General features: G+C 65.4%; 53 protein-coding genes (2 of these 53 cut by a window edge). 33 read left to right on the forward strand and 20 right to left on the reverse strand.

Features of this window, described 5'->3' with window-relative positions:
• From ACM1PE_RS32290 to mpl, 3 genes are all read right to left on the reverse strand, one after another.
• Window positions 1-426: the 5' end (the start) of a ribonuclease catalytic domain-containing protein gene (locus tag ACM1PE_RS32290; RefSeq protein WP_059379075.1), read on the reverse strand. The gene continues 1,479 nt to the left of window position 1, outside the view; the window shows 426 of its 1,905 coding nt (coding positions 1-426); the start codon lies at window positions 424-426; the stop codon falls past the left edge of the window.
• A 73-nt stretch (window positions 427-499) separates the two neighbouring features.
• Window positions 500-1,102 carry a YqiA/YcfP family alpha/beta fold hydrolase gene (locus ACM1PE_RS32295; protein ID WP_059379074.1) on the reverse strand — a complete coding sequence of 201 codons (603 nt, stop codon included), beginning with the start codon at window positions 1,100-1,102 and terminating at the stop codon, window positions 500-502.
• 29 nt (window positions 1,103-1,131) lie between these two features.
• Window positions 1,132-2,502, reverse strand: a complete 1,371-nt coding sequence (gene mpl / locus ACM1PE_RS32300; RefSeq protein ID WP_059379072.1) for a UDP-N-acetylmuramate:L-alanyl-gamma-D-glutamyl-meso-diaminopimelate ligase — start codon at window positions 2,500-2,502, stop codon at window positions 1,132-1,134.
• A 111-nt stretch (window positions 2,503-2,613) separates the two neighbouring features.
• Between mpl and ACM1PE_RS32305 the strand changes: the two genes are divergently transcribed.
• From ACM1PE_RS32305 to ACM1PE_RS32365, 13 genes are all read left to right on the forward strand, one after another.
• Window positions 2,614-3,147, forward strand: coding sequence for a TlpA family protein disulfide reductase (locus ACM1PE_RS32305; protein WP_118933904.1), 534 nt, complete (start codon window positions 2,614-2,616; stop codon window positions 3,145-3,147).
• An 89-nt stretch (window positions 3,148-3,236) separates the two neighbouring features.
• Window positions 3,237-3,671 (forward strand): type II 3-dehydroquinate dehydratase, encoded by a 435-nt coding sequence (gene aroQ, locus ACM1PE_RS32310; RefSeq protein ID WP_013391376.1) that lies wholly within the window; start codon window positions 3,237-3,239, stop codon window positions 3,669-3,671.
• An 87-nt stretch (window positions 3,672-3,758) separates the two neighbouring features.
• Complete coding sequence (gene accB / locus ACM1PE_RS32315; protein ID WP_118933903.1) at window positions 3,759-4,217, forward strand: acetyl-CoA carboxylase biotin carboxyl carrier protein; 459 nt, start codon at window positions 3,759-3,761, stop codon at window positions 4,215-4,217.
• A gap of 9 nt (window positions 4,218-4,226) precedes the next feature.
• The gene (accC, locus tag ACM1PE_RS32320) at window positions 4,227-5,573 is read left to right on the forward strand and encodes an acetyl-CoA carboxylase biotin carboxylase subunit (protein WP_059379067.1); all 1,347 of its coding nucleotides are present in this window, start codon (window positions 4,227-4,229) and stop codon (window positions 5,571-5,573) included.
• 103 nt (window positions 5,574-5,676) lie between these two features.
• A complete protein-coding gene (gene prmA / locus ACM1PE_RS32325) occupies window positions 5,677-6,606 on the forward strand; it encodes a 50S ribosomal protein L11 methyltransferase (protein ID WP_059379066.1) in 930 nt (309 codons plus the stop codon).
• A gap of 24 nt (window positions 6,607-6,630) precedes the next feature.
• Complete coding sequence (locus ACM1PE_RS32330) at window positions 6,631-7,971, forward strand: DUF3426 domain-containing protein (protein ID WP_419342160.1); 1,341 nt, start codon at window positions 6,631-6,633, stop codon at window positions 7,969-7,971.
• Between the two features lie 12 nt (window positions 7,972-7,983).
• The gene (locus ACM1PE_RS32335; protein ID WP_419342161.1) at window positions 7,984-8,925 is read left to right on the forward strand and encodes a carbohydrate kinase family protein; all 942 of its coding nucleotides are present in this window, start codon (window positions 7,984-7,986) and stop codon (window positions 8,923-8,925) included.
• A gap of 207 nt (window positions 8,926-9,132) precedes the next feature.
• Window positions 9,133-9,636 (forward strand): glycine zipper 2TM domain-containing protein, encoded by a 504-nt coding sequence (locus ACM1PE_RS32340; RefSeq protein ID WP_059379058.1) that lies wholly within the window; start codon window positions 9,133-9,135, stop codon window positions 9,634-9,636.
• Window positions 9,637-10,054: 418 nt separating this feature from the next.
• Entirely contained in the window at window positions 10,055-10,294 is a 240-nt protein-coding gene (locus ACM1PE_RS32345) for an acyl carrier protein (protein ID WP_006226661.1), read from the forward strand.
• On the forward strand, window positions 10,272-11,459 hold the full coding sequence (locus ACM1PE_RS32350) for a D-alanyl-lipoteichoic acid biosynthesis protein DltD (protein ID WP_059379057.1): 1,188 nt from the start codon (window positions 10,272-10,274) through the stop codon (window positions 11,457-11,459). The genes ACM1PE_RS32345 and ACM1PE_RS32350 overlap by 23 nt, the downstream gene beginning before the upstream one ends.
• Window positions 11,456-11,665 carry a hypothetical protein gene (locus ACM1PE_RS32355; RefSeq protein ID WP_059379055.1) on the forward strand — a complete coding sequence of 70 codons (210 nt, stop codon included), beginning with the start codon at window positions 11,456-11,458 and terminating at the stop codon, window positions 11,663-11,665. The genes ACM1PE_RS32350 and ACM1PE_RS32355 overlap by 4 nt, the downstream gene beginning before the upstream one ends.
• A 7-nt stretch (window positions 11,666-11,672) precedes the next feature.
• Window positions 11,673-12,800: an MBOAT family O-acyltransferase gene (locus ACM1PE_RS32360; RefSeq protein WP_059379054.1), complete on the forward strand. Its 1,128-nt coding sequence runs from the start codon at window positions 11,673-11,675 to the stop codon at window positions 12,798-12,800.
• Window positions 12,801-12,816: 16 nt separating this feature from the next.
• A complete protein-coding gene (locus ACM1PE_RS32365) occupies window positions 12,817-14,262 on the forward strand; it encodes a D-alanine--poly(phosphoribitol) ligase (RefSeq protein WP_059379053.1) in 1,446 nt (481 codons plus the stop codon).
• A 27-nt stretch (window positions 14,263-14,289) separates the two neighbouring features.
• Here the strand turns inward: ACM1PE_RS32365 and ACM1PE_RS32370 are convergent, their stop codons facing one another.
• The 5 genes from ACM1PE_RS32370 to ACM1PE_RS32390 all read right to left on the reverse strand — a co-directional run bounded on the left by ACM1PE_RS32370 (window position 14,290) and on the right by ACM1PE_RS32390 (window position 24,099).
• Window positions 14,290-14,850: a YggT family protein gene (locus ACM1PE_RS32370; protein ID WP_054458342.1), complete on the reverse strand. Its 561-nt coding sequence runs from the start codon at window positions 14,848-14,850 to the stop codon at window positions 14,290-14,292.
• A gap of 181 nt (window positions 14,851-15,031) precedes the next feature.
• On the reverse strand, window positions 15,032-15,715 hold the full coding sequence (locus tag ACM1PE_RS32375; RefSeq protein ID WP_118934848.1) for a histone H1-like repetitive region-containing protein: 684 nt from the start codon (window positions 15,713-15,715) through the stop codon (window positions 15,032-15,034).
• Between the two features lie 424 nt (window positions 15,716-16,139).
• Window positions 16,140-17,339 carry a ribonucleotide-diphosphate reductase subunit beta gene (locus ACM1PE_RS32380; RefSeq protein ID WP_054458346.1) on the reverse strand — a complete coding sequence of 400 codons (1,200 nt, stop codon included), beginning with the start codon at window positions 17,337-17,339 and terminating at the stop codon, window positions 16,140-16,142.
• 20 nt (window positions 17,340-17,359) lie between these two features.
• Window positions 17,360-20,290 (reverse strand): ribonucleoside-diphosphate reductase subunit alpha, encoded by a 2,931-nt coding sequence (locus ACM1PE_RS32385; protein WP_059379050.1) that lies wholly within the window; start codon window positions 20,288-20,290, stop codon window positions 17,360-17,362.
• 302 nt (window positions 20,291-20,592) lie between these two features.
• Window positions 20,593-24,099 (reverse strand): indolepyruvate ferredoxin oxidoreductase family protein, encoded by a 3,507-nt coding sequence (locus ACM1PE_RS32390; protein ID WP_419342162.1) that lies wholly within the window; start codon window positions 24,097-24,099, stop codon window positions 20,593-20,595.
• 129 nt (window positions 24,100-24,228) lie between these two features.
• On the opposite strand from ACM1PE_RS32390, the gene ACM1PE_RS32395 reads away from it, so the two are divergent.
• The gene (locus tag ACM1PE_RS32395; protein ID WP_008159001.1) at window positions 24,229-24,678 is read left to right on the forward strand and encodes an Lrp/AsnC family transcriptional regulator; all 450 of its coding nucleotides are present in this window, start codon (window positions 24,229-24,231) and stop codon (window positions 24,676-24,678) included.
• A 43-nt stretch (window positions 24,679-24,721) separates the two neighbouring features.
• Here the strand turns inward: ACM1PE_RS32395 and ACM1PE_RS32400 are convergent, their stop codons facing one another.
• A complete protein-coding gene (locus ACM1PE_RS32400; RefSeq protein ID WP_059379048.1) occupies window positions 24,722-25,687 on the reverse strand; it encodes a Bug family tripartite tricarboxylate transporter substrate binding protein in 966 nt (321 codons plus the stop codon).
• A 64-nt stretch (window positions 25,688-25,751) separates the two neighbouring features.
• On the reverse strand, window positions 25,752-26,597 hold the full coding sequence (locus ACM1PE_RS32405) for an alpha/beta hydrolase (protein ID WP_059379047.1): 846 nt from the start codon (window positions 26,595-26,597) through the stop codon (window positions 25,752-25,754).
• Window positions 26,598-26,682: 85 nt separating this feature from the next.
• Between ACM1PE_RS32405 and ACM1PE_RS32410 the strand changes: the two genes are divergently transcribed.
• From ACM1PE_RS32410 to ACM1PE_RS32420, 3 genes are all read left to right on the forward strand, one after another.
• Window positions 26,683-27,582, forward strand: coding sequence for a LysR family transcriptional regulator (locus tag ACM1PE_RS32410; protein ID WP_059379045.1), 900 nt, complete (start codon window positions 26,683-26,685; stop codon window positions 27,580-27,582).
• A gap of 189 nt (window positions 27,583-27,771) precedes the next feature.
• Entirely contained in the window at window positions 27,772-28,278 is a 507-nt protein-coding gene (locus ACM1PE_RS32415) for a hypothetical protein (protein ID WP_054458355.1), read from the forward strand.
• A gap of 97 nt (window positions 28,279-28,375) precedes the next feature.
• Window positions 28,376-29,575 carry an MFS transporter gene (locus tag ACM1PE_RS32420; protein ID WP_118932549.1) on the forward strand — a complete coding sequence of 400 codons (1,200 nt, stop codon included), beginning with the start codon at window positions 28,376-28,378 and terminating at the stop codon, window positions 29,573-29,575.
• 75 nt (window positions 29,576-29,650) lie between these two features.
• Here ACM1PE_RS32420 and gltX read toward each other — a convergent pair whose 3' ends face one another.
• Window positions 29,651-31,057: a glutamate--tRNA ligase gene (gltX, locus tag ACM1PE_RS32425; RefSeq protein WP_059372855.1), complete on the reverse strand. Its 1,407-nt coding sequence runs from the start codon at window positions 31,055-31,057 to the stop codon at window positions 29,651-29,653.
• Between the two features lie 120 nt (window positions 31,058-31,177).
• On the opposite strand from gltX, the gene ACM1PE_RS32430 reads away from it, so the two are divergent.
• Window positions 31,178-33,619 (forward strand): GNAT family N-acetyltransferase, encoded by a 2,442-nt coding sequence (locus ACM1PE_RS32430; protein WP_059372856.1) that lies wholly within the window; start codon window positions 31,178-31,180, stop codon window positions 33,617-33,619.
• 12 nt (window positions 33,620-33,631) lie between these two features.
• Here ACM1PE_RS32430 and ACM1PE_RS32435 read toward each other — a convergent pair whose 3' ends face one another.
• From ACM1PE_RS32435 to yjgA, 6 genes are all read right to left on the reverse strand, one after another.
• Window positions 33,632-34,324 (reverse strand): isochorismatase family cysteine hydrolase, encoded by a 693-nt coding sequence (locus tag ACM1PE_RS32435; RefSeq protein ID WP_306634297.1) that lies wholly within the window; start codon window positions 34,322-34,324, stop codon window positions 33,632-33,634.
• Between the two features lie 9 nt (window positions 34,325-34,333).
• Complete coding sequence (locus ACM1PE_RS32440) at window positions 34,334-35,170, reverse strand: ABC transporter permease (RefSeq protein ID WP_059372861.1); 837 nt, start codon at window positions 35,168-35,170, stop codon at window positions 34,334-34,336.
• 3 nt (window positions 35,171-35,173) lie between these two features.
• Window positions 35,174-35,989 carry an ABC transporter ATP-binding protein gene (locus tag ACM1PE_RS32445; RefSeq protein ID WP_059373042.1) on the reverse strand — a complete coding sequence of 272 codons (816 nt, stop codon included), beginning with the start codon at window positions 35,987-35,989 and terminating at the stop codon, window positions 35,174-35,176.
• A complete protein-coding gene (locus ACM1PE_RS32450; RefSeq protein WP_059372863.1) occupies window positions 35,989-36,993 on the reverse strand; it encodes an ABC transporter substrate-binding protein in 1,005 nt (334 codons plus the stop codon). Before ACM1PE_RS32450 ends, ACM1PE_RS32445 begins: the two co-directional genes overlap by 1 nt.
• A gap of 336 nt (window positions 36,994-37,329) precedes the next feature.
• A complete protein-coding gene (locus tag ACM1PE_RS32455; RefSeq protein ID WP_059372865.1) occupies window positions 37,330-38,007 on the reverse strand; it encodes an alpha/beta hydrolase in 678 nt (225 codons plus the stop codon).
• A gap of 19 nt (window positions 38,008-38,026) precedes the next feature.
• Window positions 38,027-38,578, reverse strand: coding sequence for a ribosome biogenesis factor YjgA (gene yjgA, locus ACM1PE_RS32460; protein WP_059372867.1), 552 nt, complete (start codon window positions 38,576-38,578; stop codon window positions 38,027-38,029).
• A 58-nt stretch (window positions 38,579-38,636) separates the two neighbouring features.
• Between yjgA and pmbA the strand changes: the two genes are divergently transcribed.
• The 12 genes from pmbA to erpA all read left to right on the forward strand — a co-directional run bounded on the left by pmbA (window position 38,637) and on the right by erpA (window position 49,816).
• The gene (gene pmbA / locus ACM1PE_RS32465) at window positions 38,637-40,001 is read left to right on the forward strand and encodes a metalloprotease PmbA (RefSeq protein ID WP_059372869.1); all 1,365 of its coding nucleotides are present in this window, start codon (window positions 38,637-38,639) and stop codon (window positions 39,999-40,001) included.
• A 171-nt stretch (window positions 40,002-40,172) separates the two neighbouring features.
• Window positions 40,173-41,270 carry a TRAP transporter substrate-binding protein gene (locus ACM1PE_RS32470; RefSeq protein WP_280015917.1) on the forward strand — a complete coding sequence of 366 codons (1,098 nt, stop codon included), beginning with the start codon at window positions 40,173-40,175 and terminating at the stop codon, window positions 41,268-41,270.
• 256 nt (window positions 41,271-41,526) lie between these two features.
• The gene (locus ACM1PE_RS32475; protein ID WP_118932553.1) at window positions 41,527-42,681 is read left to right on the forward strand and encodes an ABC transporter substrate-binding protein; all 1,155 of its coding nucleotides are present in this window, start codon (window positions 41,527-41,529) and stop codon (window positions 42,679-42,681) included.
• A gap of 169 nt (window positions 42,682-42,850) precedes the next feature.
• Window positions 42,851-43,732, forward strand: a complete 882-nt coding sequence (locus ACM1PE_RS32480; protein WP_059372875.1) for a branched-chain amino acid ABC transporter permease — start codon at window positions 42,851-42,853, stop codon at window positions 43,730-43,732.
• 3 nt (window positions 43,733-43,735) lie between these two features.
• Window positions 43,736-44,611: a branched-chain amino acid ABC transporter permease gene (locus ACM1PE_RS32485; RefSeq protein ID WP_013391409.1), complete on the forward strand. Its 876-nt coding sequence runs from the start codon at window positions 43,736-43,738 to the stop codon at window positions 44,609-44,611.
• The gene (locus ACM1PE_RS32490; protein WP_059372876.1) at window positions 44,604-45,392 is read left to right on the forward strand and encodes an ABC transporter ATP-binding protein; all 789 of its coding nucleotides are present in this window, start codon (window positions 44,604-44,606) and stop codon (window positions 45,390-45,392) included. Before ACM1PE_RS32485 ends, ACM1PE_RS32490 begins: the two co-directional genes overlap by 8 nt.
• 55 nt (window positions 45,393-45,447) lie before the next feature.
• On the forward strand, window positions 45,448-46,158 hold the full coding sequence (locus tag ACM1PE_RS32495; RefSeq protein WP_054458384.1) for an ABC transporter ATP-binding protein: 711 nt from the start codon (window positions 45,448-45,450) through the stop codon (window positions 46,156-46,158).
• 298 nt (window positions 46,159-46,456) lie between these two features.
• Window positions 46,457-46,885: a 50S ribosomal protein L13 gene (gene rplM / locus ACM1PE_RS32500; RefSeq protein ID WP_013391412.1), complete on the forward strand. Its 429-nt coding sequence runs from the start codon at window positions 46,457-46,459 to the stop codon at window positions 46,883-46,885.
• A 9-nt stretch (window positions 46,886-46,894) separates the two neighbouring features.
• Window positions 46,895-47,287: a 30S ribosomal protein S9 gene (gene rpsI, locus ACM1PE_RS32505; protein WP_006217310.1), complete on the forward strand. Its 393-nt coding sequence runs from the start codon at window positions 46,895-46,897 to the stop codon at window positions 47,285-47,287.
• 215 nt (window positions 47,288-47,502) lie between these two features.
• Window positions 47,503-48,567 (forward strand): N-acetyl-gamma-glutamyl-phosphate reductase, encoded by a 1,065-nt coding sequence (gene argC, locus ACM1PE_RS32510; RefSeq protein WP_419342163.1) that lies wholly within the window; start codon window positions 47,503-47,505, stop codon window positions 48,565-48,567.
• A gap of 44 nt (window positions 48,568-48,611) precedes the next feature.
• Complete coding sequence (locus ACM1PE_RS32515) at window positions 48,612-49,358, forward strand: DUF6776 family protein (RefSeq protein WP_419342164.1); 747 nt, start codon at window positions 48,612-48,614, stop codon at window positions 49,356-49,358.
• A gap of 86 nt (window positions 49,359-49,444) precedes the next feature.
• Complete coding sequence (gene erpA, locus ACM1PE_RS32520) at window positions 49,445-49,816, forward strand: iron-sulfur cluster insertion protein ErpA (protein WP_013391415.1); 372 nt, start codon at window positions 49,445-49,447, stop codon at window positions 49,814-49,816.
• Between the two features lie 69 nt (window positions 49,817-49,885).
• Here the strand turns inward: erpA and ACM1PE_RS32525 are convergent, their stop codons facing one another.
• Complete coding sequence (locus ACM1PE_RS32525; protein WP_419342165.1) at window positions 49,886-51,007, reverse strand: anhydro-N-acetylmuramic acid kinase; 1,122 nt, start codon at window positions 51,005-51,007, stop codon at window positions 49,886-49,888.
• Window positions 51,008-51,083: 76 nt separating this feature from the next.
• A complete protein-coding gene (locus ACM1PE_RS32530) occupies window positions 51,084-52,493 on the reverse strand; it encodes a peptidoglycan DD-metalloendopeptidase family protein (RefSeq protein WP_419342166.1) in 1,410 nt (469 codons plus the stop codon).
• 255 nt (window positions 52,494-52,748) lie between these two features.
• Between ACM1PE_RS32530 and tyrS the strand changes: the two genes are divergently transcribed.
• Complete coding sequence (tyrS, locus tag ACM1PE_RS32535; protein WP_059372882.1) at window positions 52,749-53,978, forward strand: tyrosine--tRNA ligase; 1,230 nt, start codon at window positions 52,749-52,751, stop codon at window positions 53,976-53,978.
• Between the two features lie 73 nt (window positions 53,979-54,051).
• Window positions 54,052-54,705: a YbhB/YbcL family Raf kinase inhibitor-like protein gene (locus ACM1PE_RS32540; protein ID WP_059372885.1), complete on the forward strand. Its 654-nt coding sequence runs from the start codon at window positions 54,052-54,054 to the stop codon at window positions 54,703-54,705.
• 55 nt (window positions 54,706-54,760) lie between these two features.
• On the opposite strand, the gene ACM1PE_RS32545 is transcribed toward ACM1PE_RS32540, so the two are convergent.
• On the reverse strand, window positions 54,761-55,396 hold the full coding sequence (locus ACM1PE_RS32545; RefSeq protein ID WP_280015912.1) for a LysE family translocator: 636 nt from the start codon (window positions 55,394-55,396) through the stop codon (window positions 54,761-54,763).
• 205 nt (window positions 55,397-55,601) lie between these two features.
• On the opposite strand from ACM1PE_RS32545, the gene glyA reads away from it, so the two are divergent.
• Window positions 55,602-56,191: the beginning of a serine hydroxymethyltransferase gene (gene glyA, locus ACM1PE_RS32550; RefSeq protein WP_059372890.1), read on the forward strand. It continues 661 nt past the right edge of the window; only the first 590 of its 1,251 coding nucleotides appear in the window; it begins with the start codon at window positions 55,602-55,604; its stop codon lies beyond the right edge, outside the window.

Raw genomic sequence — 56,191 nt, forward strand, 5'->3', positions numbered from 1 at the left:
CTCGGCCTGGCGCTGCTTTTTCTCCAGGGCGGCCAGCGCGGCGGCCAGGATGTCCGGCGGGGCGGGGCGGTAACGGCCCTTGCCGCGACGATGGAAGTACGCCGGCGCGCCGTGCAGGCGCATCAGCAGCGCTGCCTGTTCCACCGGCGTGGGCGCGTGGCCGAAGTAGTCGGCGGCCAGCGCGGGGGAATCGAATTCATCCTGCGGCGCGCATTCCCACAGGAATTGCAGGTCCAGGGTTTCGGCGGTCGCGGCCGCCTGGCTCATCAGCGCGGCCGGTTCGGGCGAGGCGAAGGTGAACAAGGTATTGGCGCGCTTGATCTTGCTGCGCTTGCCCGATTCCGATTCCACCTGCAGGCTGGCGTCGGTCTCGGACAGGATATTGCCGGCCTTGAAGCTGCCGTCGTCTTCGTAAAACACATACATGGTGGGGATCGTCCTGGGCGGCGCGCACGCGCCGCCTTGCGCTGCTATATAGAGTGGTGAAGTCTGATACTGATTATTGGGGGCGAACCTGCTTGTCGCCAAGGGCGAATTCAAGCACTTCGGGCATCCATTCCGCAAAATCGGACAAACCGTGGTCGCTGCCTTGCACGATGCGCTGGCGGCAGCCCGCGTAACGGTCGCGCATTTCGCGCCAATCCAGCACCTCGTCGCCGGTGGCCGCCACCAGGAAGTAGCGGTCGGGGTGGGTGATGCGGGGGACATGGATGGCGGCCAGTTCGTCCACGTATTCGGGCAGGAAGACGAACGGCGCGTCGGAATGATACATGCGGTGCTCGCCGATCTGGGTGGCGAGGTCGCGGGCGGCCTCGACCGCCGGATTCAGCAGCACCGCCTTGCAGCCCAGCTGTTCGGCCAGCCAGGTGGCGTAGAAACCGCCCAGCGAAGAGCCGATGACGGTCAGCGCGCGGGGAGAGTCCGCGCCTTCCAGCTGGCGCCGGGCGATCTCCATCGCCAAGGCGACGGCCTCGCGCGGGCTGGCGGGCAGTTGCGGGCAGGCCCAGGCCGCCGACAGGCCGCGTTCGGCCATGGCGTCGGCCATCATGCGGGCCTTGAGCGAGGTCGGCGAGGAACGGAAACCGTGCAGATAAAGAATCATTGCTCGCCTTTGCGGTGTCTTTGGCGGAATCAGCCGCGCGCCTGCAGGGCGTCCAGCAGCTTGCCGTGCACACCGCCGAAGCCGCCGTTGCTCATGACCAGCACCTGGTCGCCCGGACGCGCGGCGCCGGCCACGGCGGCGACCAGCGCACCGATGTCATCGTAGCTGGAAGCCCGGTCGCCCAGGGGCGCCAGCACTTCCGCCGGATTCCAGCCCAGGGCGTGCTTGCCCGCGTGCGCGCCGAAGCAGAACACCAGGTCGGCGTCGGCCAGGGCTGCGGGCAGGCGGGCGGCCATGGTGCCCAGCTTCATCGTGTTGGAGCGCGGCTCCAGCACTGCCAGGATACGGGCCGGCCCGACCTGGCGCCGCAGGCCTTCCAGGGTGGTGGCGATGGCGGTGGGGTGGTGCGCGAAATCGTCATAGACCTTGATGCCGTTGACCGTGCCGCGCAGCTCCATGCGGCGCTTCACGCCCGCGAAGCGGCTCAAGGCCTCGATGCCCTGGGCTGCCGGCACGCCCACGTGTTCGGCGGCGGCCAGCGCCGCCAGCGCGTTCATGCGGTTGTGTTCGCCCGTCAGGTTCCAGCGCACGGTGCCGGCTGTCACGCCGCCGCGCAGCACGCTGAACGCGCCTTCGGCATCCGGCGCCGTTGCCTGCCAGGCGCCATCGGCGCCGAACGTGACGGTTTCGGACCAGCATCCGCGCGCAATCACGCGGTCCAGCGCGGCGCAGCGCGCCGGGCGCACGATGCGGCCCGATCCGGGAATGGTGCGCACCAGGTGGTGGAACTGGGTCTCGATCGCCGCCAGATCGGGGAAGATGTCGGCGTGATCGTATTCAAGATTGTTCAGGATGGCCGTGCGCGGACGGTAATGCACGAATTTCGAGCGCTTGTCGAAGAAGGCCGTGTCGTACTCGTCCGCCTCGATCACGAAGGGACGACGCGACGGATCGAAGCGCGCCGACACGTGCAGGTCCTGCGCCACGCCGCCAATCAGGAAATTGGGCGCCATGCCCGCGGCTTCCAGCACCCAGGCCAGCATCGAGCTGGTGGTGGTCTTGCCGTGGGTGCCGGCCACCGCCAGCACGTGCTGGCCGGGCAGGATGTTGTCGCCCAGCCATTGCGGGCCGGACACGTAGCGCGCGCCGGAGTCCAGGATGGCCTCCATCAGCGGATTGCCGCGGCTGACTACGTTGCCGATCACGTAGAGATCGGGCTTGAGCGCCAGCTGTTCCGCGCCGAAGCCTTCGATCAGCTCGATGCCTTGTTCGGACAGTTGCGTGCTCATGGGCGGGTACACGCCCGCGTCGCAACCAGTGACCTTGTGGCCGGCAGCGCGCGCGATCAGCGCCAAGCCGCCCATGAACGTACCGCAGATGCCAAGAATATGCAGGTGCATTGAAAAACTCTCCTGTCCTGCATTGTATATATATAGAGTGGCGACCCGCCGCGGCCCGCATGGCGCGAAACCTGCGCGGCGCAAAACGGCGGCAGCGGTTATGATCGCGCCATGAATCGACGCCTACTTCTTTCCGCCGGCGTGGCCATAGCCGCCACGGTTGCGGGCGGCTATACCCTGATGGGCCGTAAGACCTCGACGCCCTCGGCTACTGCCGATGCCGGCGATCCCGTCGCCGCGCTGATGCAGATGCCGCTGCCTGACTTGAACGGGGCGTCCCATACGCTGGCAGGCTGGAAAGGCCAGCCCATCGTGGTCAATTTCTGGGCAACCTGGTGCGCGCCTTGCGTCCGAGAAATGCCCGAACTCGACGTCTTGCAGAAAAAATACCCGCATGTACGGTTTGTCGGCATTGGCGTCGATTCGGCTGCGAATATGCAAAAATTTGTCGAGAAAGTACAGGTTTCCTACCCCTTGTGGGTGATAGGCGCCGGCGCTATCGATACATTGCGCAAGTTGGGAAATCCCAGCGGCGGCCTGCCTTTTACTATTGTTTTCAACGCAGATGGCGGAATTAACCGGAAGATATTGGGTGAAATCCAGCCCGATGACTTGGATCGCACCCTGTCTGGTTTAAAGGCGTAAGTCTGTTGGACAAATAGTAGGAATTGGCGTAAAAAGCTGGTTTATCGGCTGTTTTGCCAACAATTGGCAAACCACTCATTGGCAAGCGCATGGCGCAAAACATACTGGTATTGCATGGCCCGAACCTGAACCTGCTCGGCACCCGAGAACCTCACATCTACGGCAGCCTCACGCTGCAACAGATCAACGAGGGTCTTGAGCTGCTCGCAGGCGAACTGGGCGCCACGCTGACAGCGTGGCAAGGCAATCACGAAGGCGCATTGGTTGACCGCATCCAGGCGGCCCGGCAAGACGGCACCGACTTCATCATCATCAACGCGGCGGCATATACGCACACCAGCGTCGCAATTCGCGATGCGCTGGCTGGGGTCGCGATCCCATTTATTGAAGTACATTTGTCCAATCTGTATAAGCGAGAGCCCTTCAGGCATCACTCGTATCTGTCCGACTTGGCGGTAGGCCTCATCAGCGGCCTGGGCGCGGACGGCTACGAGGCGGCTCTGCGTTACGCAGTGCGGCACTGATCTCGCACCAAACCACAGCATTTACATCTTATACGGCGCGGACCCGACGCAGGGACGTCGCCGACACTATCTCGGGAAGCAGCTTCTATGGACCTCCGAAAACTCAAAACCCTGATCGACCTGGTGGCTGAATCGGGCATCGCCGAGCTGGAAATCACCGAAGGCGAAGGCAAGGTGAGGATCGTCAAGTTCTCGCAGACCTTGCAACCGGTCGCCTACCACCACCCCGAAGCCGGCGTGCCGGTTGCGCCAGCGGCCCAGGCCGTCGCTCCGGCCGCGCCCGCCGCCGCCGAAGCTGCGCCGGTGATCCAGGGCCATGTCGTGAAGGCTCCGATGGTCGGCACGTTCTACCGCGCGCCGAACCCGGGCGCCGCGCCGTTCATCGACGTGGGCGCCACCGTCAAGGAAGGCGATCCGCTGTGCATCATTGAAGCCATGAAGCTGCTCAATGAAATCGAAGCCGACAAGTCCGGCGTCATCAAAGAAATCCTGGTCGAAAACGGCGAGCCCGTCGAGTACGGTCAACCCCTGTTCGTCATTGGCTGATAGCTGAAAATGTTCGAAAAAATCCTGATCGCCAATCGGGGCGAAATCGCCCTGCGCATTCAGCGCGCTTGCCGCGAGCTGGGCATCAAGACCGTGGTGGTGCACTCCGAGGCCGACCGCGAAGCCAAGTACGTGCGCCTGGCCGATGAATCGGTGTGCATCGGGCCCGCGCCGTCGCGTGAAAGCTACCTGAACATGCCGGCCATCATTTCGGCGGCCGAAGTCACGGATTCCGAGGCAATCCACCCGGGTTACGGGTTCTTGTCCGAAAATGCCGACTTCGCCGATCGCGTCGAAAAGAGTGGCTTCGTCTTCATCGGTCCGCGTCCCGACACCATCCGCCTGATGGGCGACAAGGTCAGCGCCAAGCGCGCCATGATCGAAGCCGGCGTGCCGGTGGTGCCGGGTTCAGAGGGCGCGTTGCCCGACGATCCGCAGGAAATCGTGCGCATTGCGCGCGAAGTCGGGTATCCGGTCATCATCAAGGCGGCAGGCGGCGGCGGTGGCCGCGGCATGCGCGTGGTGTACACCGAGGCCGCGCTGCTGAACGCCGTCACCATGACGCGTTCCGAGGCGGGCGCCGCGTTCAACAACCCCGAAGTCTATATGGAGAAGTTCCTGGAGAATCCGCGCCACGTGGAAATCCAGGTGCTCGCCGACGGCGGCCGCAACGCGGTCTGGCTGGGCGAGCGCGATTGCTCCATGCAGCGCCGCCACCAGAAGGTCATCGAAGAAGCGCCGGCGCCCGGCATCGCGCGCCGCCTGATCGAGCGCATCGGCGACCGCTGCGCCGACGCCTGCCGCAAGATGGGCTACCGCGGCGCGGGTACGTTCGAGTTCCTGTATGAAAACGGCGAGTTCTATTTCATCGAAATGAACACCCGCATCCAGGTCGAACACCCGGTCACCGAGCTGATCACCGGCATCGATCTGGTCCAGCAGCAGATCCTGATCGCCGCCGGCGAAAAGTTCACGCTGCGCCAGCGCGACATCGAATTCAAGGGCCACGCGATCGAATGCCGCATCAACGCGGAAGATCCGTTCCGCTTCGTGCCCAGCCCCGGCCGTATCACCAACTGGCATACGCCGGGCGGCCCGGGCGTGCGTATCGATTCGCATGCGTTCAACGGCTATTTCGTGCCGCCGAACTACGACTCGATGATCGCCAAGGTCATTACCTACGGCGACACGCGCGACCAGGCGCTGGCCCGCATGCGCACCGCGCTGTCGGAAATGGTGGTGGAAGGCATTTCCACCAACATCCCGCTGCATCGTGAAATGCTGCAGGACGCCCGCTTCATCGAAGGCGGCACCAGCATCCATTACCTGGAACACAAGTTGGCTCAGCGTCCCTGACCGCGATCCGGGGGCTTTCCGCTCCCGGGCCGCTCCTGTTTTGTTTTACGGTCAACGGGCCGCGGCGCAAGCCGCGGCCCGTTGACCAGATGGAAGAATCATCATGCGTGAACTCGTGCTCCATTGCCTGGAGGCGCAGGCCGAAGCCCTCTCGGACGCCTTGCTGGAAGCAGGCGTGCTGTCGGTATCCGTCGAAGATGCCGACCTGGGCACCGATGACGAACGCCCCTTGTTCGGCGAGCCGGGCACCGAGCCCGACGTGCAGGCCTGGGACCGCAATCGCGTCGTCGCCCTGCTGCCCGACGGAGCCGATCCCGCGCAGATCATGGAAGAAGCCGCCGCCGCGGGCGAACTCGATCCCGCCGTGTTCGAGGGCTGGAGCCTGCGCGACGTGCCCGACGCCGACTGGGTGCGCTTGACGCAGTCGCAGTTCGGCCCCATCCATATCGCCGAACGCCTGTGGATCGTGCCCAGCTGGCACCGCGACAACCCCGATGTGCCGGCCTTCGAGCCGGACGCCGCCACCCAGGAAGGCGCGATCCACATCGAGCTGGATCCGGGCCTGGCTTTCGGCACCGGCAGCCATCCCACGACGCATCTGTGCCTGGCCTGGCTGGAAGCCGAGTTGCCGGCCGGCGCCACGCTGCTGGACTACGGCTGCGGCTCGGGCATCCTGGCGATCGCAGCGCGCAAGCTGGGCGCGGGCCCGACCCAGGCGGTGGACATCGATGCCCAGGCGGTGCAGAGCACCATCTTCAATGCCGAGGTCAACCATGTCGAGCTGCAAGCCATGCTGCCCGATGGACTGGCGGAAGGCACTTTCGAAGTGGTGGTGGCCAACATCCTGTCCAATCCTCTGAAGGTGCTGGCGCCCATGCTGGCCGGACGCGTCGCCGCGGGCGGTCATCTGGTGCTGTCCGGTGTGCTGGAGCGGCAGGCCGAGGAAGTGGCCGCCGCCTACGCGCCCTGGATCGCCATGTCGGTCTGGCGCGCGCGCGATGGCTGGGTGTGCTTGCACGGCCAGAAGGCCTGAGCGCTGCCGCCGCTGGATCGCGCCATGGCCCTGACCACCCGTTGCCCGCAGTGTGGCACCACCTTCAAGGTGGTGCCTGACCAGCTACGGGTCCGCAATGGCCTGGTGCGCTGCGGCGCCTGCTCGACCGTGTTCGACGGGCGCGCCTGCCTGCTGCCGGCCGCCGGTGCGGCGCCGCAAGCCGTGCCGCCCGCCGCGCCGCCGATGCCGGTGACACCCGCCGCCAGCCAGGCCGCACCGGTCCTGGCGACGCCGGCAGCCCCCATTGCACCTCTGCCCCCCGCCACGCCGCCGGCTGCGAGTTCCGCGCCCGCGCCCGCGGTGGATTTTTCACAGATCCCGCCCTGGGACGACGAGCCGGAACCGCCGCGCGCGCCCGTGGCGGCGCCCTATAGTGCGCCCGCGGTGCCGCCTGCCGTGCTGCGCGGCCGCGACGATATCCGCCGACGCGCCGAACCGATACCAGGCGAGGAAGATGCGGGGCGTCATGAGTCGGACGACCTGGCCGACGACGACATCGACGCTGACGAGGATCCGCTGCGCTGGACTGCGCCCGCCGCTTCGAGGGCGGGGCATCATGCCGATACGGCCGCGCGCGGCCCGCTCGCTGAGCCGTCCTTCACCATAGGCCGCGCTCGCGCCGATGTGCGCGACGAAGCGCGCGACGACGAATACGACAACGAATACGCCGACGAGCATCGAGACGAGGACCCCGGCGATTACCGGGAAGACTACCGCGACGATCACGGCCCCGGCCGCGAAGACGCTGGCGAGCCCGTGCTGGGCGACACCCGCACGCGTTATTCCAGCGCCACCGACGTGGGCCGCGCGCCGCCCGAGTTCCTGGATCAGGACCGCGAGGAGCGGCAAGGCCTGTTGCGCAAGGTCTGGGGCTATGCCTGCCTGGTCGGCCTGATCGCGCTGGGCCTGCAGCTGGTGTACGCGTACCGCACCGATATCGCCAATTCCGTGCCCATTCTGCGGCCGGCGCTGGAGATGGCGTGCCAGCCGCTGGGCTGCTCCGTGGGATACGCGCGCCGCCTGGAACTCATTCACATCACCTCCTCGTCGCTGCAGCCGCCGACCGGCGCGGCAGCGATCGATGACGGCCGCACTCGCTTGGTGCTGACGGTGGTGATGCGCAACCGTCACGACAAGCCGCAGCACTGGCCCGCCCTGATGCTGGACCTGAACGACCTGTCGGATACGGTGGTGGTGCGCCGCGCGCTCAAGCCCGAGGATTATCTGACGCCCGAGCAGCTGCGCGGTCCTTTCGCGCCTCAGGGCGAATTGAAGATTTCCGTGCCGATCGAAGTGACTGGCGTCCAGGTCAATGGCTTTCAAATCAATAAATTCTTTCCTTAAGGGATGACTCGCATGGCTACCCCAGTTCTGGTTTGCGGTTCGATGGCGTTCGACACCACCGCGGTGTTCGAGGGGCGTTTCAAGGAACACATTCTCGCCGACCGCATCCAGTCGTTGAGCGTGTCGTTCCTGGTGCCCAGCATGCGCAAGGAATACGGCGGCTGCTCGGGCAACATCGCCTACAACATGAACCTGCTGGGCGGCAAGCCCGTGCCCGTCGCGACCGTGGGCGAAGACGCGGGCGAGTACATGGAGCGCATGGCGGGCCTGGGCATCGATGTCAGCCGCGTGAAGGTGATTCCGGAAACGTTCACCGCGCAGTGCTTCATCACCACCGATCTGGACGACAACCAGATCACCGCCTTCCATCCGGGCGCCATGTCGCACGCGGCGGAAAACGATCTGAGTGACGCCGATGCGGCCTGGGCCATCGTTGCTCCCGACGCCAAGGAAGGCATGTTCGCCCATGCCGAGCGCCTGCATAAGCGCGGCATTCCGTTCATCTTCGACCTGGGCCAGGCCATGCCACTGTTCGACGGGGCAGACCTGGAGCGCATGCTCAAGCTGGCGCAGGCGTTGACGGTGAACGATTACGAAGCCGGCGTGGTGGAGCAGCGCACGGGTCGCAGCATGGACGACATCGCCCGCAGCCTGCAGGCGGTGGTGGTGACGCGCGGCGCGGAAGGCGCCACGTTGCTGACCGAAGGCAAGACCATCCTGATCCCGCCGGTGCGCGCGGCCCAGGTGGTCGACCCGACCGGCTGTGGCGACGCGCAACGCGGCGGCCTGCTTTACGGCCTGACCAGCGGCTGGGGCTGGGAAGACAGCTGCCGTCTGGGCAACGTCATGGGCGCCATCAAGATCGCTTCGCGCGGACCGCAGAATCATGCACCCTCGCGCGCCGAGATCGACGCCGTGCTGCACGCGACTTACGGCATTCATCTGCCGCTCTGAGACCCTCGGGAACCCGGCAGTTGAGCTGAGGTCGAAGCGTTGGGAAGGGATGAAGACGCGCTGTTCCGGCGTCTTGACCAGCCGAGCTTTTCGCCGGGTTTTTCAGCTTCTGGCGGTGCGTTTCAGTGTGTTGCAGCATCGCTGGCCCCAATTCGGGGTCAGGGTATGATGAGTACATCGTCGGCAACGGCCGATCGAGGAGTCCAAATGAATCAAAGCAAAACTTTTTCCCTGGTGACGCCGCGCGCGGGGCGCTGGCTCGCGATCGCCGCCGTCGTGACCTCGATGGCGGTCCTGGGCGGCTGCGCCAACCGCAGCGCGTCCAGCGGCGTCTACAGCTATGACCAGGCGCAGCGCGAGCAGATCGTCCGTACCGGCACGGTCACTGGCGTGCGTCCCATCGTGATCCAGAACGACAAGTCCAGCGGCGTCGGCATGGTGGCCGGCGGCGCGCTGGGCGGCGTGGCGGGCAACGCCGTCGGCGGCGGCACCGGCCGCACCATCGCCACCGTGGGTGGCGTGATCCTGGGCGCGCTGGCAGGCAATGCCATCGAGAACCAGACCGGCAAGAATTCCGGCTACGAAATCACCGTGCGCCTGGACAACGGCGAAACCCGCGTGGTCGCGCAGGAAGCCGATGTGCCCATCAGCGTGGGCCAGCGCGTGCAGGTGATCAGCGGCGCCGGCCCGACCCGCGTCACGCCGATGTAATTATCTGTCCAGCGCCGCTTGCGGCGCGGCCAGTCGAGAAAGCCCCCGTCAGGGGGCTTTTTTGTTGCCGGCGACATTGGGCGAAAACGGGGGCAAGGTGGTAGAAGCCGCGCAAGCGTAAAAATCTGTCGCTCGGCCGCAACGCCGCGCCCAGGGACTTACCCGCGAACGTTACGTTTGCCAGCGTTTTCTCGCGATTTCCTCCAAAAGCGTCATGGAGATTTGACGAACGTAGTGCCATGATTGCGCCTGCGAACGACGTCGCATTGCGAAAATCATGTAACTGAGTGCATCGGAACGTCGTTTGTCGGGGGGCTGGATGTTCAGCCTGGTTTCAGCAGTTTCTTTGTAATCTCGTCGTCCTGAATCCCGGGGCGGGGGATTGTTGGCCGATCAGGCCTGTAACGCCGCACTATCTATGCATACCGAGCAAGAACTCCACACCAAGATCGGCGAGATCGTCGAGTCGATCGTCATGAAGAAAGTCACCCCCGATACGCAGTTGATTGCTACCGGCCTGGTCGATTCGCTCGCCGCCGTGGACATCACGCTGGCGGTCGAGTCGGAGTACGGCTGCAGCATCCCGGCTCCCGAGATCGCGGAGCACCTACAGTCGGTCCGCACGCTTGCCGGCTATGTCGCTGCCCATACTTCGTAATACCCGGCTGTTGTCTCACGTCGCGGCAGCCGCGACGGCGGTGGCTCTGGCGGTGGGTACGTATTGCGGCGCGGACGATCTGCTGAGCCGCATCGTGAATCCCATGTCGTCGCCTTCGGCCGCGGCCGCCGCCAAGAGCAACTACCTGCCCAACCTGGGACCGGACTGGGGCACCCAGCACGTCAACCTGAACCGCCTGGGCAACGCCCTGAGCGATGGCACGCTGGTCGTGCTCGGCTCGTCCGAACTGTCCAGCCACGACCTGCGCTTCGTGCCTTACCGCTTCTTCCCCGAAGAGCTGAAGGTGCCGACGCTGGCCTATGGCCACGCCATGTTCCAGTCCTACGGCATCGTCAGCGTGCTGGAGTCGGTGGCGGACTCGCTCACGCCCAACACGCGGCTGGTGATCATGCTGTCGCCGGCCTGGTTCGCTTCGGGCGGACAGTTGCCGCGCAGCGCATTCGCCGAGCATGTCACAGGCCCGGTCTGGGATCGCCTCTGGGACAAGCCCAATACGCGCGAGCAGATGCAGACCTGGATCAGCGACAACGCCAACTGGGGCCTGTTGTGGCTCATCGCCAACGGTCAGGTCGCTGAGCTGAAGGACAAGCTGGCGCTGTGGTGGCACGCGCGCAAGGAACCCGCGCCCGACCGTCCGCGTACCAAGCTGTCCGTGCCGGCGCACCGCTACGTGTCGTGGCCGTCGGCCGCCCGCCTTGACCAGGGCGAGTGGGGGCGTTTGACGCATCAGGCGCGCGCGGTCGAGCAGGATCTTGGCGGGCACAACCCCTACGACGTGCGCGACGACTACTACAAGCAGTACCTGGCGCCGCTGTACTCGCCCGCCCGCAACGAGTTTGCCGACGTTGACCCGATCACCCGCACGGAACTCGGCGATCTGTCGCGCGTGATGGCCTTGCTGCAGCAGCGCAAGGTCCACGCCTACTTCGTCATCCAGCCCTTCAATCCCAAGCTCATCCTGGACGTGGAGCGCTTCGACCCGGTGGTGGCCGCCATCACGGGCATGTGCGAGCGCTACCAGATGGGCTGCCTGGATCTCTACAGCATCCCCTTCGAACCGGGCATGCTGCGCGACGACATGCACCTGGCCGAACTCGGCTGGGCCATGGCCGATCAAGGTATTGCGGAGTACTTTTCCCGATGAGCAAGATTCTTCCCGCGGCCGCGCCAGAGGCCGGCCGCGCTGTTGAAGGGCAGGAAAGCCGCAAGGCGGCTGCCGCCTGGGGCCGCCGCTTTCTCTGGCACCTGTGCCTGTATATCGGCGTGATCCTGGTGTTCGTGCTGCAGGCGCAGCCCACCACGGGCAGCGGCGGGCCGATCAAGGTCGAATTCCAATACCAACAGTTCTGAGCCCGCCATGGAATTGTTCGCAAGCTTGAGCTTTTTCGGCGGCGCCCTGTGCGGTGGCCTGGGACTGTTGGCCTACCGTTCCTTCGGCATGCCGTTTCGTATCGGCTACCGCCACATCATCGGCGTGATCTGCCTGGGCGTGTGGATGGCGGTGTTCTGGGCGCGTCCGTATCAACCCATCGCCTTGCTGGCCATTTCCGGCAGCGCGCTGTGGGCGGTGCGGCGCAACTACATCCCCACCTGGCTGGCCGTGATCATCACCATGACGCCGCTGCTGCTGGTGAAGACGGGCGTCTCGCACCTGGGCGCCATGCTGGGACTGTCGTTTGCCACGTTCCGTGCCATCGACGTGCTGCTGTTCGCGCAGCGCAACGAGCGCGTGTCGCCGCTGGACTACTTCATCTACCTGTTTTTCCCGCTGACGCTGCTGGCCGGTCCCATGTACCGCTGGCGCAATTTCCAGGCGGACCTGAAGCGCGGCTATGAAGGCGTGAACCTGAACACCTGGCTCAGCGGCCTGGAGCTCATCATGCTGGGCGTGATCCAGAAGTTCGGCGTGGCCGAACTCATCTGGCGTTACGGCCTGGCGACGCTCGACGCGCATGATTACTCATTCACCGGCGTGGCGCTCAACGCCTCGCTCTACAGCGCCTATCTGTTCTTCGACTTCGCCGGCTATTCCACCATGGCGATCGGCATCGGCATGCTGTTCGGCTTCACTTTGCCGATCAACTTCCGCAATCCGCTGGCCACGCTCAATCCGCAGGACTTCTGGCGCCGCTGGCACATCAGCCTGTCGGAGTGGCTGCGCGACGTGGTGTTCATGCCCATCTACAAGGCCCTGAGCAAGACCAAGTTCTTCGGACGCCACCGCATGGCGGCGCAGAACATCGGCATCTTCGCGACCTTGCTGGCCATGGGCGTCTGGAACGGCCTGTCGCTGCACTACATCGTCAGCGGCCTGATGTTCGGCGCGTACTCGGTGGGCCACAACCTGCTGATCAACGCGGCGCGCACCCGTCCGGCCTTGCAGGCTGCGCTGGCGCAACCCGTTATGCGCTTTCTCGGGCGCGTGCTCACCCTGATTCTTGCTGCGCTGGCGCTATATGTGTTCAGCGGCCGCAGTCCCATCTGACGCCGGGAGTTTCGGCATGCGTTTCGATCTGAAGTCTTTCCAGTTCACGGATACCGAATATGCGCCTGACGCGCCTGCGGTCGTCGCCGCAGACCGCAGCCTGAGCTGGTCGCAATTGCGCGCCGAGGCCGGCGCCTGGGCCGACGAGGCGCGCAGGCATGGCGTGGCGCCGGACGTGCCGGTGGCCATTTATGGCCACAAGGAAGCTGCGTTCTTTGTCGCCATGGTGGGCGCCTTGCTGATCGGGGCGCCGTTTGTGCCGGTGGATACCATCTATCCGCAAGAGCGTTTGCGCCGCATCGTCGAGATCGTGCGCGCCGCCGCCGTGTTCGATGCGGCCAGCGGCCGCTTCACGGCGGGCGAGGGCGCCATGCTGGAAGAGCGCGGCCTGGCCTACGTGATGTTCACGTCCGGCAGCACGGGCGACCCGAAGGGCGTGCAGATCGGCCGCGAAAGCGTGGGCCTGCTGGGCGACTGGATGCTGGGCAGCTTCGGCCTGGGCGAGGCGCCCGTGTTCATGAACCAGGCGCCGTTCAGCTTTGACCTGTCCATGTACGAAGTTTTCGCCACCTTGGCCGCGGGCGGTTGCTGCGTGCTGAACGCACGCGAGCAGATTGCCGCGCCTGCCGCCTGGATGGCCCGTTTGGCCGAACACGGCGTGACGGTCTGGGTCTCCACGCCGTCGTTCGCGCACCAGCAGCTGGCCAATCGCGACTTCTCGCCGGCCTCTTTGCCCAAGCTGCGCACCTTCCTGTTCTGCGGCGAGCCGCTGCCTTCGGCGCTGGCCAAGAAGCTGCGCCAGCGTTTCCCGGATGCCGTCATCCTCAATACCTATGGCCCCACGGAAGCCACCGTGGCGACCACCTGGATCGAAGTCACCGACGCGGTCCTGGCCGCGCACGATCCGCTGCCCGTGGGACATGCCAAGCCGGATAGCGTGCTGATCGTGGACGAAGGCGAGATCTGCATCGTGGGCGACCACGTCATGCGCGGTTATCTGAATCGCCCGGACCTGAACGAAGCCAAGCTCTACACCTATGCCGATGGCCGCCGCGCCTTCCGCACGGGCGACCTGGGGCAGATGGAGGGCGACGGCCTGCTGTTCTGCCGCGGCCGCATGGACGACCAGATCAAGCTGAACGGCTATCGCATCGAGCTGGCGGAGATCGACGAAGCGTTGCATGGTCTGCCGGGCGTGGAGGGTGGCGCCTGCGCGGTGTTGCGCCGGCCTGACGGCACCGCGGTGCGCTTGATCGGATTCGTGGCGGGAGCGGAAGCGGAACAGGCGCCGCGCATTTTGGCGCCTGAGGCGCTGGCGGGCTGGAAAGAGCGGCTGGCACAGCGCCTGCCGCCTTACATGGTGCCGTCCGAACTGGTGGCCTGCCCGGCGCTGCCGATGTCGAACAATCACAAGATCGACCGCAAGAAACTGGTCGAGATCTACGCCGGCATTCCGGCGTAAAGCGCGGCGGGGCTTGGCCCCGCCGTTCTACAGGCCCACCATGCGCTGGCTGATGTTGGACAGCACCATCAACAGCACCTGCGCGACGATCAGCAGCACCAGCGGCGAAAAGTCGATCGCGGTGCGCGGCAGCAGGCGGCGGATGGGGTCCAGCATGGGCGCGGTCAGCGCCTGCAGCAGCGGCATCATGGGCGCCATCGGATTCACCCAAGACAGCACGGCCTGGATCAGCGTCAGCCACACCACCAGATTCAGCGCCCATTTGACGGCCATGATCAACGCCGAGCCCATGACCCTGGGCAGGTAATCCAGCGGAATCAGCGCGCCGATCACCACCAGCCAGATCAGCACCAGATAGACCAGCGCGGATAGCCACACGGCGACCAGGCTGGTCCAATCGATCTTGTTGCCGGCGGGAATGATCTTGCGCAAGGGCATCACCAGCCAGTTGGTGACCTGGTAGATGAAGCGCGACAACGGGTTGAACGGGTGCAGCCGTATCGCGTGCATCCAGGCGCGCGCAATCAGCGCCGCGCCGAACAGCGTGAACACGATTTCGAGAAGGAAGCGCAAGATTTCATCGAGCATGGACACGGTCACCCTGAAAAAGAGGAGTCAATTGTCGCATGCCCAGGCGAAAAATCGCCTGCGGGCCGCGCTGGCTCGCCGTTCTGGACGAGGCTGGCCGATGCCGGGCCGCGCGGACACGAAAAAGCCGCCCGGCCTAGGCCAGGCGGCTCTGCGAAGCTAGTGCTTCGAACCGTCCGGATTAAGGACGGCCACCCGTCGGGAACGGCCACGACGCGGCGGGGTTCAGCGCGGTCTTCGCGCCCGGAGCAGCAGCCGTGGACGGCGGCGTTGCGGGCTTCTTCGGAGCGGCTTTCTTCGCAGCGGGCTTCTTGGCGGCAGCAGGCTTCTTGGCAGCAGCAGGCTTGGCTGCGGCAGGAGCCTTCTTGGCAGCGGGGGCCTTCTTGGCAACAGCCTTCTTGGCGGCAGGCGCCTTCTTGGCTACGGCCTTCTTGGCAACCGCCTTCTTGGCAGCAGGAGCCTTCTTGGCGACGGCCTTCTTGGCTACCGCTTTCTTGGCGACGGCCTTCTTGGCGACGGCTTTCTTGGCAACCGCCTTCTTGGCTACGGCTTTCTTGGCAACCGCCTTCTTGGCGACAGCTTTCTTGGCCACGGCCTTCTTGGCGACAACCTTCTTGGCTACCGCTTTCTTGGCGACGGCCTTCTTGGCGACGGCCTTCTTGGCTACCGCTTTCTTGGCGGCGACCTTCTTGACTGCCGGCTTCTTGGCGGCAACCTTCTTCACTGCCGGCTTCTTGGCAGCGACTTTCTTGACGGCTACCTTCTTGACGGCAGCTTTCTTGGCCGGTGCGGCCTTCTTCGCTACTGCCTTCTTGGCGGCGGGCTTCTTCACCGCTTTCTTTACGGCTTTCTTGGCTGTTGCCATGGTCATGCTCCTTAGGTTCAGGGGTCCCAGAACTTAAACCCGTGCCCCGATCCGCCAACAAGGCGCATCGTGCCCGGGCTATTCATCGGCGCAAGCCGCTGTTCTGTGCGAGCAACAGCTACTACGGTTTGCGCTAATGAATTCGGCACAGCCATTTGATATGGCCCCCGCTCCTTTGGCGCGAGCCATTTCAAATGGCGCCGGCAGGCGACCTGATCACAGACCGCCGACCGCTTGTTCTACGTGTGTTCGAATGCCCCCACGCCGCGCCTTCGGCTTGCTGCCCCCCGAGGGGGCGCGTTTTGCCTTGGGGCGGCCCGGCGGCAAAACACCCTGACCAGGGAGAACATCATCAAGCCTGTCGCGAACGCGACGCTCCTTGCATCTGGAGCGTGCCCGCGCCGGGCCTGATGACGTACTGCTTTTACTCCCAGCTCAGCGTGCCACCGGTTTGGTATTCGATCACGCGAGTTTCAAAAAAGTTGCGTTCCTTTTTAAGATCGATCATTTCCGCCATCCACGGGAAGGGATTTTCTTCCTGCGGGTACAGCGGTTCGATACCGATTTGCTGGCAACGACGGTTGGCGATGAAGCGCAGGTAGGATTTGAACATAGGTGCGTTCAAGCCCAACACGCCGCGCGGCATCGTGTCTTCGGCGTAAGCGTATTCGAGTTCGACCGCTTTGCGGAAGAGTTCTCGAATTTCTTCGCGGAATTCCGGCGTCCACAGATGCGGATTTTCCAGTTTGACGGTGTTGATCAGGTCGATGCCGAAATTGCAGTGCATGGATTCATCGCGCAGGATGTACATGTACTGCTCGGCGGCGCCGGTCATCTTGTTCTGGCGGCCCAGCGCCAGGATCTGCGTGAAGCCAACGTAGAAGAACAGGCCTTCCATCAGGCAAGCGAAAACGATCAGCGACTTCAGCAGCGTCTGGTCGGCTTCGGGCGTGCCCGTCTTGAAGTTGGGGTCCGCGATCGCGTCGATGAACGGGATCAGGAACTCGTCCTTGGCGCGGATGGACGGCACTTCGTTGTAAGCGTTGAAGATCTCCGCTTCGTCCAGGTCCAGGCTTTCGACGATGTATTGATAGGCGTGCGTGTGGATCGCTTCTTCAAACGCCTGGCGCAGCAGGAACTGGCGGCACTCGGGCGCCGTGATGTGGCGGTAGGTGCCCAGCACGATGTTGTTCGCGGCCAGCGAGTCGGCGGTGACGAAGAAGCCCAGGTTGCGCTTGACGATGCGGCGCTCGTCCTCGGTGAGCCCGTTCGGGTTCTTCCAGAGGGCGATGTCGCGCGACATGTTGATCTCTTGCGGCATCCAGTGGTTGGCGCAAGTCGCCAGGTACTTCTCCCATGCCCACTTGTACTTGAAGGGCACGAGCTGATTGACGTCGGTCTGGCCGTTGATGATGCGCTTGTCGGCAACCTTCACGCGTTGCGAGGTGGCGGAGCCGCTGGCGGCCAAGCCAGCCGCGTGTTCAGGCGCGGCAGGCGTGGGCATGGCGGTGTCGCCGAAAACACCGGTCGCCGCCCGGACGGCGGGCGCAGCCTGCCCGCCCGCCGCGGGTGCGGGCGATTGTGCAGGTTGCGTGGCGATGGTGTCGTCTTCCCAATTAATCATGATTCATTCTCCGGAGGCGGTTATTGGCAGGCTTCGCACTCTTCGAAGCCGGGGTCGCCCGGCCGCATGGTGCAAACCGCCCCGAGAACTTCGGGTTCCGGCAAAACAGGTGCAGCAGCGACAGCAGGACCCGCGGACGGTGCGCCCGCCGAGACGGCGTTCAATTCGCCGCCGCGTCCCGTGGACTTCTCGGCGCTGGTGGCGCCAAGCGTACGCAGGTAGTAGGTCGTCTTCAGGCCGCGCTTCCAGGCTAGCTTGTAGGTGTCGTCCAGCTTCTTGCCCGACGCGCCCGACATGTAGATGTTCAGCGACTGTGCTTGATCGATCCACTTCTGGCGACGCGACGCGCATTCAACCAGCCAGCTCGGTTCGACTTCGAACGCGGTGGCGTAGAGGTCGCGGAGTTCGGAAGGTACGCGATCGATGCGGGACAGGCTGCCGTCGAAGTACTTGAGGTCGGCGACCATGACTTCGTCCCAGAGACCGAGTTTCTTCAGGTCACGCACGAGGTAATCGTTAACGACCGTGAACTCGCCGGAGAGATTCGATTTGACGTACAAGTTCTGGAAAGTGGGTTCGATGCACGCAGATACACCAATGATATTGGAAATAGTCGCGGTTGGGGCGATTGCGATGCAATTGGAGTTGCGCATGCCATGTTGTTTGATGCGCGCGCGCAACGTATCCCAATCGAGCGTGCTCGACTCATCAACTTCAACGTGACCACCGCGTTCATCGCGCAGCATCTTCAACGTGTCTTGCGGCAAGATGCCACGCGACCACAGCGAGCCTTCATACGATTGATAACGGCCGCGCTCTTCAGCGAGCAGGCTCGAGGCCCAGTACGCGTGATAGCAAACGGCTTCCATCGAACGGTCGGCGAATTCGACGGCGGACTGCGATGCGTAAGGCACGCGCATCATCTGCAGGCAGTCCTGGAAGCCCATGATGCCCATGCCCACCGGACGATGGCGCGCGTTGGAATTGCGGGCCTTGTCGACGGCGTAGTAGTTGATGTCGATCACGTTGTCGAGCATGCGCATGGCGATGCTGACCGTGCGCTTGATCTTGTCGTGGTCGAGTTCGAAACCGCCGCCGGCAGCCGGCTTCATGTGCGCGACCAGGTTCACGGAACCCAGGTTGCACACCGCGATTTCGGATTCGTTGGTGTTCAGCGTGATCTCGGTGCACAGGTTCGAGCTGTGCACGACGCCGACGTGCTGCTGCGGCGAACGGATGTTGCAAGGATCCTTGAACGTGATCCAGGGGTGGCCGGTTTCGAACAGCATCGACAGCATCTTGCGCCACAGGTTCAGCGCCGGCATCTTCTTGAAGAGCTTCAGTTCGCCGCTGGCCACGCGCGCTTCGTAGCCCACGTAGGCTTCTTCAAAGGCGCGGCCGTACTTGTCGTGCAGGTCGGGGCAGTCGGACGGCGAGAACAGCGTCCATTCGCCGCCTTCCATGACGCGCTTCATGAACAGGTCGGGAATCCAGTTCGCCGTGTTCATGTCGTGCGTGCGGCGGCGCTCGTCGCCGGTGTTCTTGCGCAGTTCCAGGAATTCTTCGATGTCCAGGTGCCACGATTCCAGGTACGTGCAGACAGCGCCCTTGCGCTTGCCGCCCTGGTTGACCGCGACGGCGGTGTCGTTGACGACCTTCAGGAACGGCACGACGCCCTGGCTTTCGCCGTTGGTGCCCTTGATGTGGCTGCGCAGCGCGCGCACCGGGGTCCAGTCGTTGCCCAGGCCGCCGGCGTACTTGGCCAGCAGCGCGTTTTCCTTGATGGCGTCGTAGATGCCTTCCAGGTCGTCGGAGACGGTGGTCAGGTAGCACGACGACAGTTGCGAGTGCAGCGTGCCCGAGTTGAACAGCGTCGGCGTCGAGCTCATGAAGTCGAACGAGGACAGGATCTCGTAGAACTCGATGGCGCGGGTTTCGCGGTCGGTTTCGCGCAGCGCCAGGCCCATGGCCACGCGCATGAAGAACACCTGCGGCAGTTCGATGCGCGTGCCGCGGATGTGCAGGAAGTAGCGGTCGTACAGGGTTTGCAGGCCGAGGTAGCCGAACTGCAGGTCGCGCTTGGCGTTCAGGGCGTGGCCCAGCTTGGTCAGGTCATAGCTGGCCAGCTCGGGCGACAGCAGGCCGCCTTCGATGCCGCGGGCGATGAAGGTGGGGAAGTACTCGGCGTAGCGGGCGGCCATGCCGTCCTGCGAGACTTCTTCGCCCAGCACTTCCTTGCGGATCGTGTGCAGCAGCAGACGGGCGGTGACCTGGCTGTAGGCCGGGTCCTTTTCGACCAGCGCGCGCGCGGACAGGATGGCGGACTTGAACACTTCGTCGACGGGGATGCCGTCGTACAGGTTCTTGACCGTTTCCTTCAGGATCGCTTCCGTGTCGATGAATTCGGCCAGGCCTTCGCCGGCGGCTTCGATGGTGGCGCGCAGTTCAGCCAGATCCAGCGGGCGGCGCACGCCGGCGTCGGTCACGTTCAGCACGTGTTCCTGCGGGGCGGCGGCCTTTTCCTGGTTGTCGGCGGCGGCAGCGGCGGCCGCGCGTTCCTGCGTGCGCTTTTCGCGGTACAGCACGTAGGCGCGGGCGACGTCGTGTTCGCCCGAGCGCATCAGGGCCAGTTCGACCTGGTCCTGGATGTCTTCAATATGGAAGGTGCCGCCGTTGGGGCGGTTGCGCACCAGCGCGTTGACGGCCTGGCCGGTCAGGTTCTCGACCAGCTCACGCACGCGCGCGGAGGCCGCGCCCTGGCCGCCGTTCACGGCCAGGAAGGCCTTGGTCATGGCGATGGCGATCTTGTTGGGTTCGAACCCGACCACCGAGCCATTGCGGCGAATGATGTTGTAGCTGGCCCATTGCCCGCCGTTGGCGTCAGCAGGGGAATCGGTTTGGGAGGGCGGCACGGCCGAGGGCCGGGTCACAGAGGCGATCGTAGTCTGCATGGAAGCTCCTGTGCGAAAAGCGCGTAGATAGCGACATGACGGCGTCATGTCAGGTACAAAATCGGATCTTTTGAGGGGGTCGTAACGCTAGGACGGCTTAGTCCAAAAGGCGTGGCCGACGGGAATCAGCTCTTAGGCGACCACAACATATAGTGTAGCACCCCTCGTTGGACACTAATTCTAGTGATCGAGTACGACAGGGACAAGAAAAAAATAAGACGAAGTTCACAAAAGGTTGTTACCAAATGCACTAGGCGCGCCCAGCAAGGCGCGCCCAGGAAGGTGCCGCTCGGAGCGAATGTTTATGCGGTCTTCCGCAGGGGCATATCGCGCGGGGCAGGCGCCGTATAGGTTTGCATCAAGCGGCCCAACTCCGTCCGATACTTCTCGACGTTTGCAGCCTTCACGTGACCGAAGCCGCGGATGGTTTCTGCAAGGCCGGCGATTGTAGCCGCTTGGGCCAGCTTGTCGCGGGTCAACCCTGCCAGCAACTGGTCTATGGTCTGGCGGTACTCGCGCACCAGCTCCCGTTCCATCTTGCGCTCGGCGGTATGGCCGAAGGGATCGAACCAGGTGCCGCGCAAGCCCTTCAGGCGCGCCAGCATTTTCAGCGCGGTCATGGTGCGCGGGCCCAGCGTCATCTTGCGCGGCACGCCGGTGCGCGGGTCCTTGCGGGCGAAGATGGGCGGGGCCATGTGGAAGCGCAGGCTGTAGTCGCCTTCGAACTGGCCCTGCAACTGCGCCTGGAAGGAGGCGCCCGTGTAGAGCCGCGCGACTTCGTATTCGTCCTTGTAGGCCATGAGCTTGAACAGGCCGCGCGCGACCGCCAGCGCCAGGCGCGGCGTCTTGGCGTCGGGCGCCAATTCGCGCTCGCGCGCGGCGACGGTCTCGACCACGTCCTGGAACTGGCGGGCGTAGTCGGCGTTTTGATAGGCGGTCAGGTCTTCGACGCGGCGGGCGACGGCGCGCTCGAACGATTCGGGCACGTGCAGCTGCACGACCTGGGCGCGCGGGCGCAGCGCGCCTTCCAGCGCGTCGGGCTGGTGCGCCGCCAGACGGCCGCTGTCGAAGGCGGCACGGTTGGCGGCCACCGCTACGCCGTTGAGTTCGATGGCGCGGTTGATGGCGGCCTGCGACAGCGGCACGCCGCCGCGCTGCCAGGCATAGCCCAGCATGAACATATTGGACAGGATGCTGTCGCCGAACAGCGCCAGCGCGGCTTCGTGCGCGTCGATCGCGACGGTGTTGGACTCGCCCGCGGCGTGGCGGATCTTGGCCAGCAGCGCTTCGGGCCGCATGGCCGCGTCCGGGTTGCGGGTGAAGTCGGAGACCGGCGCGACGTAGCTGTTGACCGTGACCTGGGTGTGGCCGCGGCGCAGCGCGCCCAGCGAGTCCGGCGCCACGGAGGCGACCGGGTCGCACAGGATCGCGGCGTCGGCCTGCTGCCAGTCCAGGCGCACCGGGCCGGCGGGGGCGCCGGCGGGCGCCAGGCGGATATGGCTGACCACCGTGCCGCCTTTCTGAGCCAGGCCGGTCAGGTCCAGCACCGCGGCGGACAGGCCTTCCAGATGCGCCGCCATCGACACGATGGCGCCGATGGTGATGACGCCGGTGCCGCCCATGCCGGCGACCAGCAGGCGATAGGGATGGTCCAGCGCAGGCATGGCCGGCAGGGGCAACTGCGCGATCAGTTTCTGCAGGCGTTCCTGGTCGGCCTTGGGCGCCGCGCTTTTCTTGGGCTTGCCGCCCATCACGGAGACGAAGCTGGGGCAGAAGCCTTCGGCGCAGGAATAGTCCTTGTTGCAGCTGGACTGGTCGATGGCGCGCTTGCGGCCATAAGGCGTTTCCAGCGGCACCACCGACAGGCAGTTCGATTGCACGCCGCAGTCGCCGCAGCCTTCGCAGACGGCGCTGTTGATCAGCATGCGGCGCGCCGGGTCGGGGAACTGGTTCTTCTTGCGGCGGCGGCGCTTTTCGGCGGCACAGGTCTGGTCGTGGATCAGCACGGTCACGCCGGGGATCTCGCGCAGCTCGCGCTGCAGCGCGTCCAGTTCACGGCGGTGGTGCACCTTGATGCCGGCGCCCAGGTCCACGCCCTGATACTTCTCGGGTTCGTCGGTGGTGACGACGATGCGGGCCACGTTCTCGCCGCGCAGTTGCTGGCAGATGCTGGGCACCGAGATCGGGCCGTCGATGGGCTGGCCGCCGGTCATGGCCGTGGCGTCGTTGAACAGGATCTTGTAGGTGATGTTGGCCTTGGCGGCCACGGCCTGGCGGATGGCGAGATAGCCCGAGTGGTAATAGGTGCCTTCTCCCATGTTCTGGAAGATGTGCGGCATCTTGGTGTAGCGCGACAGGCCGATCCAGTCCACGCCTTCGCCGCCCATCTGCGTCAGGCCGCCGGTGTCGCGGTCCATCCAGGCGGCCATGTAGTGGCAGCCCACGCCGGACAGCGCCTGGCTGCCTTCCGGCACCTTGGTCGAGGTGCTGTGCGGGCAGCCCGAACAGAAGTAGGGGCGGCGGCGCATGCCGTCGGCGTCGTTGGACAGCGGCGCCTGGCACGCGAACACGGACAGGTCCGCCGCCAGCGGCAGGCCGGCGGCGCGGCTGAGCCAATTGGCCAGCGGCTGCGCCAGCAGCGAGGGGCGCAACTGGCCGGCCGAGGGCACCAGCGCTTCGCCGTCGAAGCCCTTCTTGCCGATGACGGTGGGGCGGTCCGGCAGGTTGAACAGCAGGTCCTTGATCTGGCTTTCGACCACGGCACCCTTTTCCTCGATCACGAGGATGTGTGACAGGCCGCGCGCGAATTCCAGCAGGCGTTCGCCATCCAGCGGCCAGGTCAGGCCGGGCTTGTAGATGCGCACCGGCGCATTGGCGGTGACGGTGTCCACGCCCAGGCGCGATAGCGCTTCCATGGTGTCCAGATGCGCCTTGCCCACCGTGACGATGCCGACAGTGGCCTTGGGCGCCGGACAGGTCAGGCGGTCGATGCTGTGGCGGCGCGCGAACGCGGCCACGGCCTTCATGCGCAGGTTCATGCGCGTCTCGATCGCCAGCGACAGGAAGTCGCGCGCGGAATACTCCAGCGATTCGGGCGGCATGTCCGGATCCGCCGGCATGTCGTAGCGCTGAGCAGGAGCGGGAACGAAGGAATGCCCGCATTCGATGGTTTCGGACACGGCCTTGAAGGCGACCCAGGTGCCCGAGTAGCGCGACAGGGCCCAGCCCCACAGCGCGAAGGTTTCGTATTCGTCGATGGAGGCCGGGTGCACGATGGGCATCTGCCAGCCGATCAGCGAGGCCTCGCTGGAATGCGGGATGGAGGACGAGACGGCGGTGTGGTCGTCGCCCACCACCACCAGCACGCCGCCGTTGCGCGATGCGCCCGCGGCGTTGCCGTGATGCAGGGCGTCGCCGGCGCGGTCCACGCCGGGGCCCTTGCCGTACCACATGGCGTAGACGCCATCGACGTTGCGGTCGGCGCGCACGCCGGCCTGCTGGGTGCCCATGACGGCGGTGGCCGCCATGTCTTCATTGATGGCGGGAAGGAAGGTGATCTGGTTGGCGTCCAGCGCCTTCTGCGCCTTCCACATGGCCATGTCCACGCCGCCCAGCGGCGAGCCGCGGTAGCCCGAGACGAAGCCGGCCGTGTTCAGGCCGCGTTCGCGGTCCATCCGGGCCTGGGTGAGCATGATGCGCACCAGCGCCTGGGTGCCGGTCATGAAGATGCGGCCGGAGCTGCGCGTGAGGTTGTCGGCGAGCTGGTACTCGAGGTCCAGCTGGGGTTCGGCGGCGGGGGTACCGTCCATGGTGAATACTCCTGGTTTCGGCACCATGATAGGTTCGCGAGCCATCAGGTTTATTGCGTTTTTGGATCGTGCTATCCCTATAATTCGCAATGAACGTTTCGTGTTCGACAAAAACCAGGAGACTAAGCGATGGACAAGACCGATATCGGCATCCTCAAGGCCTTGCAGGAGGACGGCCGGGCCTCGGCGCAGCAGCTTTCAGAGAAAGTGGGGCTGTCGGCCGCGCCGGTGTGGCGGCGGGTGAAGGCGATGGAGGCCAGCGGGGTGATCCAGGGGTATAGCGCCCAGGTGGACCGCAGCAAGGTGGGGCTGGGCTGCATGTTCGCGCAGATCAGCCTGGAGCGGCACTCCGCCAATACGGTCGAGAACTTCGAGCGCTCGGTGCGCGACGCGCCCGAAATCCTGGAGTGCTACGCGGTGACGGGGGATTCGGACTTCCTGCTGAAGATCCTGGTCGAAAGCCCGGAGGCCTACGATCGTTTCCTGCACCGCTTCCTGTTCAACATGCCGGGCATACGGCAGACGCGCACCATTGTCGCGCTGCGCGAAATCAAGCACGAGCAGCGCCTGCCGCTGTAGATAAACGGGCCCTCTCTATATAGATATAGGGAGGGCCGCGGATTTATTGGGGTTGGATGCCCGAGATCCGGATCCATTCCTTCCAGCGTGCGGTGTCTTCCTTCACGAAGGCGTCAAAGCGCGCCACGTCCATGGATTCCGGCGTCAGGCCCAGGGCGCGCAGCTTGCCGGCGGTGGCTTCGTCCTTCACCGCCGCCTGCATGTGGGCGTTCATTTTTTCCACGATGTCCTGCGGCGTGCCTGCCGGGGCCGACAGCCCCAGCCAGCCAGCGACGATGAAGTCCGGATAGTAGGTGGCCATGGTCGGCACGGTGGGCCAGGCCGGCTGCGGCTGGGCGCCGGTGACGGCGATGGGAATCAGCCCCTTGCCGTCGATCTGGCCCATGGCGGTCAGGTAGTCGACGAAGGCGAAGTTGATCTGCTTGCCGCGCAGGTCGGTGATGATCTGCGTGATGTTCTTGTAGGCCGCGCCGGTGATCTCGATGCCGGCGCGCTGCTTCAGCAGTTCGGACGGCACTTGCGAAGACGAGCTGTAGTAGCCGAAGAAGACCTGTCCGGGATGTTGCTTGGCGTACGCGACCAGGTCCGGCACCGTGCGGTACGGGCTGTCAGGCGACACCACGCCGACCGTGCCGAAGGTGCCCAGCATACCGACCTGGCGGAAGTCCTTTTGCGCGTCGTAGGGCAGGCTCTTGTAGAGGAACTGGTTGGCCGAGTGGGTGGAGTTGGTGGACAGCAGGAAGGTGTAGCCGTCCGCCGCCGCGTTCTTGGCCGCGTTGGTGCCGACGATGCCGCCCGCGCCGGGCCGGTCCTCGACCACCACGGTCTGGCCGGTCTTTTCGCCCAGGTACTGCGCCAGGGTGCGCGCGGTGAGGTCGGCCGCGCCGCCCGCGGCGGACGGCACGATCAGGGTCACGGGTTTCTCGGGCCAGCCGGCGGCGTGCGAGGCCGCGGCCAGCAGCAGGCCGGCGCCGATCAGGGCCGGACGGATATAACGGGGTATGAACATGGTTGTCTCCTGATGGCGCGGTTGCGCGTCGTTGTCGTTGTTGTCGTTGGTATTCGGGGGGCGATCAGTCGAACTGGCCGCGGTGCCACACCAGGATGGCGGCGGCGCTGACTTGCCACTGGTTCGCGTACATCATGCAATGCGGCTGGCCGGCAAGCACGGCGTGGGAAAAACCGAAGCGGCGCGCGATCGCCAGGTCCTGGCCGGGCGGGTGGCGGTCATGCGTGTCCAGGCCGGCTTCCAGGCACAGGCCCGGAGCGCGGATGGCGGCGGCGTCGACGGGCACGCGCAGCAGATAACGGTCGTTGAGCACTTCCGGACTTTCGGGGCACAGGCGCTGCGATACCGAGGCGACGTCGCGGTCTGGCGAGGTCGCCAGAAAGCGTGCGCGGATTTCGGCGTCGTTCGGCGCGCGGCGTGGCAGGCCTTCAGGGACGGGCGGCAGTGCTTGCGCGCCGGGCAGGTCGCCGGGCGGCGACGGCGCCAGCAGGACCACGCCCGCCACCGTCCGCTGGCTGGCGGCCAGCAGCGCGGGCAGCGCGCCCATGCTGTGGCCGATGACGACCGTGGGGCGCGCCAGCGCGTCCAGCGCGCTGACGACATCCTGGCCCAGGTCGGCGATGCCAACCGACGTAAACGCCGCGTCCTGGGGCAGGGCGCCGTGGCCGCGCAGGTCCAGCGCCGCGCAGGCCAGGCCGGCGCGGGCGAAGAAATCCAGATAGTGCGCGTAGCACCAGGCGCCGTGATAGGCGCCGGGCACGAACAGCAGGCCGGGCCTGTCGTCCTGGGGATCGGCGCCGACTATCAGGCGGCCCTGGCCGGCGAGGCGCGCGGGCAATTGGTCGATGCGGCTGAAATCCAGCGGATCGGCGCGGGTGGAAAGAGGCGGGAGCAGCGAGTCGGCATTCATGGTGCGGCCATCTTAGGTGGGCTGGTGCTATCAGAAAACTTTATTTTTCATATGATTGGATAAGTTTCACTAATCGAAGTCAGTCATGCGCCCGTTGCCTGAAATTTCCATCACGCACTACCGCCACTTCCTGCTGGTGGCCGAGCTGCGCAGCTTCCGCGCGGCCGCGGCGCGAGCCTTCCGCTCGCAGCCGGCGTTGTCGCTGTCCATCCGCGAGATGGAGCAGCGCCTGGGGCAGCCGCTGTTCGAACCAGGCAACCGCGGCACGCTCACGCGTTTCGGCCAGGACTGCCTGCCGCTGGCGCGCGAACTGGTGCAGCACCACGACCGCGTGGCGGGCGCGCTGTCGGGGCTGGCCAGCAACGAGGCCGGCACCTTGACCATGGCGTCGGTTGCCACGGTGGCCACGCACTGGCTGCCGGAACTGGTGGCGACATACCGCGAGCGCTATCCGGCGGTGGCGCTGCGCCTGTTCGACGACAACTCGGAAGGCGTGGAGCGCATGGTGCTGGCAGGGGAGGCGGAGCTGGGCGTGTGCAGCCCGGTGTCACAGGACCGGCGGCTGTCCTTCGAGCCCTTGCTGCGCGACGCCTTCGGCCTGGTTTGCCATCGCGGCCATCCGCTGGCCAGGCGCAAATCGGTGAGCTGGCGCGAGATCGAGGACCTGCCTCTGGTCGGCACCATCGCCCATCGCCAGCTCGCGGGCTATCCGCAGGCGGCCTTCATGCTGGACCGGCAGGTCTTCGTCTCCAACATGATGTCGCTTCTGGCCATGCTGGAACGCGGCGTCGGCGTCACGGTGCTGGCGCGGCTGGGCGTGCCGCCGGATTCGCGCGGCCTGGCCTTTGTGCCGCTGTCCGCCCCGCGCATCGAGCGTGAACTGGGCATCACCCGGCTGGCCGGCCGCAGCCTGTCTCCAGCCGCGGCGCGCATGGAGGAAATGCTGCGCGCGAAGGCCGCGAAACGCGGCCGCACTGTCGCTTGAAACCAACGCATTTTTGCGATTTGCGGCCATAAAACAGGCCAATTCCGGGGCCTACTGTTGCGCAATTGCACTGGTCGCGGATCGCCGTTGATTCTTCGCAAACGCCTCTTTAGAGTGCGTGATGTTTGCTGCGCGAGGGATGCGCCGGGGTGCTCGGTGCGGCGCGTCGACAGACGTGTTGAGGAAGTCATGAGCAGTGTGTATTTGCGTACGGCGGGCGTCGCCTGCGCCGTTCTGATCCTGGCCGGCTGCGCCGCCAGAAAGCCCGCCACCATCACCGAAGCCCAGCCCGCGGAACCACCCAAGCCGGTGGCCTGCGTACCCGCCAAGGCCGGCGATCCCATGATAGGCACCTGGCTGTCGAACAGCCGCCCGCGCGACGTCAGCGGCGATCTGCAATCGCTGATCGTGCTGTCCGCCGATGGCACCATGGCCTATGAATCCCTGCTGAAGATCGGCCGCAAGACGCGTCCCGCGTTGCGCGAGACCGGCTGCTGGAGCGTGGCGGACGGCATCTACACGATGCAGACCACCAAGTCCGCCGGCGAACTGGTGGACGCCAACGATCCGATCTACCTGAACCGCTACCGCGTCGAAAAGGTCGAGAAGACCCGCCTGACGATGCGCGAACTGAAAAACGGCGGCCAGGTCATGACCGCGCGCCGCATGCCCACGGGCTATCGCCTGCCCTATTGAGCGTTGCGCGGGGCGGACATTCCGCCCCGCGACAAAGCCAAGATGGCCGGGCTGCGGTAAGGTGCGGTCTTCACCCATCGCCCGCAGCCGGTCATCCATGCCTGCCCTGTCCTCCGAAGCGCGCGCCATCGCGCTGCTTGCCCTGGCCGCTTTCGTCAGCGCCAGCGCCTTCCGCATCTGTGATCCCATGTTGCCGCAGCTCGCGGCGGAATTCGGCACCACCACGGGCCAGGCCGCGCGCGCCGTGACCGCGTTCGCCGTGGCCTACGGCGTGTTGCAGATGTTCTTCGGTCCCCTGGGCGACCGCTACGGCAAGTACCGCGTCGTCAGCATCGCGACCTTTGCCTGCGCGCTGGGCAGCGCGGGCGCGGTGGCCGCAGGGTCGCTGGACGTGCTGGTGTTCTGCCGCGTCCTGTCGGGCGCGGCGGGGGCGGGCATCGTGCCGTTGTCGATGGCCTGGATCGGCGACAACGTTCCTTATGAACGCCGCCAGGCCACCTTGGCGCGCTTCCTGACCGGGACCATTCTCGGCATGTCGGCGGGCCAGCTGGCCGGCGGCCTGTTTGCCGACACGGTGGGCTGGCGCTGGGCATTTGCCGCGCTGGTCTGCGGCTACCTGATAGTGGGCGTGCTGCTGTTGCTGGAAGTGCGCCGCCAGCAGGCCTCGGGCCTGGGCCAGGTGGACCCGGGCGCGGTGCGCCAGGGCTTCGTGGCGCAGGCGCGGCTGGTGCTGGGCACACCCTGGGCGCGCATCGTGCTGGCGACGGTATTCGTCGAAGGCCTGCTGGTTTTCGGCGCACTGGCCTTCGCGCCTTCCTACCTGCACGAACGCTTCGATATCTCGCTGACCGCCGCGGGCGCGCTGGTGGCCGTGTATGCCGTGGGCGGCTTGCTGTATACGGTAGTGGCCGGCCGCATCCTGAAACGCCTGGGCGAACGCGGCCTGGCGATCGCCGGCGGACTGGTACTGGGCGTGGCGTTCCTGTCGTATTTGCTAGGTCCCGTTTGGATGTGGAGCTTGCTGGCCAGCGTGCTGGCCGGTTTCGGCTACTACCTGCTGCATGCCACCTTGCAGACGAATGCGACACAGATGGTGCCGTCGGCGCGCGGCACGGCGGTGGCGTGGTTCGCATCCTGCCTGTTCATGGGCCAGGCGGTGGGCGTGGCCGTGGCGGGCGCGGTGGTCGACGAGATCGGGCCGGGCGCGCTGTTCGGCGGCTCGGCGGCGTTGTTGCCCTTGCTGGGGGCGTTCTTCGCGCGTGCATTGAAGGTGCGCGCGGCCATCCAGCAAGCCTGAGGGAACGGCTGAAAACACCGCGGGCCTTGCTCATCCTGGAATGAGCAAGGCCCGCGGTGTTTTTGGGACAGGCGCTTAGATTGCGGCCAGGCGCTTGAGCACGGTCTGCTTGCCCAGCAGGGCCAGCACGGCGTCCACGGCCGGGGTCTGGGTCTGGCCGGTGACGGCGACGCGCAGGGGGATGGCGAGCTGCGGCATCTTCATGCCGCGGTCGGCCAGCACGGCCTTGATCAGGGCGGACAGGGCTTCGCGGGTCCAGTCGGCGTCCTGGGCGCGCTGCGCGAAGTCGGCCAGCGCTTCGCGCGCGGGCGCGGTCAGGTGCTGCTCGGCCAGCTCGGCGGGCGCGCCCTTGAATTCGGCGCAGAACAGCATGGCGCCGTCGGCAAGCTGCTCCAGCGTTTCAGCGCGGTCCTTCAAGAGGCCCATGACGCCCGGCAGGTCGATCTTTTCCGGATGGCCGCCGCGGTTCGCCACGCGCGGCGCCACGCGCTCGGCCAGTTCGGCGTTGTCCATCTGCTTGATGTAGTGGGCGTTGACCCAGTTCAGCTTCTTCGGATCCCACTGCGAGGCCGACTTCGACAGGTGCTTGGTGTCGAACCACGACACCAGCTGGTCGCGCGAGAAGAGCTCGTCGTCGCCGTGGCTCCAGCCCAGGCGCGCCAGGTAGTTGACCATGGCTTCCGGCAGATAGCCTTCGTTGTCGTACTCCATGACGTTGACGGCGCCGTGGCGCTTGGACAGCTTTTCGCCGTCCGGACCCAGGATCATGGGTACATGGCCGTACTCGGGCAGCGTGGCGCCCAGCGCACGCAGGATGTTGATCTGGCGCGGGGTGTTGTTGACGTGGTCATCGCCGCGCAGCACATGGGTGATGCCCATGTCCCAGTCGTCGACCACGACGCAGAAGTTGTAGGTGGGCGTGCCGTCCGGGCGCGCGATGATCAGGTCGTCGAGTTCGGTGTTGTCGAAGCTGATGGTGCCCTTGACCATGTCGTTCCAGGAGGTCGCGCCTTCCTGCGGGTTCTTGAAGCGCACCACGGGCTTGCGGCCTTCCGGGATGGCCGGCAGGGTCTTGCCGGGTTCGGGGCGCCAGGTGCCGTCGTAGCGCGGCTTGTCGCCGCGGGCGCGGGCGGCTTCGCGCATGGCTTCCACTTCCTCGGGCGAGCTGTAGCAGTGGTAGGCGGTGCCGGCGGCCAGCATCTGCGCGACCACTTCGCGGTAGCGGTCCATGCGCTGCATCTGATAGAAGGGGCCTTCATCGGGCTGCATGCCCAGCCAGTCCATGCTGTCCAGGATGGCCTGCACCGCTTCCGGCGTGGAACGTTCGACGTCCGTGTCTTCGATGCGCAGCACGAAGGTGCCCTTGTGATGGCGCGCGAAGGCCCAGGAGAACAGCGCGGTGCGGGCGCCGCCCAGATGCAGGAAGCCCGTGGGCGAAGGCGCGAAACGGGTACGAATGGGGGTAGAGGCGTTGGAAGTCATAGGTGGCAATGATAGCGGCTGCGGCGCCACAAATCGGCGTCAGGCTGGGCCCATGTCAATCGTAGGGCAGGGTTGTCTTGTTACGATGAGGGGTATTTTAGATTAGGGCCTGCTAACACCATGTTGCGACACGCTCTCGCCCCGATGTTCGAGCCCGCCTCGCTGGTGATCGTCGCCGACCGGCCGCTGCCGGCGGCGGCCTCGTTGCCGCCCGCGCTCAAGGGCAAGACCACGGTGGTGGCCTGCGAAGTCGGCGCCGCGCCGGACCTGCCGGACACGCTGCAGGGCCTGGCCCAGGGCGAACGGCCTGATCTGGCCCTGGTTTGCGTTTCGCCCGCCGTCCTGCCGGAAACGCTGCGCCGGCTGTCGCCGCTGGCGCCGCGCTCGGTAATCCTGCTGCCGCACGAACTGCCCGACCCGTATCCGCGCGGCACGCTGGCGCTGTGCCGCGCCTGGGCCGAGGAAAACCGTTGCGAATTGCTCGGTCCGCGCTCTTTCGGCGCACAGCGGCCGCACGCCGGCCTGAACCTGAGCCAGCACCCCGTGCTGGCGCGCGCCGGCCGCGTGGCGCTGCTGGCGCAGTCGCGCTCCATCATGGCCGCGGTCATGGACTGGGCCGAGGATGTGCACATCGGCTTTTCCACCGCCGTGTCGCTGGGCGACGAGGCGGTGGTGGGCCTGTCCAAGGTGCTGGACTACCTTGCCAGCGATCCGCGCACGGACAGCATCGTGCTCTATCTGGAAGACGTGGGTCCGGCCCGCGAATTCATGAGCACCTTGCGCGCCGCGGCCTCGATCAAGCCCGTGATCGTGCTGAAGGCCGGCCGCGCGGATACCGACAGCGCCGACGCCATCTTCGACGCCGCCTTGCGCCGCGCCGGCGCGGTCCGCGTGCGCTACTTCGTGCAGCTGTTCTCGGCGGTCAAGGTGCTGGGCTACACGCGCCGTCCCAAGGGCCGGCGCGTGGCGCTGATCTCCAACGGCAGCGGGCCTCCCCAACTGGCCATGGACCTGATCGGTCCCGACGCCGCCGTGCTGCGCGCGGAGCTCGCGCCCGCGACCCAGCGGACGCTGGCGGCCATGCTGGAGCCCGACGCCGCCACCGCCAATCCCGTCATCACCTTCACGCCGCTGACCCCGGAGCGCATCCGCGCCATGCTGGACGCGGTGCTGGACGATGCCGGCGTGGACGGCGTGCTGGTGCTGCTGGCGCCCGACGCGCTGGCCGACATGCAGGCGGTGGCGCGCGAACTGGCGCAGATCGCGCCGAAGGCGAAAAAGCCGGTCGTCACCTGCTTCATGGGCGACGCCGGCATGCGGCCGCTGCGGCGCATGCTGGATGACGCGGGGACCTCGGCTTTCCGCACGCCCGAATCGGCCGCCGACGCTTTCGGCGTGCTGGCGACCCATCACTACAACCAGCAGCTATTGTTGCAGACGCAGCCGCCGGAGCCGGCCAGCCACGTGCCGGACCTGGCCGCCGCGCGCGAGATCCTGGCGCGCGTGCGCGCCGAATGCCGGCGCGAACTGAATACCTCCGAAATCCGCAGCCTGCTGGCGCTGTTCTACGTGCCGCTGCGCGACACGCCGATGGACGTGGCGGCTGCAGAGCCGGAGTCCCGCCCCATGGCGATCCGGGTGCGGCGCGACCCGCAGTTCGGCCCTGTCATCCGCTTCGGCGCGGGCGGCCCGGACGCGGTGCTGTCGCAATCCGACCGCGGCGTCGACCTGCCGCCGCTCAACGGCTTCCTGGCCCGCCAACTGATCGAACGCAGCCGGCTGTGGCGCCGCGTGCTGGCGCCGCGCATCGGCCACATGGCCGCCGAGGCCTTGCAGCAGGCGGTAGTGCTGGTGTCCGAGCTGGTGTCGGAGTTGCCGGATATCGAATCCCTGGACATCGATCCGCTATACGCCGGCGAAACCCATCTGCGCGCCGGCGGGCTGCGCATGACGCTGACCGAGAAGCCCGGCTGCGCAACGCCGCAGACCGCGGGCTACCCGCACATGGCGATCCACCCGTATCCGGCCCGGCTGGTGCAGGTGCGCCGCTTCGCCGACGGCATCCCCTGGGTGTTGCGTCCCATCCGCCCCGAGGATGCCGAACCGCTGCAGGAATTCATCCGCGGCCTGTCCGAGCGTTCGCGCTACATGCGCTTCGTGTCCATGATGCGCGAGCTGACCCCGCGCATGGTGTCGCGCTACACGCAGGTGGACTACCACCGCGAGCTGGCCCTGGTGGCCGCCACGCAGGTGCCCAACCCCGCCAACCGCGGCCATCCGCGCGAGGTGCTGGTGGGCTTCGCGCATTACCTGCGCAACCCCGACGGCAGGGGGGCCGAGTACGCCCTGGTGATCGGCGACGACTGGCAACGCCGCGGCCTGGGCCGCCAGCTGATGTCGGCGCTGATCGACGCGGCGCGCGAGCAGGGGCTGGAATACATCGACGGCCTGGTGTTGTCGACCAACCGGCCCATGCTGTCGCTGATGACCAGCCTGGGCTTCACCAACGACGCGGATCCGGAAGACCCGACGATGCGCCGGGTCTGGTTGAACCTGTCCTGATATCAGGCCTGTTCAGGCGGTCTTCCTGACTGCCTGGGCGGGCTTGAGCCGCGCGATCGATTCGTCCACCGACAGCACGTCACCGAAGAACAGCATCCAGCCGTGCAGCGCGTGTTCATGCTCGGCGGGCGTGACGGCGGCCAGCGCGTCGTCCACCATGATGGTGCGGAAGTCCCGCATCATCGCGTCGCGCGCGGTGGATTCGCAGCACACATTGGTGACGGTGCCGGCGATCAGCAGCGTGTCCACGCCGCGCCCGCGCAACAGCGGCTCCAGTTCGGACGACCCCGGCGCCATCGCGCTGTAGAAGCGCTTGGTCACGCGCAGGTCGGTGTCGTGCGCATGCAGGTCCTGATGCAGCGCATACCCCGGAGCATCGCGGCGCAGCGTTTCCAGACGCCTGGCGCTGCGCTCCGGCGTCAGCATCACGCCGTGATGGTGCGACCAGAACGAGTCGGCGTTATCGGAGGCGGTCTGCACCCACACGATGGTGCCGCCGGCGGCGCGCACCGCGTCGCACAGGCGGTTGATGGGGGCGATGATCTCGCGCGCCGGCGCGCATTCGCCCTGGTAGCCGGGCAGCGTGAAGTACTGCTGCATGTCCACCACCACCACCGCGAGGCGCGCGGCGGGCAGCTCGTCATAGGGGTGCAGGCGGCCCTGGCGGGCGATCACGCGATCCTTTACCCATTGCGGAAATTCCATGGCGGTTCCTTATCCGTAGCGCCGCGCGATCGCGGCTTCGATGCGGTAGACGATCAGGTACATCACGCTGGAGATCAGGGCCAGGATGGCGATGGCGGTCATGACGATGTTCAGCTTGAACACCTGGCTGCCGTTCATGATGAGAAAGCCCAGGCCGGAATCCGCCGACTGGAACTCGCCCACGATCACCCCCACCAGCGCCAGGCCGATGTTCATCTTCACCGCCGCGATCAGCGTGGGCACGCTGCCCGGCAGCACCACCTTGGTCAGCACCTGCCAGCGGCTGGCGCCGAAGGTGTGGGCGAGCTTCACCTTGTTCAGGTCTATGCCGCGAAACCCCGCATACACCACCATGATGGTCACGAACACCGCGATCGCCACGGCCATGCCGTACACCGCGTAGTCCGAACCCAGCCACAGGTAGAAGATCGGCACGAAGGCGATCTTGGGCATGGCGTTGGCCACCACCAGGAAGGGGTCCAGCACCTTGTACAGGAAGTCCGACCACCACAGCGCAGCCGCCACCACGATGCCGATCGCCATGCTCAGGCCGAAGCCCACCAGCGTGGCGCTCAGCGTGGTCATGATGTGCTTGCCCAGGTTGCCGTTGTTCCAGAGCTCGATGAAGGTTGGCCACAGCGCGCTGGGGTAGCTGGTCAGGAGCGGGTTGAGGATGTGCATGCGCGGCAGGATTTCCCAGGCGCACAGGAACACGGCCAAGAGCAGCGCCTGCGCGATGCGGATGTGCCGGCGGCGGGCGCGGTCGCGCCGCAGGTAGTTCAGGTACTTCTCGCTGGGCGCGCGCACGGCGCGCAGCGGAACGGTGTTGGCGACGGGCGCGTTCATGGGTCAACCCTCCACGTGGACATCGAGCTCGTCCCACAGCTGTTTGAAGTAGGTATTGAATTCTGGCCGCGAGCGCGCCTGGAACGGCGTGGGCCGGGCCTGGCCGTCGCCGTAATGGATGCGGTACTGGCTCTTGAGGCGGCCGGGCCGGCGCGACAGCACGATCACGCGGTCCGTCATGGCGATGGCTTCGCCGATGTCGTGCGTCACCAGCACCACGGTCTTGCCTTCGCGCCGCAGGATGTCCACCACTTCGTCGGAGATTGCCAGCCGGGTCTGCGAATCCAGCGCCGAGAAGGGCTCGTCCAGCAGGATCACGTCCGGCTCGGTGACCAGGGTGCGGGCCAGCGCGGCGCGCTGCCGCATGCCGCCCGACAACTGGCGCGGCGTGTGCGACAGGAAGGCGCCCAGTCCGCATTTCTCCAGCAGATGCACGGCGCGCGCCTCGCTGCGCGCATCGCGCCGGCCCTGGATCTCCGCGCCCAGCATGACGTTGTCGAGGATGGTGCGCCATTCGAACAGGTAGTCCTGCTGCAGCATGTAGCCGATGCGCGGATTGGGCTTGGTCACGGCCTGGCCGTCTATCATCACGGCCCCCGAGGTCGGCGGAATCAGGCCGGCGATCAGCGACAGCAGTGTGCTCTTGCCGCAGCCGCTTTGCCCGATCAGGCTGACGAATTCGCCCGCCGCCAGCGTGAACGACACGTTCGACAGCGCCTCCGTCTCGCCTTCCTGGGTGAAATAGGAAAGACAGACCTCGCGCAGTTCGATCTTCGCCGTGGCGGTGTCCGGCTTCAGGTTGTGGACGACGGCGCCCATCATTGGGCCTTCTTCGCGAAGTCGGTCACCACCACGTCCTCGTACTTCACGCGGGCGTTGTCCTTCATGACCGCACTGGCGATCAGCATGTCCTGCAACTGGTTCATGGCTTCGGCCGTCACCAGCGGCGTGGTCTTCCAGATCTGGTACTTCTTGTAGCGCTCGATGGCCTCTGTCACCGCAGCCTGGTCCATGCCGGGGAAGTACGTCATGATCTGCGGCGTCAGCGTGGCCGCGGGCGTGTCCTTCACGTATTTTTCGGCGCGCGCCACCACGTCGGTCCAGGCCTGGATGACCTTGGGGTTGTCGCGGATGTACTTGTCGGTGGCGGTGAAGACCGTGTAGTCCACCTGGCCGACTTCGTGGCCCACCGAGGCGACGATGTAGCCCTTGCCGTTGCGCACCAATTCGCCGGCCTCGGGTTCAAGAAAAATGCCATATTCGCCCTGGCCGGCCATCCAGGCGCCCGCGCGCGCGGGAATGCCGATGTTGTTCAGCAGCTTCACGTCCTTTTGGGGATCCACGCCATGCTTGCGCAGCGCCGTTTCCAGGAACACGATGGGATTGGAGCCCGGCCGGAAGCCGATGACCTCCTTGCCCTTGAGCATGGACCAGTCGAACTTCTCCACCGGCTTGCGCGCCAAAAGGAAGAATCCGTCGGTGGCGGTCAGCCCGGCGAAGATCTTGGGCTTGACCGGCGATTCGCTGTTGTGGACGTAGATGGACGCCTCGGGCCCGATCAGCACGATGTCGGCGCTGCCGGACAGCAGGGCGGTCATGCCCTTGTCGGTGCCTTGCGAGGTCTTCATGGACACGTCCAGGCCCGCGTCCTTGAAATAGCCCTGCGACAGGGCCACGTACTTGGGTACGTAAAGAATGGATCGCACCACTTCTTCGTAGCGGACCTTCACCGGGGGATTGAGGGCTTCGGCCTGGGCGGCCAAGGGGGCGAACAGCGCGAGCAGCGCCGCAGCCGCCAGACGGGGCGATGGCAAGGATTTCACGGGACTTTCTCCTGCGTCTTGAATGCCACGCCGAAACCCGGCGCGACACGGCCAATGGGATGGATCGACAACAACAACAGGGAAGCCCGAACTGCTCGCCCGGGCCGGTAAGGCTTGGATCGAATACTATATTCAATACAAATAGGCGACAAGCTTTTTGCAGTTGGCGTTTTTCTCTATGGACGAGAGAAAGTCAGCCCAGGAAAATTCCAGGCTGGAATACCACTTGGTATACAAAATGAAATCGCAGGCCGCCAGGGCCTGCGAGCGGGCGGGCAGGGCGCAGGACGCCCATCTGCCGCGATCAGGGCCGCCGGGCGCGGCCCTGCATGGTCCTCAGACCAGAACCTGGTTCAGGAACTTGGAGATATCCGCCACTTCCTCGGCGCAGACCGAGTGCGGCATCGGGTAGGTGTGCCATTGCACGTCGTAGCCCAGCCGCCGCAGCTCGGCCAGCGAGGCCTGGGCGCGCGGCAGCGACACCACCGGGTCGTACTGGCCATGGGCCAGGAAGATGGGCGTGTCCTGGTTGGCGCTGTTGCGCTCGGCTTCGGCCGTATCCAGCAGCGGCAGATAGCCCGACAGGCCCATCATGCCCGCCAGCTTTTCCGGCAGGCGGATGCCGGTGTGCAGGGTCATGGCGCAGCCCTGCGAAAAGCCTGCCAGCACGATCTTCGAGGTCGGGATGCCGCGCGCGTTCTCGCGTGCGATCAGCTTGTGGATCGCGGCTTCGGAGGCGCGGATGCCGCGGGCGTCCTCGACGCGTACCAGGTCCATGACCAGGATGTCGTACCAGGAGCGCATCGACATGCCGTTATTGATCGTCACGCGCTGCACCGGCGCGTTCGGGAACACGAAGCGCACCGACGCGCCGGCCGGCAGGTCCAGCTCCGGCACGATGGGCGCGAAGTCGTTGCCGTCGGCGCCCAGGCCATGCAGCCAGATCACGGCGTGCGTGGGATTGGGGGCGGTTTCGATCTCGATGCAATCGAGCAGGTCGGTCGGAGCGTTCATGGACGGCGGGCGATGAAAATCAAAGGGTAAGGGTCTTCAGGGCCTGGAACAGCGCGCGGTAGTGCTTCTTCTGCGGTTCCTGGCCTTGCAGCAGGGCGGCGTTGGCCAGCTTTTCCTTGCGGGCGGCGCGGATCAGCGCGCGCAGCTGCTGCACGTCGGCTTGCGGATTGCTGTTGAGCAGCTTGGTCAGGGCCTCGTCGTCGTCCAGCAGGCGGTCGCGCAGCGTCTCCAGCCGGTGCATGGCGGCGGTTTCCTCGCGCGAGCCGTTTTCCCAGACGTCGAGCTGGGCGCGGATCTCGTCGGCGGGCGCGTCGCGCATCAGCTTGCCCACGAAGTGAACCTGGCGCCGCTTGCCCTCGCGCCCGGTGGTGCGCTGCGCCGTGCGGATCGCCTCATAGAGACGCTCGGCCAGCGGCAATTGCTTGAGGCGTTCGGGGGACAGTTCGATCAGCTGCTTGCCCAGGTCCAGCAGCGCGTGCATTTCGCGCTTGACCTGGGACTTGCTGGGACGGTCGTAGCCGTTCTCGTCGTAACCGTCGTCGACGGATTCTTCTTCAATATGGGAATTCATGGAAAACTGCGCAATGACAGACTTGGCTATGATAACCGTCTCTGCAAATTGGACAGCAATGGTTAAAACCTCCTCATCCTTGCCGCTGGCGGCGAATCACGCGCGTTTTTCTGAACTCGTCGAACAAACCCTCGCCTATGCGCGCCAGATCGGCGCCTCCGACGCAGCGGCGGAAGTCTCGGAAAGCCTGGGCCTGTCGGTCTCCGTACGCAAGAACGACATCGAAACCGTCGAACAGACCCGCGACCGTTCGCTGGACCTGACGGTCTACGCCGGCCAGAGCCGCGGCTCCGCTTCCACCTCCGACTTTTCCGAAGCGGCGCTGCGCCAGACGGTCGAAGCCGCCTGGCACATCGCGCGCCATACCGCCGCCGATCCGGCCGCCGGCCTGCCCGACGCCGACCAGCTGGCCACCGAATTCCCCGACCTGGACCTGCACCGCGCCTGGGGCGTGTCCACCGAAGAAGCCGCCGAGCTGGCGCTGCGCGCCGAGCGCGCCGCCCGCGAGGTCGATCCGCGCATCACCAATACCGATGGCGCCACCGTGGGCACCTACGAAGGCCAGTTCGTGATGGGCAACACGCGCGGCTTCCTGGGCGGCTACCCGTACTCGCGCCACAGCCTGTCGGTCGCGCCCATCGCCGGCCGCGGCAACGGCATGCAGCGCGACTACTGGTACAGCTCCGAACGCGATCCGGCCAAGCTGGCTTCGCCCGAAGCCATCGGCCGCTACGCCGCCGAGCGCACGCTGTCGCGGCTGTCGGCCCGCCGCATCCGCACCGGCAAGTTCCCCGTCCTGTTCGAAGCGCCCCTGGCGTTGGGGCTGGTGGGCGCCTTGACCCAGGCCGCCAACGGCGGCGCGTTGTACCGCAAGGCCAGCTTCCTGCTGGACGCGCTGGGCAAGCCCATCTTCCCCGAACACATCAACCTGACCGAAGATCCGCACATCCGCGGCGCGATGGGCAGTTCGCCCTTCGACGACGAAGGCGTGCGCACGCGCCGCCGCAGCGTGGTGTCGGCCGGGGTGCTGGAAGGCTATTTCCTGTCGTCCTACACCGCTCGCAAATTGGGCATGACCACCACCGGCAATGCCGGCGGTTCGCATAACCTGGTGTTCAGCTCCACCCAGACCCGCCGCGGCGACGACTTCGAAGCCATGCTCAAGAAGATGGGCACGGGCTTTCTCGTCACGGAGCTGATCGGCCAGGGTGTCAACTACGTCACCGGCGACTACTCGCGCGGCGCGTTCGGCTACTGGGTGGAAAACGGCCAGATCCAGCACGCGGTGCAGGAAATCACCATTGCCGGCAATCTGGCCGATATGTTCAAGCAGATCGTGGCGGTCGGTGCCGACACGATTTCGCGCGGCACCAAGACCACCGGCTCGATCCTGATCGAGCAGATGGCGATCGCCGGAATCTGATCCTGCGTATTGGCCGCGGCATGATGCGCCGCGGCCGCCACGCAGACCCGGCAGTCGTTCCGGTCTTTGCAATCCCTTACCTGATAGTGTGGCCAGGCAGGCCGATATCAGCGTGTAATATCCGCCGGGTATCGCTTGATGTCCCAGGTGTTGCTGTAAAGGAGCAAAGAGATGCAAAGACGTTCGTTCTTGAAGCACGCCGGTCTCGGCGCTGTCGCCACCGGAGCCGCCGTCAGCGCGCCCGCGTTCGCGCAGGACATGCCCTCATTGAGCTGGCGCCTGTCTTCCGGCTTCCCCAGCACCCTGGATCTGCGCATTGGCGCTGGCGAAAGCTTCTGCAAGTTCGTCTCTGAAGCCACGGGCGGAAAGTTCAACATCCGCCATTTCCCCGAGGGCGAGATCGTGCCCGCCGCGGACCTGATGGAAGCGGTCTCCACCAAGAAGGTGGAATGCGGCCATGCCTCGTCCCGCGCCTACTACGCCAAGAACCCCGTCTTCTGCTTCGACGCCGCAGTGCCCTTCGGCCTGAACGCCAGGCAGATGAACGCCTGGATGAACGAAGGCGGCGGCCTGCGGCTGACCCGCGAACTCTTCAAGCCTGAAAAAATCATCAACTTTCCGCTGGGCAACACCGGCGCCCAGATGGGCGGCTGGTACACCAAGGAAATCAAGCGCGCCGGCGACCTGAAAGACCTGAAAATGCGGGTGGGCGGCCTGGCCGGCGACGTGCTGGCCAAGCTCGGCGTGGCGCCGCAGCAGGCCGATCCCGCCAAGCTGGCCGAGGCCTTCGAGAAAGACGGCCTGCAGGCGGTGGCGGGCGCGGGCCCCTACGATGACGACAAGCTCGGTCTTAATAAGGTTGCTAAGTATTACTACGCACCCGGGTGGTGGGCGCCCGGCGAACAGCTGTCGCTGTATATCAACGACGAAGCCTGGAATGCGTTGCCCAAGAACTACCAGGCCGTGGTGGACGCGGCCGCCCAGGCCGCGCATGCCGCCGCCATCGCCCGCTACGATGCCCGCAACGCGGCCGCGCTGGCCCAATTGACGGCAAACGGCGCTCAAATCCGTACATTCCCGCGGTCCATCATGGACCTGGCGTTCGAGGCCACGCAGCAGCTCTATAAGGACTTGGGCGCCAAAGACCCCAGATTCAAGGCGATGCACGATAGTTACATGGGTTTTCGCGACAGCGAAATGCCATGGTTCCGTCTGACCGAAAGCGCCTACGACCAATACCTGGGCGTAGCGCTATCGGCCAGAACGTAGGACACTTACGCCTGCCGAATAACATTCGGCCGGCGTTAGGGTTTTTGCTAGTAACCACACGTTTTTTACAAAAAAATGGGCGGTTTGTAGGCTTTTGTTGAATGGCGTTCGAGTAGCCGCCTGATACAAAGGAGTAATATCCCGGGTCTTGACGCGCAAACATGGCGCCTTTAGGCGGCATCCGACGTCAATCCGGCAGGATTACATCAGCCCGGATTACCAATATTCCGAGACAGACTTTAAGGTGGTAACAACCATGCAATCCAAGACCAAGAAGCTGCTGGCCGCGCTGATCGCTGCCGGTATCGTCCCGGCTGCCCATGCGGCCGACATCAAGATCGGCGTGGCCGAAGCCCTGTCGGGCGGCGCTGCCCAGTACGGCGTGTCGATCCGCAATGGTTTCCAGCTGGCCGCTGATGAAATCAACGCCGCCGGCGGCATCAACGGCAACAAGATCGTGCTCGTGGTCGAGGACGAACAAGGCAAGAAAGAAGAAGCGATCAACGTCTTCAAGAAGCTGATCTTCAAGGACAACGTCCTGATGGTCTTCGGCCCGACGCTGTCGAACTCGGCCCAGGCCGCCGACCCCATCGCCCAGGCCGCCAAGACGGTCGCCTTCGGCACCTCCAATACCGCCGACGGCATCACCTCCATCGGCAACTACGTGTTCCGCAACTCGGTCACCGAAGCCGACGTGCTGCCGGCCACCATCTCCACCGTCAAGGCCAAGACCGGCCTGAAGAACGTGGCGGTGCTCTACGGCAACGACGACGTCTTCACCAAGAGCGGCTACGACAACTTCAAGAAGGCCCTGGAAGACCAGAAGATCCCGGTCACGACGACCGAAACGTTCGCCAAGGGCGACGTGGACTTCAAGGCCCAGCTGACCAAGATCAAGGGCACCAACCCCGACGCCATCGTGCTGTCCGCACTGCTGGCCGAAGGCGCTCCGATCATGGTGCAGGCCCGCCAACTGGGCCTGAACGTGCCCGTCATCGGCGGCAACGGCATGAACTCGGTCAAGATTTTCGACCTGGCCCCTGGCGGCGCGTCGAACAATCTGTGGATCGGCAGCCCCTGGTCGATCGAGAACAAGGCCCCCGAGAACGTCAAGTTCATCGACGCCTACAAGGCCAAGTTCAACGGCGCGCCCGACCAGTTCGCGGCCCAGTCGTATGACGCCATGTACATCGCGGCCCAGGCCCTGAAGAACGTCAAGATCTCGGGCGACCTGCCCAAGGATCGCGCAGCCCTGCGCGACGCGCTGCCCGCGGTCACCTGGACCGGCGCCACTGGCCCGTTCAAGTTCCGTCAGGCCAACGACCGCGCCGGCAAGCCCGCCGGCTACGATGCCGACCAGGCTCCCATCGTCAGCGTGACGAAGGACGGCAAGTACGTCATCGAAAAGTAAGCGCTGCGCATCCCCGCGCGGGGGGATGCGCCTTGCGGGCGGCTGAGCCGTCCGCAAGGCGCTTTTTATCGCAGGGCCGTCACCCTAAAAGAAATGCCTCCCCGCCGGGAGGCTCAAGGCCATGCAGTGGGCGCTGCATGGGGCCCTCACAGCTTTGGAAAGTCCCATCATGTTCGAACAACAATTCGTCAATGCCTTGTCGCTGGGCTGTGTGTATGCACTGTTCGCGCTGGGCTTCACGCTGATCTTCGGCGTGCTCGGGGTGATCAACCTGGCGCATGGCGCCGTCTTCATGGTTGGCGCCTACGCGGCACTGTTCGTGGTGCAGCAATTCAGCCTGCCCTTGTGGGCCGGCCTGATGGCAGCGTTCTTCGTCGCCGGCTTCACCGGGGTCATCATCGACTACCTGGTGCTCAAGCCGCTGCGCAAGCGCAACGCGCCTCACCTGATCCCCATGATCGCCACCATCGGCGTGGGCATCATCCTGAACAACACCGCCCAGAGCATCTTTGGCGCGAGCAACCTGCGCTTCCCGCACGGCACCGTGCCCGAGGAAGTGATCGAGGTCGCCGGCCTGCACCTGACCGTCATTGAACTGGGCATCATCTTCCTGTCTTTCGCGCTGATGGCCGTGCTGATGTACGTCATGCGCCGCACGCAATTCGGCCGCGCCCTGCGCGCCATCGCCGAATCGCCCAAGGCCGCGTGGCTGCTGGGCATCAACGTCGAAAAACTGTTCGTCACCACTTCGTTCGCCGCGGCCGCCCTGGGCGGCGTGGCCGGCGTGCTGATCGGGCTGTACTCCAACGCGCTGTTCCCCCTGATGGGCCAGCCGATGCTGCACAAGGGCATCGCGGTCATCATCCTGGGCGGCATGGGCGACATCCGCGGCGCCATGCTGGGCGGCCTGTTCCTGGGCTTCGCCGAGGTGCTGTCGGTGGCCTACATCGGCTCCACCATGCGCGATGCGGTGGCTTTCGGCCTGCTGTTCCTGATCCTGCTGGTGCGCCCGCAAGGTCTGTTCGGCAAAGTGGTTCAACGCAAGGCTTAAAGAATGAGCGGATTCGAAAACTTCTGGGCCATCTACGGCAACTTGGTGCTCACGCTGGGCACCAATGCGTTGCTGGCCCTCTCCATCTGGCTGACCCTGGCTTGCGGCATGCTGGCCATGGCCAACGCAGCCTTCATGGGCATCGGGGCGTACACCGCCGCGCTGCTCACCATGAACTACGACGCGCCGTTCTCGGTTGCGCTTGCCGGCGGCATGGCCGCGCCCGCGCTGGTGGCGGCGTTGATCGGCTTGCCCACCTTGCGGCTGTCCGGGGTCTACCTCGCCATGGCCACGCTGGGTTTTGGCGAAGTGGTCCGCGTGACCATCCTCAACACCGAGTCCATCACCGGCGGCGCGCTGGGCCTTAACGGCATCCCGCAGCTGACGCAGTGGTGGCATGTGGTGCTGGCCGTCGTCATCGTGCTGTTCGTGCTGTGGCGCGTGCGCGCCTCCAAGATCGGACGCTCGTTCGATGCCATCCGCGGTGACGAAACCGCGGCCGGCCTGATGGGCATCGACGTGCGCGCCAACAAGATGCTGGCCTTCGTGGCCGGCGCGATGATCGCGGGTCTGGCCGGCGCCCTGAACGCGCACCTGACCTTCTTCATCGGCCCCAACGAATACGGTTTCGACCGTGGCGTGGAAATCCTGACCATGGCGATCCTGGGCGGCATCGGCGGCCTGGCCGGTCCCGTGCTGGGCAGCTTCATCATTACCGTGTTGCCCGAAATGCTGCGCGGTTTTGCCGATCTGCGCCTGGTCGCGAACGGAGTGATTCTGGTGGTGATTGTGTTGTTCCTGCCGCAAGGCATCTGGGATCCGGCGCGCTTCAAGCGCTGGATGCGCCAAGGACGCCAGGGAGGCAAGCGCCATGCTTGAGCTTTCTTCCGTCTCCAAGAGCTTCGGCGGTCTGCATGTGCTGCATGACGTCAGCCTGTCGGTCCCCGAAGGCGCCATCTTCGGCTTGATCGGCCCCAACGGCGCCGGCAAGACCACGGTGTTCAACCTCATCACCGGCCTGTTGCCGCCCAGCGGCGGCACCATCACGTTCAACGGCCAGAGCGTCCTGGACAAGAAGCCGCACCGCATCACGCGCATGGGCATCGCCCGCACGTTCCAGAACATCCGTCTCTTCAAGGAGATGACGCTGCTGGAAAACGTGGTGGTGGGCGCCTACCGCCACATGAACTACGGCTTCCCCAGCCTGCTGCTGGGCCTGCCGGGCTACCGCGAGCACGAAAAGCGCGCCCGCGAGCGCGCGCATGAACTGCTCACCTGGATGCGCCTGGACCATAAGGCCAACGACCTGGCGGACAACCTGTCCTACGGCGAGCAGCGCCGCCTGGAGCTGGCGCGCGCGCTGGCCACCGAGCCCAAGCTGCTGCTGCTGGACGAGCCGGTCGCCGGCATGAACACCGGCGAGCGCGCCGAGCTCATGCGCGAGATCCTGGCCATCCGCGACCGCGGCTACACCATCCTCATGATCGAGCACGACATGCGCTTCGTCATGGGCTTGTGCGAGCGCATCGCGGTGCTGAACTTCGGCAAGATCATCGCTTGCGGCGGGCCTGACGAGATCCGCAACAACGAACAGGTCATCGAAGCCTATCTGGGCCGCGAAGACGACGAAGACACCGAACAAGCGGGGGCCGCCAAATGAGTCGCCGGGCCGCTCCCAAGACGAATACCGTAGCGCATTGCGCGGAGGCTGCACAATGAGCGCCATGCTGGAAGTCCGCGGACTCGAGGTCAATTACGGCCACATCGAAGCCGTCCGCGGCATCGACCTGGACCTGAACGCCAAGGAAATCACCGCCCTGGTCGGCGCCAACGGCGCCGGCAAGTCGACCACGCTGCTGGCGCTGTCGGGCCTGCTGCCCAAGGCGCGCGGCAAGATCACCTTCGAAGGCGAGGACATCACCAACCTGCCGCCGCATCAACTCGTGGCGCGAGGCATCGTCCAGGTGCCGGAAGGGCGGGCCATCCTCACCACCATGACCGTGCTCGAAAACCTGGAGCTGGGCGCCTACCGCCGCGGCCTCAAGAACGTCGACTCGGACCTGGAATACGTGTTCAACCTGTTCCCGCGCCTGAAGGAACGGATCACCGGCATCGCCGGCAACCTGTCCGGCGGCGAGCAGCAGATGCTGGCCATCGGCCGGGCACTGATGGCCAAGCCGCGCCTGCTGCTGCTGGACGAACCCTCCATGGGCCTGGCGCCCATCGTGGTGCAGGAGATCTTCCGCTCCCTGCGCGCGATCAACGCCGATGGCCTGACCCTGTTCCTGGTCGAGCAGAACGTGCGCCAGGCGCTGAAGATTGCCCAGCACGGTTACGTGCTGGAGAACGGCGCCATGGCGCTCACCGGCACCGGCCGCGAACTGCTGGGCCATCCCCGCGTTCTGGAGGCCTACCTGGGCGCCTGAGCGGACGTTCCAGGGCGTGCGTCCCTGATTGTCTGGATGTGCCGGCGGCGCCTCAGGGCGCCGTTGGCGTATTTCCGACGAGGATTAAGTTGCCCACTTTTTGAGCAGCTGTGTTAGAATCGCAGGCTTTCCCTCATTTTGGCCAATGCACGGGCGGGTAATAACGCTTAGGCAAGACGCTGATATCGACTGAATTTTTGGAAAACCCGCTGGGTTCTTTCCGCGATTTTGGTCTAGTTCGGGGAAAAAAACTGGCTGGATGGTCCAGCCAGGAAAATTTTTATTCTTAGGAACCATCATGAAGACCTTTGTGGCCAAGCCGCATGAAGTCCAACGTGACTGGTTTGTGATCGACGCCAAGGGCAAAGTCCTCGGTCGTGTGGCCAGCGAAGTCGCACGTCGTCTGCGTGGCAAGCACAAACCTGAATTCACGCCGCACGTTGATACCGGTGACTACATCGTCATCGTCAACGCTGCCGATATCGTTGTTACGGGCGCCAAGGCGAAGGACAAGAAGTACTTCCGCCACACGACGTACCCGGGCGGTATCCGTGAAACGAACTTCGAGAAGATGCAAGAGCGTTTTCCCGGCCGCGCCATCCAGAAGGCTGTCAAGGGCATGCTGCCCAAGGGTCCTCTGGGCTACGCCATGATCAAGAAACTGAAGGTGTACGCCGGTGCCGAGCACCCGCACACCGCCCAGCAGCCCAAGACGCTGGATATCTAAGGAAACGCCATGATCGGTAACTGGAATTACGGAACCGGCCGTCGCAAAACCTCGGTGGCTCGCGTTTTCATCAAGAAGGGCACGGGTAAGATCGTTGTCAACGGCAAGCCCGTCGACGACTTTTTCGCCCGCGAAACCGGCCGCATGATCGTGCGCCAGCCGCTGGAACTGACCGGCCACCTGGAATCGTTCGACATCAAGGTCAACGTGCACGGCGGCGGTGAAACCGGCCAGGCCGGCGCAGTTCGTCACGGCATCACGCGTGCCCTGATCGACTACGACGCGACCCTGAAGCCCGCACTGTCGCAAGCTGGCTTTGTCACCCGCGATGCCCGCGAAGTCGAACGCAAGAAGGTCGGCTTCCGCAAGGCACGTCGGCGCAAGCAGTTCAGCAAGCGTTAATACGCTGCTGCACGAAAAAGCCCGCTTCGGCGGGCTTTTTTTCGCACTATTTGTACCAGCGCCGGACCCCGTCCGGCCGCTGTGCGCCCCGCGCGGAACTCCGCGCATTCCCTCCGGTCGGAAAGAAGGACTGCGGTGCCATTTCGGGCTCTTAGCCGCAACACCCGCTTTCCCGAGCGATACAATCGATCCTCGTTCTACGAAGAGCACACATCATGGCCCAAGCATCGAACACCCGCATCAAGGTTGGTATCGTCGGCGGCACCGGTTACACCGGCGTCGAGCTGCTGCGCTTGCTGTCGCAGCATCCCAATGTGGAATTGACCGCCATCACGTCCCGCAAGGAAGACGGGCTGCCGGTGGCTGACATGTATCCGAACCTGCGCGGCCGCGTGAATATCGCTTTCTCCGCGCCGGAAAGGGCCACGCTGACGGATTGCGACGTCGTGTTCTTCGCGACGCCCCACGGCGTGGCCATGGCCCAGGCCCAGGAACTCATCAATGCCGGCACCAAGGTCATCGACCTGGCCGCCGACTTCCGCCTGCAGGACATCCCCACCTTCGAACGCTGGTACAAGATTCCCCATACCTGCCCGGACATCCTGGCCGAGTCCCAGTATGGCCTGGTGGAACTGAACCGCGAGGCCATCTCCAAGGCCCGCGTCATCGGCAACCCCGGCTGCTATCCCACCACCGTGCTGCTGGGCCTGGCTCCGCTGCTCGAAGGCGGCAAGAAGCTGATCGATGCGCAAACCCTGATCGCCGACTGCAAGTCGGGCGTGTCGGGCGCCGGCCGCAAGGCGGAAGTGGGCTCGCTCTTCTCCGAAGCTTCGGACAACTTCAAGGCCTACGGCGTGGCTGGCCACCGCCACCACCCGGAAATCGTCGCGCAGCTGGAAAAGATCGCCGGCGGCAAGGTCGGCCTGACCTTCGTGCCGCATCTGGTGCCGATGATCCGCGGCATGTTCTCCACCATCTATGCGCGCATCCTGCCGGAAGCCCGCGATACCGACTTCCAGGCCCTGTTTGAACAGCGCTACGCCGACGAGCCCTTCGTCGACGTCATGCCCGCCGGCAGCCTGCCTGAAACCCGTTCGGTGCGCGCCTCCAACAACCTGCGGATTGCGCTCAGCCGTCCCGGCAATGGCGACCAACTGATCGTCCTGGTGATTCAGGACAACCTGGTCAAGGGCGCTGCCGGCCAGGCCGTGCAGAACATGAACCTGATGTTCGGCATCCCCGAATCGACCGGCCTGGATCAGGTCGCGATCCTGCCTTGATGTACGCAGGCTTGCGGCCGCAGGGCCGCAAGCCGCCGCTCTTTATGCCCGCCGATTCCTCCACCACGCCCCAGTCTCGCTCCGCCGGCGGGTTGACGCGCGTATTCGTGGGCCTGCTGATCGGCGTGCTGCTGGGCGGTTCCGCCAGCTTCTTCTACGCCCGCAAGCTCTACCGGCCGCAGGATGCCGTGGTGATCAGCGCCCGGCAGGCCGAGGTCCAGGAAGAGGCCATGCGTCAACAGTCGACGCAGCTACGCTACACGCAAGGGCAGCTGGACACCGCCGACGGCGAACTGGTCATCGAGCGCGCCGCGCGCCAGGAACTGGAAGCGCAGCTGCGCACGGTCCAGGCCGAGGTCGGCAGGGTGCGCGATCAATTGGCGTTCTATGAGCAGCTATTGCCGCCGGGTCCCGAGGGGGCGGTGGACATCCGTGGCGTCGAGATCGACCGTAGTGGCGGCGGCTTGCGCTACAAGGTCCTGTTGATGCGCAGCGGCCGCAATGGCGGCTCTCCATTCTCGGGCGCTTTGCGTTTCCAGGCCACTGGCGTCCTGAAGGGCGAAACCGTGAAGGTGGATCTGGCGCCCATGCAGGTCAAGGCCGAATCCGGCTCTGTCGCCATTCCTGGCGACAACGCGCCGACCTCGCCGCTGGCCCTGCAGTTCGATCAATACCAGCGCAGCCAGGGCATCCTGGCGCTGCCCGAGGGATTTGTCCCCGAAAGCGTGACGGTCAGCGTCCTGGAGGGCGATACCGTCCGCGCGTCAAGAAGCGTCAAGCTCGAACTTTGAGTCTGCGCAAGCCCTGCGCTATAGTGACACCATGCGAGCGCCGTTGCCGCTCACCGAAATATGGCCGAACCGGCCAGGAGTGAACCATGAATGCAGTGACCGAAACCGTCGACCTGCAGGCCGCCCCGCCTGCTCCCCTGGTTTTTACCGACTCGGCTGCGGCCAAGGTGAAGGATCTGTTGGCCGAAGAAGGCAATCCTGAGCTGAAGCTGCGCGTTTTCGTGCAGGGCGGAGGCTGTTCGGGTTTCCAGTACGGCTTCACCTTCGACGAAGTCGTGAACGATGACGACACCGTGCTGGACAAGGCCGGCGTGCAACTGCTGGTCGACCCGATGAGCTTCCAGTACCTGGTCGGCGCAGAGATCGACTACAAGGAAGACCTGGAAGGCGCGCAGTTCGTCATCCGCAATCCCAACGCCAGCACTACCTGCGGCTGCGGTTCCTCGTTCTCGGTGTAATCAGCCGGGCAGGAAAAAGTAAAAAGCCCTTCGGCGCGCCGAAGGGCTTTTCGCATGGGCGCGCGGCTTTCAGGCCGGATAGAGCGCGCCCAGGATGCGCGCGCCGCGCGCGCCGGTGACGGCCGGCAAGCCCGCAGGCCTGCGCTGCACGAAGGCCTGCGCCAGCCAGGCGAACGCCAGGGCCTCGACTTCTTGCGCCGGCACGCCCAGCACATCGGTGGCGTGCACCGGCCGTTGCAGACAGTACGCCAGTTCGCGCATCAAGCCGGGATTGCGCGCGCCGCCGCCACAGACGAAGACTTCCTGCGTGCCCGCCGCGGCCGCATCGACGGCATTGGCGACCGTGCGCGCCGTCAGGCGCTGCAGCGTGGCCTGCACGTCTTGCGGTGCAGGCTTGGAGCCGTCGAATGCGGCCAGGCGATCGTCCAGCCATTGCATGTTGAACAGGTCGCGCCCGGTGGATTTGGGTGGGGGCAGGGCGAACCAGGGTTCACTGGCCAGCAGTTGTTCCAGCAGCGGCGCCAGCACCTGGCCGGTCGCCGCCCAGCGGCCGTCGGCGTCATAAGGCCGGCCCAGGTGGCGCTGACACCAGCCGTCCAGCAGAACATTGGCGGGCCCTGTATCGAAGCCGCGGGGCGCATGCCCCGGCTCCAGCAGGGTCACGTTGGCGATGCCGCCCAGGTTGAGGACGGCGCGGCCTTGCGGCGAGCCGAAAATGGCGGCATGGAAGGGCGGCACCAGCGGCGCACCCTGGCCGCCCGCGGCCACGTCGCGGCTGCGGAAATCCGCCACCACGTCGATGCCGGTCAGTTCCGCCAGCAAGGCGGGGGCGTTGAGCTGCACGGTGTATCCCAGGTCGGGCCGGTGCCGGACCGTCTGGCCGTGGGCGCCGATGGCGGTCACGTCGCCGGCCGCGACGCCGGCTTGCTGCAACAGGGCCGCCACGTTCTGGGCATACAGGCGGGCGAGGGCGTTGGCGGCCAGCGCTGCGCGGGCCAACTCGTCGTCGCCGGATTGGTTCAGGGCCAGCAGTTCGCGCCGCAGGTCCGCCGGCATGGGCAGGCTGGCGCTGGCGAGCACGGCCGGCGCCTGGCCGTCGGCCAGGCGCACCAGCACGCCGTCCACGCCGTCCACGCTGGTACCCGACATCAGTCCGATATAGAGCTGTGCGTTAGTGGTGGATGGATTCACGAGGAGCCTCGAAAAAGAAAAAGCGGCCGCGCAGCTGAAAGTGCGGGGCCGCTTTTGACGGGACGTTGGACCGGCTTTAGCGGCTGGCCACGTTGGTCAGCGCGTCGGGCAGAGTCTGTTGGAACTCGGTCAGCAGCTGGATCTGCGCCTTGTACGGTCCCACGGCCTGATTGAAGGCGCGGACTTCGGCGGGCTCCAGGCTGCGGGCGACCGGCAGGTCCACCGACAGCGGATCGATCGGCTGGTTGTCCACGCGGAATTCGTAGTGCAGGTGCGGGCCGGTGGCCCAGCCGGTGGCGCCGACATAGCCCAGCAACTGGCCCTGCGAGATCTTCGAACCCTTGGTGATGCCTTCGGCGATGCGGCTCTGGTGGGCGTACAGCGTCGAATACTTGCCGTGGTGCTTGACGATGACGACGTTGCCGTAGCCGTTCTGCCAGCCGGAGAATTCCACGGTGCCGTCGGCGGTGGAATGGATCGGCGTGCCCGAAGGCGCCGCGTAGTCCACGCCCTTGTGTCCCGTCCAAGTCTTGTGGATGGGGTGCATGCGCATGCCGAAGGTGGAGCTGATGCGGCTGAACTTCAGGGCGGTGCGCAGGAACGCGCCGCGCAGGCTGGTGCCGTCGAAGTCGTAGTACGAACCGCTCTTTTCGTCGGGGCTGAACCAGACGGCGTTGTAGGTCTTGTCGCCGTTGATGAATTCCAGCGCCAGCACGCGGCCGGCGCCCGCGTAGCGGCCGTCGTGCGAACGCACTTCGTAGACCACGCGGAATTTATCGCCCTGGCGCAGGTCGCGCAGGAAGTCGATCTTGGCGCTGAGGATGTCGGCCATCTGCATGGTGACCGAGTCCGGGATGCCGGCAGCGTCGGTGGCGCCGAACAGCGACGAACGGATCGTACCCACGGCGACGCGGGTCTGGCGTTCGGTGCTTTCGGTGATTTCCTCGGCCTTGTAGCTGTCGCCCGCGGGCGCGACGTGCAGCATGCGCGTCACGACCTGGCCGTCCGTCTCGTTGCCAGGGGTGTGGATGTAACGCAGCCAGATCAGGTTGCCGGCTTCGTCCGTCGCGGCCTGCACGGAGCGGCCGGGGTACAGCTTGTAGATGCTGCGGGCGCTGGCTTCGTGCGTCAGGAAGGTCTGCAGGCTGGGCACGTCGAGTTCCAGGCGTTGCAGCACCGCGGCCAGCGTGTCGCCGGCACGGATCCGGGTTTCGCTGATGTAGGGGGCGGCGCTGGGGGTGCTGACTTCGACTTGCTCGGCGCTTAGCGGCAGGACGCTGCTGATGATGCGCGAAGGGGGGAGTTCGGTGCGGTCGGGTTGCTGCACCATGCCCAGGGCGGCGGCGCCAGCGAAGAGACCAATTGCGGTGACGAGAAGCGTGCGGCGGAAAAGTCCCGAGCGCTGGGGCTTGGGCTTGACGGGCGCAAACACGGCAGCAACTTTGCGTTTGATGCTACTCGCCAGTTCGTGGAGGCCACGATTCATCGTGAAGATACCCTCTCAGGTGGCTTGAGCTCGCAGGGTGCGTGACACGAACGGCCCTCGCGCGCACATTTCGGGGCAAGGGCTGGCGCGGGGCGCATCTTGTGAACAGCGGGGTGTAAACCGGACCACAACTGCGTATATATGGCAATTGCGTATGATTAGGGCGGTATCCTAGCTGATTCGGCTAGAATTTTCGATAGTTTTCGTCACTTTTTACACCTTTTTATCGGCTGAAGCCGAGTTGGTCCCCCTGCCATGTCACCCTCAGAAGCCCCGATTACCCCCGAAGTCGAAGCAGATCTGCGTATAGCGAAGCGCGGCTGCGATGAGTTGCTGGTCGAGTCCGAATTCGCCCGCAAGCTTGCCAGGAGCCGCGCCACGGGCGTGCCCCTGCGCATCAAATTGGGGCTGGATCCGACCGCGCCGGATATCCACCTGGGCCACACGGTGGTGCTGAACAAGATGCGCCAGCTGCAGGACATGGGCCACAACGTCATCTTCCTGATCGGCGACTTCACCTCCACCATCGGCGATCCCAGCGGCCGCAACAACACCCGCCCGCCGCTCACGCGCGAGCAGATCGAGGCCAACGCCAAGACCTACTACGCGCAAGCCAGCCTGGTGCTGGATCCGGCCCGCACCGAGATCCGCTACAACTCCGAATGGTGCGATCCGCTGGGCGCGCGCGGCATGATCCAGCTCGCGTCGCGCTACACGGTCGCGCGCATGATGGAGCGCGAGGATTTCACCAAGCGCTTCAAGGGCGGCATCCCGATCTCGGTGCATGAATTCCTGTATCCGCTGATGCAGGGCTACGACTCGGTGGCGCTGAAGTCCGATCTGGAGCTGGGGGGCACCGATCAGAAGTTCAACCTGCTGGTTGGACGCGAGCTGCAGAAGGAGTATGGCCAGGAGCCGCAGTGCATCTTGACGATGCCGCTGCTGGTCGGGACGGATGGCGTAGAGAAGATGTCCAAGTCCAAGGGCAACTACATCGGCATTTCGGAGTCGCCCGATTCTATGTTCGGCAAGCTCATGTCGATTTCCGACACGCTGATGTGGCGCTACTTCGAGTTGCTGTCGTTCCGCTCGCTGGAAGACATCGCCGCGCTCAAGCAGGAGATCGATGGCGGCCGCAATCCGCGCGACGCCAAGGTCATGCTGGCCCAGGAAATCATCGCGCGCTTCCATTCCGCCAAGGCCGCGGACGAAGCGCTGGCTTCGTTCGAAGCCCGGTTCCGCGACGGCGCCATTCCCGACGACATTCCCGAAGTGAACATTGGCGGCGCGCCGGTGGGCATTCTCAAGCTGCTGCGCGAGGCCGGCCTGGTGGCTTCCGGCTCGGAAGCGCAGCGCAACGTGGAGCAGGGCGGCGTGCGCGTCAACGGCGATCGCGTGGAAGACAAATCGTTGCAATTGCCGGCGGGGACTTACGTCGTTCAGGTGGGCAAGCGCAAATTTGCGCGTGTTAACTTGAACCCATGATTGCGAAGTTTTGATACGCTGAGGGTACCAGACAGGGGCAGTGGGGCCTTTGCGGCACATCAAGGAGCACGACATGAAACTTTCGAGTTTGTCCTTTTCCGATAACGAGTCGATTCCCGAACGCTATGCCTTCGGCAGGATCGATGCGCAATCGCACGTCGCGCTGGCAGACAACTTCAACCCGCAGTTTTCCTGGGACGAAGTTCCGGCGGGCACGCAGTCGTTTGCCTTGATCTGCCATGACCCCGATGTGCCCTCCGAGCCCGACGACGTCAACCAGGAAGGCCGCGAGGTGCCGGCCAGCCTGCCCCGCGTGGACTTCTTCCACTGGGTGCTGGTCGATCTGCCGGCCGATCTGCGCGACATCGAGGAAGGCACCTTCTCCAGCGGCATCACGCCGCGCGGCAAGGGCGGCCCGTTGGCGCCGATGGATGCGCGCCAGGGCATCAACTCGTACTCGTCCTGGTTCGCCAACGACCACGACATGAGCGGCGACTACTTCGGCTATGACGGTCCGTGCCCGCCCTGGAACGACGCCATCCCGCACCGCTACGTCTTCACCCTGTATGCGCTGGATGTGCCCACGCTGAACCTGCAGGGCTCCTTCACCGGCGAGGACGCGCTGCGCGCGATCCAGAAGCATGTGCTGGCGCAGGCGTCGCTGACCGGCACGTATACGCTCAATCCGAAACTGGCTCCCAAGCAGATCGGCGCCACCTCGGCCTGATCCGCGGCGCCGCCGAAAGGCCGCAGTCTTGCGACTGCGGCCTTTTTCTATTTCCTCAGCCCATTGCGCGCTTGAGCCGCAGCAGCGCCAATCCAAAAGTGATGAAGATGGCGCCGACCAGGCGGTTGATCCAGGTGACGATGCGGGGCTGGCGCAGCAGGCGCCGGGCGCGGTGAGCCAAGGTGCCGTAGGCCAGCAGCGACACCAGCGACAGGCCCGTGAAGATGCCCGTCAGGATGAAGAACTGCGGCAGCAACGGCTCGGCGGCGTTAAGAAACTGGGGGAACAGCGCCGTGAAGAACAGGATGGGCTTGGGGTTCAGCGTGGCAACGAGCGCGGCTTCCGAATAGAGCCGGCCGGCGCTGCGCGGCGCCGGCGCGGAGGCGTCAGCGGGCGGTGCGATGGTCGAGCGGCCCAGCAGGTGGCGCAGGCCGAGGTAGAGCAGGTACGCCGCGCCAGCCAGCTTGAGCAGTGTGAACAGCATGGCGGACGATTGCAGCACCACGCCCAGTCCCAGCATGGCGGCGGCCGACAGCAGGAACAGTCCGGTGACGTTGCCCAGGGTGGACGGAAGGACGGCCCGCAGCCCGCCCGCCGCGCCGTTGCGGATGGCCAGCATGGTAGCCGGGCCGGGGCTGACGACGCTGACCGCAGCTACTAATGAGTAGGTTATGAGCGTGGCGCTTTGCATGAAAGTTTCTCAAGTCGGATTGAGGCGGCTTTTCCGGCCGCGGAGGATGGCGTGGTTTTCGCGCCCATGCCGGGAATTTTGCCCGGGTTCCCTGCATTTTGGGCGCATTTGATCCTGCCCGACGGGGTAAACTATCCGTCATTCTCCGGGTTTACCCACCCGGGCGCAGTTTTCTCCTCTCTTACCGCCTCAGGAACCCCCCGTCATGTTTGACCGCAACCTCACCTTGTCCAAGGCTGACCCGGACGTTTGGGCCGCCATCCAGAAGGAAGACGTCCGCCAGGAACAGCACATCGAGCTGATCGCCTCGGAGAACTACGCCAGCCCGGCCGTCATGGAAGCCCAGGGTACGCAGCTCACCAACAAGTACGCCGAAGGCTACCCGGGCAAGCGCTACTACGGCGGTTGCGAATACGTGGACGTGGTCGAGCAGCTGGCCATCGACCGCCTGAAGCAGATCTTCGGCGCCGAAGCCGCCAACGTGCAACCCAACTCGGGTTCGCAAGCCAACCAGGGCGTGTACATGGCCGTCCTGAAGCCGGGCGATACCGTGCTGGGCATGAGCCTGGCCGAAGGCGGCCACCTGACGCACGGCGCGTCGGTCAACGCTTCGGGCAAGCTGTACAACTTCATCTCCTACGGTCTGGACGAAAATGAAGTCCTGAACTATGACCAGGTCGAGCAACTGGCCAAGGAGCACAAGCCCAAGCTGATCGTGGCTGGCGCCTCCGCCTATGCCCTGCACATCGACTTCGAGCGCATGGCCCGCATCGCCCGTGAAAACGGCGCGCTGTT

Origin of the sequence: Achromobacter sp. PD1, assembly GCF_048541815.1 — a bacterium.
Lineage (GTDB): Bacteria > Pseudomonadota > Gammaproteobacteria > Burkholderiales > Burkholderiaceae_B > Achromobacter > Achromobacter bronchisepticus_A.

Coding starts and splice junctions, on each gene's coding strand:
- ACM1PE_RS32295 (WP_059379074.1), bottom strand. CDS start 1,102: ATGATTCTTTATCTGCACGGTTTCCGTTCCTCGCCGACCTCGCTCAAG.
- mpl (WP_059379072.1), bottom strand. CDS start 2,502: ATGCACCTGCATATTCTTGGCATCTGCGGTACGTTCATGGGCGGCTTG.
- ACM1PE_RS32305 (WP_118933904.1), top strand. CDS start 2,614: ATGAATCGACGCCTACTTCTTTCCGCCGGCGTGGCCATAGCCGCCACG.
- aroQ (WP_013391376.1), top strand. CDS start 3,237: ATGGCGCAAAACATACTGGTATTGCATGGCCCGAACCTGAACCTGCTC.
- accB (WP_118933903.1), top strand. CDS start 3,759: ATGGACCTCCGAAAACTCAAAACCCTGATCGACCTGGTGGCTGAATCG.
- accC (WP_059379067.1), top strand. CDS start 4,227: ATGTTCGAAAAAATCCTGATCGCCAATCGGGGCGAAATCGCCCTGCGC.
- prmA (WP_059379066.1), top strand. CDS start 5,677: ATGCGTGAACTCGTGCTCCATTGCCTGGAGGCGCAGGCCGAAGCCCTC.
- ACM1PE_RS32330 (WP_419342160.1), top strand. CDS start 6,631: ATGGCCCTGACCACCCGTTGCCCGCAGTGTGGCACCACCTTCAAGGTG.
- ACM1PE_RS32335 (WP_419342161.1), top strand. CDS start 7,984: ATGGCTACCCCAGTTCTGGTTTGCGGTTCGATGGCGTTCGACACCACC.
- ACM1PE_RS32340 (WP_059379058.1), top strand. CDS start 9,133: ATGAATCAAAGCAAAACTTTTTCCCTGGTGACGCCGCGCGCGGGGCGC.
- ACM1PE_RS32345 (WP_006226661.1), top strand. CDS start 10,055: ATGCATACCGAGCAAGAACTCCACACCAAGATCGGCGAGATCGTCGAG.
- ACM1PE_RS32350 (WP_059379057.1), top strand. CDS start 10,272: ATGTCGCTGCCCATACTTCGTAATACCCGGCTGTTGTCTCACGTCGCG.
- ACM1PE_RS32355 (WP_059379055.1), top strand. CDS start 11,456: ATGAGCAAGATTCTTCCCGCGGCCGCGCCAGAGGCCGGCCGCGCTGTT.
- ACM1PE_RS32360 (WP_059379054.1), top strand. CDS start 11,673: ATGGAATTGTTCGCAAGCTTGAGCTTTTTCGGCGGCGCCCTGTGCGGT.
- ACM1PE_RS32365 (WP_059379053.1), top strand. CDS start 12,817: ATGCGTTTCGATCTGAAGTCTTTCCAGTTCACGGATACCGAATATGCG.
- ACM1PE_RS32370 (WP_054458342.1), bottom strand. CDS start 14,850: ATGCTCGATGAAATCTTGCGCTTCCTTCTCGAAATCGTGTTCACGCTG.
- ACM1PE_RS32375 (WP_118934848.1), bottom strand. CDS start 15,715: ATGGCAACAGCCAAGAAAGCCGTAAAGAAAGCGGTGAAGAAGCCCGCC.
- ACM1PE_RS32380 (WP_054458346.1), bottom strand. CDS start 17,339: ATGATTAATTGGGAAGACGACACCATCGCCACGCAACCTGCACAATCG.
- ACM1PE_RS32385 (WP_059379050.1), bottom strand. CDS start 20,290: ATGCAGACTACGATCGCCTCTGTGACCCGGCCCTCGGCCGTGCCGCCC.
- ACM1PE_RS32390 (WP_419342162.1), bottom strand. CDS start 24,099: ATGGACGGTACCCCCGCCGCCGAACCCCAGCTGGACCTCGAGTACCAG.
- ACM1PE_RS32395 (WP_008159001.1), top strand. CDS start 24,229: ATGGACAAGACCGATATCGGCATCCTCAAGGCCTTGCAGGAGGACGGC.
- ACM1PE_RS32400 (WP_059379048.1), bottom strand. CDS start 25,687: ATGTTCATACCCCGTTATATCCGTCCGGCCCTGATCGGCGCCGGCCTG.
- ACM1PE_RS32405 (WP_059379047.1), bottom strand. CDS start 26,597: ATGAATGCCGACTCGCTGCTCCCGCCTCTTTCCACCCGCGCCGATCCG.
- ACM1PE_RS32410 (WP_059379045.1), top strand. CDS start 26,683: ATGCGCCCGTTGCCTGAAATTTCCATCACGCACTACCGCCACTTCCTG.
- ACM1PE_RS32415 (WP_054458355.1), top strand. CDS start 27,772: ATGAGCAGTGTGTATTTGCGTACGGCGGGCGTCGCCTGCGCCGTTCTG.
- ACM1PE_RS32420 (WP_118932549.1), top strand. CDS start 28,376: ATGCCTGCCCTGTCCTCCGAAGCGCGCGCCATCGCGCTGCTTGCCCTG.
- gltX (WP_059372855.1), bottom strand. CDS start 31,057: ATGACTTCCAACGCCTCTACCCCCATTCGTACCCGTTTCGCGCCTTCG.
- ACM1PE_RS32430 (WP_059372856.1), top strand. CDS start 31,178: ATGTTGCGACACGCTCTCGCCCCGATGTTCGAGCCCGCCTCGCTGGTG.
- ACM1PE_RS32435 (WP_306634297.1), bottom strand. CDS start 34,324: ATGGAATTTCCGCAATGGGTAAAGGATCGCGTGATCGCCCGCCAGGGC.
- ACM1PE_RS32440 (WP_059372861.1), bottom strand. CDS start 35,170: ATGAACGCGCCCGTCGCCAACACCGTTCCGCTGCGCGCCGTGCGCGCG.
- ACM1PE_RS32445 (WP_059373042.1), bottom strand. CDS start 35,989: ATGGGCGCCGTCGTCCACAACCTGAAGCCGGACACCGCCACGGCGAAG.
- ACM1PE_RS32455 (WP_059372865.1), bottom strand. CDS start 38,007: ATGAACGCTCCGACCGACCTGCTCGATTGCATCGAGATCGAAACCGCC.
- yjgA (WP_059372867.1), bottom strand. CDS start 38,578: ATGAATTCCCATATTGAAGAAGAATCCGTCGACGACGGTTACGACGAG.
- pmbA (WP_059372869.1), top strand. CDS start 38,637: ATGGTTAAAACCTCCTCATCCTTGCCGCTGGCGGCGAATCACGCGCGT.
- ACM1PE_RS32470 (WP_280015917.1), top strand. CDS start 40,173: ATGCAAAGACGTTCGTTCTTGAAGCACGCCGGTCTCGGCGCTGTCGCC.
- ACM1PE_RS32475 (WP_118932553.1), top strand. CDS start 41,527: ATGCAATCCAAGACCAAGAAGCTGCTGGCCGCGCTGATCGCTGCCGGT.
- ACM1PE_RS32480 (WP_059372875.1), top strand. CDS start 42,851: ATGTTCGAACAACAATTCGTCAATGCCTTGTCGCTGGGCTGTGTGTAT.
- ACM1PE_RS32485 (WP_013391409.1), top strand. CDS start 43,736: ATGAGCGGATTCGAAAACTTCTGGGCCATCTACGGCAACTTGGTGCTC.
- ACM1PE_RS32490 (WP_059372876.1), top strand. CDS start 44,604: ATGCTTGAGCTTTCTTCCGTCTCCAAGAGCTTCGGCGGTCTGCATGTG.
- ACM1PE_RS32495 (WP_054458384.1), top strand. CDS start 45,448: ATGAGCGCCATGCTGGAAGTCCGCGGACTCGAGGTCAATTACGGCCAC.
- rplM (WP_013391412.1), top strand. CDS start 46,457: ATGAAGACCTTTGTGGCCAAGCCGCATGAAGTCCAACGTGACTGGTTT.
- rpsI (WP_006217310.1), top strand. CDS start 46,895: ATGATCGGTAACTGGAATTACGGAACCGGCCGTCGCAAAACCTCGGTG.
- argC (WP_419342163.1), top strand. CDS start 47,503: ATGGCCCAAGCATCGAACACCCGCATCAAGGTTGGTATCGTCGGCGGC.
- ACM1PE_RS32515 (WP_419342164.1), top strand. CDS start 48,612: ATGCCCGCCGATTCCTCCACCACGCCCCAGTCTCGCTCCGCCGGCGGG.
- erpA (WP_013391415.1), top strand. CDS start 49,445: ATGAATGCAGTGACCGAAACCGTCGACCTGCAGGCCGCCCCGCCTGCT.
- ACM1PE_RS32530 (WP_419342166.1), bottom strand. CDS start 52,493: ATGAATCGTGGCCTCCACGAACTGGCGAGTAGCATCAAACGCAAAGTT.
- tyrS (WP_059372882.1), top strand. CDS start 52,749: ATGTCACCCTCAGAAGCCCCGATTACCCCCGAAGTCGAAGCAGATCTG.
- ACM1PE_RS32540 (WP_059372885.1), top strand. CDS start 54,052: ATGAAACTTTCGAGTTTGTCCTTTTCCGATAACGAGTCGATTCCCGAA.
- ACM1PE_RS32545 (WP_280015912.1), bottom strand. CDS start 55,396: ATGCAAAGCGCCACGCTCATAACCTACTCATTAGTAGCTGCGGTCAGC.